This is a genomic window from Roseivivax sediminis, from assembly GCF_900112685.1.
Lineage (GTDB): Bacteria > Pseudomonadota > Alphaproteobacteria > Rhodobacterales > Rhodobacteraceae > Roseivivax > Roseivivax sediminis.
This window is the reverse complement of the sequence record NZ_FOMS01000022.1, coordinates 1-40,471: the sequence shown is the minus strand read 5'-3', so window position 1 is coordinate 40,471 and position 40,471 is coordinate 1. Positions and strand designations below refer to the sequence as shown.

The following is a 40,471-nucleotide window of genomic DNA, read 5'->3' as shown; positions in this document are numbered from 1 at the left end:
CACCAGCACTGACTATGGGTGCGTGCGCTGTTGCGTCAGCCGGCTGGCATTTCACTATACTGGGTCAATGCCGGATCGAGACTGTCCCAGGGAAGGGCGCTGTTGGCGTAGGTTGCGAATTTCGGTGCGAACTGACTGGCGATGTCCAACAGCGCCGCGCTTATCGCCGTGACGCCGGGGCTGTCCGGGAAGGTCACATGTGTCGGCGTGCCGCATTCGGGGCAGAACACCTGGTGCTTTTCGTTTCCGCTGTCGGCGGTGACCGACCAGCTCCTGGTGTCGCCTTCGATCCTCACCACCTCCGGGCCGGCAAACACCGTAAAGGAACTGTGTCCCGTGCCGGAGCGAAGCTGGCAATGCCTGCACTGGCAGTGCAGTTCGGCCACCGGTTCACCTGCTGCTTGAATGCGGACGGCGCCGCAGGCGCATTGGCCCGTATAGACCTTGCTCATGCCGATCTCCTTGATGCGTGGCGTTCAAGCTTCAGAGATCCATGCCGGTCCCGGTTTCGAGGAAGGACTTCATGCTGGACAGGACGAGCGGCCACCCCTTGCTGATCCCCTGCGCCATGCCGCTGCCCGGCTGGAGCTGATCGTGCGTGACGGTGAGCCTGACCGTGCCGTCCTCCTGCCCCTCGATGTCGAAGGTGACGCGGCTTTCTTCGTCCGGGTCGTCCGCCTTGGATGCGGCTGACCAGGTGACGACCAGCCGATGGGGCGGTTCGGCCTGAACGACCCTACCGACGATATCCACCGGTCTTTCCTCGTTTGCGCGAATGTGCTCCCATGTCGCGCCGGGCGTCCAGTCCGACACGTTCTCGTGCCCCCAGTAGCGACGCGTGATCCCGGGCGTGGTGATCGCCTCGTAAACCTTGTCCGGTGTGGTGCGAATGTAGGTCACATAGACGAAGCTTGCCGACTTGTCGGTCATCTCTTCCCTCCTTTCGAGGTGATGCTTGAGGTCGTAGAGCAGCGCGAGACGATCCGTCTCGAACTTGCGCACCCACCTCTCGTAAACATCGTGCAGCGGGACAGGGTTGAGGAAATGGAACTTTTCCCGCCCCTGACGCGCAGTGCTGATCAGGTTGGCGTCTTCGAGTAGGCCCAGATGCTGGGTCACCGACTGGCGCGTCATGTCCATGGCGACGCATAGCTCGGTCAGCGTGCATCCGTTTTTCATGTGCAGCCGATCCAACAGCCGCCTGCGCGTGGGGTCACTCAGGGCCCTGAACACCTTGTCGCCATCGTTCGGAGCGTCTGCCATACGTGACAATAGGCAGGTATTTGCCTGCATGTCAATAGCAGGTATTTACCTGCATGAATCCGACACGCACGACCTACATGCTCATTTGCAGCATCAGTGATACCAGGCTCGATGCAGACATGAGGCGGTGCAGCGGTTTTGACCGACGGCCCTAGGCAGGGGCTCGGTCGCTCCCGATATTCGCTTCTCACTTCGCCGCTGAGGCGTAGCATCGCCGAACCGGGCATTCGGCGTTCTGGTGAAAAAACAGGTCTTTCCCGGATCAAGTGGTTTGGGCAATAACCGGGCCTTGTTGCTTGTGGCTTGACCGGTGATTGCCATGATCCTCTGTTCGATGCGGCCCAGCTCGGCCAGCCGCGCGGCAGCGGTATTCCGAAGCTCGTGAAATGAGCACTGCGGAGGGCCGGCTTCGTCGCGCCAGGTACGGGAGCGATTGCCGAATCCTTTTGACGTGAAGGGCCGATTGAAGGTGGAGACAAGGATGGTCGGATCGCACGTCGGCGTGGCGTCGATGATGTGTCGCTGCTCCGGGATGACGGGGATTTCCATCCTCACCGGCTGCCGGTTCCAGCCCTTGTGCTGGGTGAAGGTCAGCGATCCGTCACGGACCCGCTGCTTGCCCATTACCACAAGATCGGCGCGGCGCTGGCCGGTGCAGAGGGCCAGGGCCAAGATGGCCAGCCCGCGCCCTGCTTCAGGTTGAACGCCTTCTGTGCTTCCGTGAGCCTCCAAGCCTTCATACGGTCCCGCGCCTCTCCCAGCCAGCAAAGCGTAACCGAAGACTCCAGCTTCAAACGACCATGTTCACAGGGGCCGATCAGCGTAACTACACCGGTCTGCCCGCCCAGAAGCTCCCCCGGGATCGAAAAGATCCCTTGTCAATCATGGACTTTCTTGCCCCGCCCCGTAAGGTCGAACGGCTTTCGTTAGACTTGCAACGACATTGAAGGACCAAGGCATTGACACAGGTCATCGGCGACGACGCTGCGAACCCATCCCTCTCCGGGACCGAGGGAGACGACACCATAGACGGCCTCGGCGGCAGCGACCGCGCCTTCGGCCAGTCGGGCAACGACCTCATACGCGGCGGCGACGGCAACGACACGCTCTACGGCCGCGCCGGCAACGACACCCTGCTCGGTCAGGACGGCAGTGACGAGCTGTTCGGTGAAGACGGCGACGACAGCCTCGACGGCGGCTTCGGCAACGACGATGTCTTCGGCGAGACCGGCGACGACGTCCTCGCGGGCGGTCCCGGAGACGACAATCTGAACGGCGGGCAAGGCGAAGACGCCGTCAACGGCGGTGCGGACGACGACATCGTCCGGGGCGGCGACGGCAACGACACCGTGTTCGGCGGCGCGGGCGACGACAGTGTTCTTGGCGGCGACGGCAACGACCTGGCCCGGGGCGACGCCGGCGCGGATACCGTGAATGGCAGCACCGGCAACGACACACTTCATGGCGGCGACCACGCCGACAGGGTGGACGGCGGACGCGGCGACGACATGGTGTTCGGCGATACCGGCGACGATATCGTCGCCGGTGGCAACGGTCACGACACCCTGCATGGCGGGGAGGGCAACGATCTGCTGACCGACAAGAGCGCCGGGGGCGACGACCACATCAACGATGACCTGCATCTGGGAGAGGCCGGAGACGACACGATCAGCGACCTTTACGGCGCCAACACGATCTCTGGCGGCGACGGCACTGACATTGTGGAGCTGTTCAGCTTCCGCAGGCCGGACCAGTGGAACCCGGACCTGCCGCCCCTATCGCGGGTCACCCGGCTGGACGACGGTCTTCTGATCGAAGTGGTCGTTGTTGTCTCGACGGATGCGGGCCCCGTCGTCGTCAACGAATACAGCCTCGAGGTGCGCGACGATGTGGAGCAGTTCGCCCTCGTCGAGCCGGGTCCCGGATCCGATCCGGATTTCGTCCGCGACACACTCACCTACGCGGACATGGTCGCGCTGGCGAACGCGAACGAAGGGACGGACGCTGACGACACGATCAATGGCAGCGGCAACGACGAAAGCTTCGAAGGCAGCGAGGGCAACGACGACCTCTACGGACAGGGCGGCGACGACAGGCTCGACGGCGGCCCCGGGGACGATCTGATTGACGGCGGCTCGGGCAACGACGGATTGCTCGGCCGGGATGGCAACGACGTTCTTATCGGCGGCTTCGGCAACGACACCATCGCCGCCTCCGGGGGCGATGATTTCGTCGAGGGCGGCGAGGACGACGATTTCATCGGCGGCGGCACCGGCAACGATACGCTCGATGGCGGCACCGGGAACGACACTCTTGGGGCCGGCTTCGGAAATGACGCAGTTCTGGCGGGCGAAGGCGACGACGTGGTCGCCGGGGGCGCCGGCCAGGACACGGTTCTCGGCGGCTTCGGCCACGACGTGATCGGCGGCTCGTTCGGCGACGACAGCGTGCGCGGCGACGACGGCAGCGACGACCTGGGGGGCGGCGCCGGCCGGGACAGCGTCGACGCCGGCGACGGCGACGACAGCGTCGGCGGCGGCGAAGGCGATGACGTGATCGACGGGGGCGCGGGCGACGACTTCCTTGCAGGCGGCGGCCGCGACGATCTCATCGACGGAGGAGCCGGAGACGACGTCCTGAACGGCGGCGACGGCAATGACAGCCTCATGGGCGGCGGCGGTAGCGACGTCTTCGTCTGGCTCTCGGGCGAGGCAGGTGCGACCGACGTGATCGAGGACTTCCAGGTCGGGCTCGACCTCCTCCGCCTTGCCGATGTCGAAAACGCGGCGGGCAGCGGCCTCCAGGGCCGCGTCGATACGCTCCAGATCGTAGACCGGACGGATGCCTCGGAGCTGACGTACCAGGGACAAACGATCATCCTGAAGGGCGTCGCAGCTGCCGATCTTGGCGTGGACGACTTCATCTTCGTATGAACTTCGACCGCGCTCCTCGCCGGGCGGCGCGCCCGCCCGGCGAGGAGCGCGTTAACCAGTGATGCCGGCACCACGGAATGTGTCCGGTCATCGCCCGTCGATCAGACAAACTCGAAGTCCGCGAGCCCGAGTTCTGCCGCCGACACGCCGGTCACGAGGATAGTCTGCCCGCGGTAACTCATCTCGACCCCCGCGTCGCCGTCGATCATAGTGTCGGCGATGTCGAGCGCGGCCACCCGCCCGGCAAGGCCGGTCCCGGGCCCGTTCTCGACAGCGGACATCCGGAACCTGTCCAGCCCGTCCTGGAAGTCCAGGATCAGATCCGTCTCGCCCGGATGGAACTCGGAATACACGAACGTGTCCGCGCCCTCACCGCCGCGCATCGTGTCGTTGCCAGCGCCGGGGTTGATCGTGTCATCGCCGGTCCAGCCGGTGATCAAATCGTCCCGTCCGCCGCCTGCGAGGAAGTCGTCGCCGTGCCAGCCCGATACGGTATCGTCGCCCTCGCCGCCACCGATGGAGTCGTCGCCGAAACCACCGTCGAGGAAATCTGTCCCGGTGCCCCCACCCACGCTGTCGTCGCCGTCGCTGCCGCTCACCGTGTCGGCGCCGTAGGAGCCACCGATGGTGTCGTCGCCGAGCAGGCCGGCCAGAGTGTCGTCGCCCGGCCCGCCCGCGATCACGTCATCCCCGCGCCCGCCTTCGATCCGGTCAAGGCCCTGCCCACCGCCGAGCGTGTCGTTGCCGTCGTCGCCGCGGAGGACATCGTCGCCGGGACCGCCGCCGACGAAGTCGTCGCCCGACCCGCCCTGCGCCCGGTCCCGACCCGGCCCCGCCGCGATCGTGTCGTTGCCCTGGCCACCGCTGAGATCGTCGTCGCCGGCCGCGCCGAGCAGTCCATCATCGCCTCCCCCTCCATCTAGCCGGTCGTCGCCGTCGCGCCCCTCGATCCGCTCGCCCACGGCGTCGCCGACAAGTGTGTCGTCCCCGTCGGTGCCTACGATGGTGTCACGCGGCACTGGCCCGAGCGCCTCGTATGTCAGCGTGTAGGTGAAATAGGCCCCGTAGTTGCCGCCAAGTTCCAGATCCTGATCCGGCCAGATATCCGCGAAGAACGGCCCGTCCGAGGCGGGCCTGAACTCGAAGGATAGCGCATTGCCGGTTTCTGGATAGTTCTCTGGACCGAGCTGAAACCCGTCCTCGGCCCGTTCCGCCCCGCGCAGCGCGAGATTGAACTGAGAAAGCCGTTCGTTGCCGGAACGCGCGGTGAAGGTAAAGCCATAGCGTTCTCCGGCGTCCAGATCGAGTCGGATGAAATCGCTGTCCAGCGGGTGATAGATTGTGCCCTGCATCCTCTCGCCAGGCGCAAGCGTCTCCGCGGTGTCCTCGTCGCCGCGGATGTCCTCGTACATCCTCAGCGTGTAGTCCTGAGTGCCCTCCACGATCCGTCCCTCCCGCGTGATGCCCGAGCGTCCGAAGAACCACGCCACGATCCAAGAGGTGCCCGCCGCCTCGGGCTTGAGATAGAACCCGCCATCGCTGTCCGGGTGATATGAGCCAGTGAACATGCCCGGGTCGTCGTCCTCCGTGCCCGGAATGTACTGCACAACCTCGGCAAACGGGATGTTCTCGGCGTCGATGGTCCAGATGTAGTCGTGGTCGGTGTCGAGCGAGGTGCGGAAAAAATCCTGTTCCGGGTAGCCCTCGCCGTCTTCGTCATAATCGTAGACCAGCGTGCCGAAGACCTCGTCACGGTCTTCGATGAAATATTGGCTCTGGACCCCGTTCGGAGCGTCGGGAACTTCGAAAATCCTGGTCATCTCTCACGTCTCCTTCGCATCGTCTCGACCGGCCGAAAACACCACTTGAGTAAAGACTGCCGCGCCGCGCGTCACGGAACGATGAAGTCCTCAACCCCGAGATCGGTCGCACTGACCTCGGCTATCAGGATCGTCTGACCCTGGTAGGTCATCTCGACTCCGGCCCCACCGTCCACCGACATGTCGGTGATGCTCAAGGTATCGACCCGACCCGCGAGCCCCGTGCGCGGCGCAATTCTGCACCCCCGTCATGCGGAAGCTGTCCTTACCATCTACGAAATTGCGGATCAGGTCGGTTTCCCCGGCGGAGAATTCGGTGAAGACAAAGACGTCCTGTCCCGCGCCGCCGCCCACCGTATCGTCGCCGGCCTCGCCGCGAAGCGTGTCGCGACCCTCGCCGCCACCGTGGCGGTCATCGCCCTCGCCACCGGCCACAGCGTCGTTCCCGTCGCCCCCGCCAGCACGTCGTCTCCAGCGCCGCCGCTCAACTCGTCATTGCCGGAGTTGCCGCTGATGACATCATTACCGCCATTGCCCCGGACCGTTTGGGCGCCGTCTTTGCCCACGATCGTGTCGTCTTCCGATTGGCCGACAAGGCTGTCGGCCCTCAGCGCCACAGGCATACGCCCTGGCGCCGAGACCCGTCATCCACCTAGACTGATACCGGACCAGCCGATAGCGGCAGGCCCGAGACGTTGACGAAGTGGCATTGACCTCACAGGAAAGCGAAGTCCTCCGGCCCAAGGTCTGCCGCTTCAAGCCCGCTGAACGTGATCGTGGTTCCACCGGTCGTGACCACCGCTCCGGCAGCACCGTCGTCAATGGTCAACGCTCTGAAGCCGCCCTGACCGACGATCGTGATCCGGTCCACACCGTCCACGAAGTCAGTGATGACGTCGGCATCGCCCGCCACGAAATCACGGAAGATGAAGACGTCCGCACCGGCGCCACCGGTCAGGGTGTCACTGCCTTCGCCGCCATTGATCGTATCGTCACCTGCGCCGCCGTCGACAACGTCGTCGCGGCCGCCGCCGGCAAGGAAATCGTTCCCGCCGCCGCCCTCGACCGTGTCGTTGCCCTCACCGCCGCCGATCGAGTCCGCCCCCGCTCCGCCAGACAGGCTGTCGGTTCCGGTGCCGCCGCCGAGGCTGTCGGCGCCGCCTTCCCCGAGAACGGTATCCGCACCGAAGGAGCCGCCCATCGTGTCGCCGCCGTCTCCGCCCACCATGCGGTCGTCGCCGGGTCCGCCCGCCGCCACGTCGTCGCCGGCCCCACCGTCGATCTCGTCGTCTCCGAAGCCGCCGCCGAGGGTGTCGTTCCCGGCCTGGCCGAGCATCGTGTCACTGCCCTCTCCGCCGCCGAGAAAGTCGTCGCCCGGCCCGCCGACCACGAGGTCGTTGCCGTCCGATCCGGCGATGTTGTCGTCGCCGGGGCCGCCGAAGAGGTTGTCGTTGCCGGCCTGGCCGAGGACGCCGTCGTCCCCGTCCGCGCCTTCGAGCGTGTCGTTGCCGTCTCCGCCTTCCACGCGGTCGTCGAGCGGTCCGCCAACGATCGAGTCGTCCCCGGCCGTGGGCGCAGCCACGTCGATCGTCCCGGCGCTGGCTGACACGGCCTCCTCGGTGCCCAGCCCGTCGGTGTAGCTGACCACCACCGAGACCGACGATCCGACATCTCCCGGCACCAGCGTATAGCTCGCGGCGGTGGCATCGGCGATGGCGACCCCGTTGCGCTGCCACTGGTAGCTGAAGGCGCCGAGGCCGTTGGGGTCGCTCAGATCCGAAAGGTCGAGCTCCAGCGTCTCGCCACTGCGGCGGATGCCGTTGATGACGACCTCCCCTTCGGGCGGCCGCGGAACCGGGGGCTGCCGGATGGTCGCGGTGCCGAGCGAGCCCGCCGCACCCCCCGCAACTGTCGACGGCAGCGCCGGGATCGACAGCAGGAACGTCTCCGGGCTTTCCGTGAAGTCGTTGTCGGACCGGACGGTCACGTTGACGGCGGCTTCGATCTGCCCCGGGAGGAAGGTGATCGAACCCGAAGCCGGTGTGTAATCGCTGCCGGCGGAGGCGGAGCCCGCCACCGTCTCGTAGTCGAGTGTCGTCGCAGTGTCGAAAGCGCGCGACAGGCGGATTTCGAAGGTCGCGGTGGCGGTGCCCGACACCGGCTCCGTGATGAAGACGTCCGATACGTGCAGCGCCCGGTCGAGCCCCACCCCGTCATCGTCGATGATGAAGGCGGCTTCGGTCAGAACCGGAACTCCGCCGGCCAGCACGGCGCCAGTGGGCGAGAACAGCTCGACCGAGAACGACTCGTCGTCCTCGTCAACGTTGTCGCTCGTCACGCGCGGAGAGATCGTTTTCGACGTCTCGCCGGGCGCGAATGTCACCGTGCCTTCGAACGCGGCATAATCGGTGCCGGCACTCGTGGTCCGGTCGACCGAGCGATACTGGACGGTGACGGTATCCTCCGCCGGTTCCGACAGCGTCACCACGAAGTCGATGGTACCGCCGAAGCCCGAGCCGATCGATTCCCGCGTATCGGTGGAGGCGATGGAGATCGTCGGCAGCCCGTCTTCGCCGTCGTCGTCGATGAGGAACGCGCGCCCCGTGGCACCCGCGCCGCCGTCGCCCAGAGCGCTCGTCGGCGTCACCGAAAGCTGGAAGAACTCGGTCGCCTCGGACGCGGTGTCGCCCGAGACCCTGACGTCAACGAAGGCGCGCGTCTGTCCCGGTGCGAAGGTCACGGTTCCGGAGGCGGCGGTATAGTCCGACCCGGCCTCGGCACTGCTGTCCGCCGTCGCCCAGTCAAAGCTCGTCGACGCCTCGACCGGACGCGACAGCGTCAGCTCGAAGCGGGCGATGGAAGTGCCCGCGTCACCTTCCAAGAGTACCGGTTCGGACACCTGCAAGGATCGCGAGAGGCCCGGATCGTCGTCATCGAGGATGAACGCCGTCTCCCGCAAGACCTTGGCGCCGCCCGCGAACGTCGCGCCGGCGATGTCGAAGAACTCGAAGAACAGCGCCTCGTCGTCCTCGAACGCGTTGTCGCTGAGGACTCGCAGATTGACGGTCTTCGAGGTCTCCCCCGGTGCGAAGGTCAGCGTATCGCCCCCGCGCGGAAAGTCGATATGGCTCGTCGCCGTCGCGCCCAGCGTCCGGTAGCTCACCGTCACGGCGTCGGACGACGGCTCCGAGAGCGTCACGACAAGGCTGAGGGTGCCACCGAAGCCCGAGCCGATCGATTCCCGCACCACCGCCGGCGACGTGGAGAGCACCGGCAACGCGCCGCCGTCGTCGTCCAGGATCGTCGCCAGGCCCACGGCCCCTGCCCCGCCGTCGCCGAGCGCACCGGTCGGTGTGACCGCAAGCTGCACGAATTCCGTCGGCTCCCGCGCGGTGTCGCCCGAGACGGCCACCGCGACGGTGGCGCGGGTCTGGCCCGGTGCGAATGTGACCGTGCCCGACGTCTGAGTGAAGTCGGACCCGGCGCGCGCGCCCGCCCCCTGCGTCGCGTAATCGAAGCTCAGCGCGGTGGCGGACGGCTCGGAGATCGTGATGTCGAACAGCGCCCTCTGCGAGCCGCTGTCCCCCTCGACGAGGACGGGCGAGGACACGTGCAGGCCCCGGTCGATCCCGGTGCCGTCGTCGTCGAGGATGAACGCCGTCTCCCGCAGAAGTGGCGCGTCGCCCGCCAGGGCGCCGCCGGAGACGTCGAACAGCTCCAGCCCGAAGGACTCGTCGGGCTCGAAGATGCCGTCACTGTCCACACGCACGGTGACGACCTTCCAGGTCTCGCCGGGGGCGAAGGTCAGCCGGTCGGCCTGCGGGGGGTAGTCGATATGCTTCTGCGCGGTGCCCTGAAAGGTGCGATAACCTACAGTGACCGCGTCGTCGGACGCTTCGGAGAGCCGGACCACGAAGGTCGCGATGCCGCCGAAACCGGATCCGATCGATTCCACCGCTCCCGTTGCGGCGAGCGACACCGTCGGCCCCGCGCCACCCGCGTCGTCGTCGAGGATGGTGGCCCGCCCCGTCGCCCCGATGCCGCCGTCCGCGATGCGCGCATCGGTCTCCACGACGAGGTGGAAATACTCGCTGGGCTCCACAGCGTTGTCGCCCGAGATGTCGATCCGTATCTCGGCCTCGGTCTGGCCGGGAACGAAGCGCACATTGCCAGATTTCGCGGTGTAGTCGCTCCCCGCACTCGCCGTGCCGTTCCGGGTGCTGTACGCGAATGTCTCGACGCTCGAGAACGCCTCCGAGATCGAGACGGTGAACACCGCCTCGCGCGTGCCGCCATCGCCTTCCACGATCACCGGCGAGGACACCAGCATCGCGCGGTCGGTGTCCGAACCGTCGTCGTCAAGGATGAAATTCGTCACCCGCAACGTCTGATTGTCGCCGAAGAACTCCGCGCCCACGGGATCGTAGAACTCGACCACGACCGACTCATCGGTCTCGATCACGCTGTCGCTCCTGGCACTGATGCTCAGCGTCTGGGTCAGCGTACCCGGAGAGAACGTCAGCGTGCCCTGCGAGGTGGGAATATCGACGTCGATCTGTGCCGTACCGGGAAAGAGCCTGTAGGGGATGAACACCGTGTCCGACGCCGCCTCGGACAACTCGACGCGCCATTCAAGGCTTCCGCCGAAACCGCTGCCGATGGATTCGTCTGCCGGGGACGTGGCTACAGAAATGAAGCTGGGCATGAAGCGCTCCTAAAATATGTTCAAGTATGGGTGGAATTGGCCCACAAGGCCGTACCGCCGTCAACAAAAATGACCGGACTCGGAACGTGTCTCGTGTCGGCCCAATCGGCGACACACGTCAAAGGGGTCAGAATAACGAAGCGCACCCCCTCAGGATTGCACGATGTCCGCGCATGGTCCGCGGACCCAGCCTTGGCAAAGTGATTCAGACAAAGTCCGGAGGCAGCCTGAAACGGACGAATGGGTCGCCTGCAGGACCGTCGGCGGCGAGCCTTTCTGCCAACCATCCGGATTTCGGAAAATTATTCGGGAAAATGATCGGACATGAAGAGATTGAACTCGAGACCTTGATGCCGGTGTGTCAGTGCAACGATACGGTCAATTGTCAAAACCTTCCGCCCCACCGCCAATTGTCTCGGTATTCCAAAGAAGCTCACAACGCTTGTAACACTTTGATTTGAGAGATTGCCTGTCGTTTGCGGTTACCCAGGCATTCAGCCACGCGCAGGTCGGCCCAGTTCCCAGCATACTTGCCAGGAAACGACACCCGTCGATATTGCGAAAGTCTTCGGACCAAGAAGGGCGCCGGCTGCCGCCACGCCGCCGACGCAGGTGCGTGCGGCCGCTGCTTCAACCTCCTGCTGAGAAGAGCGACAGTTCCATTCCCACCTGGCCCTGGATGACGCCCTCGCACATCGCCGGCAGGCCGCCCGCGACCTGCGCGGTGCCGCCCTGGGCGCGGCTTCCCGGATCAGGGCCGGGAAGACCTCGAACGGCTGGTACGCCGAGAGCATGTCGTTGCAGGCGGTGACGATACCGATATTGGGCGCCCGGCTGCCGGCGAGCGCGTCCGTGTCGTCGCCCATCGCGGCGTAGGCATGCGCCTGCTTACATTCCGCCGTCGCTCTACCTATGGCTGTCAAGGCATGCGTGGGGTGACGCCATGCCAGAAATCTCCCCCCGACGGGGCACCGGGTCGCAAGCCCATCAGTGCACGCCCCGCGCCATCGCCGGAACCCGATATGCGGCCGCGGCCCGACAGCCCCGCGATCCGTCCTACGGGCCCCGCATGCCATGGGCCCCGATGCCGCCCCCCATGATCGCAAAGGCAAGAGCGGCTGGGACACGAACGGCGAGACCGAGACGGTCTTTCGCCTCGCGGCCTGTCGACATCGCCGAGGAGGGTTGGCTTCAAGAGCGGCCGACTGCCGCCGCGGCCCGCAGGGCGGCGGATATGCCGGGCATCGTCATGGTCATGGCGTGAAGCGGATATGTGGTCCGGCACCGGGAGTGATGCAGTTGACCTCCGCCGTCACGCGAAAGACTTCGCGAAGAAGTTCCTCCGTCAGCACCTCCGCCGGCGTACCCGAGGCGAACACGGATCCCGACCGCATGACCACGATCTTGTCGCAGAACATGGCCGCCAGATTGAGGTCGTGCAGCGCGATGACGCTGGTCAGGTCGAGATCGCGGACCATGCGCAAGATCTCGATCTGGTGGTGGATGTCGAGGTGGTTCGTCGGCTCGTCGAGAAACATCACGCGCGGCGACTGCGCGAGGGCCCGGGCGATATGGACACGCTGCCGCTCGCCACCCGACAGGGTTTGCCATGACTGCGCCCGATGTCCCAGCATGTCCACCCGCGTCAGCGCCTCGGTGACGGCGGCCTCATCCTCGGCCGACCAGCCCGACAGGGCCGACCGGTGCGGCGTGCGGCCCAGCCGCACCACATCGAGGACGCTGACGCTGGTCTCTGTGGCGGCGCTTTGCTGCACGAAAGCAACCTCGCGCGACAGCGCCTTTCGCGGCACCTGTACGACGCTCTTCCCGTTGATCGTGACCAGTCCCGCGCGCGGCCGCTTCAGCCCGGCCAGCAGGCGCAGAAGCGACGACTTGCCCGACCCGTTCGGGCCGACCAGCCCCAGCGTCTCGCCCGGTGCGACCGAGATCGAGACGTCGTGGAGGATGGTCTTGCGGCCGACGCCCCAGTCGAGGTTCTCGGCAAGCACGCTCATGTCTGCGGCCTCGCTCGATAAAGGATGAGCGCAAAGAAGGGAACGCCCACAAGCGCGGTGACGACCCCGATGGGAATGGTCTGCTGTGCCACGATCACCCGCGAGACGATGTCGGCGGTGACCATGAAGATCGCACCGATGATCGCACAGGCCGGCAGGAGACGCATGTGCATCGGTCCCACGACATACCGTGCCGCATGGGGCACGACGAGGCCAACGAACCCGATTGCGCCGACCATGCTGACGATCGTCGCCGTCATCACTGCCGTCACCGCGAACAGCGCCAGACGGATGCGCCCCACCGGCACCCCGAGCGCGGCAGCGTCCTCGTCGCCGAAGGTGAACGCGTCAAGCGCGCGCGCCAGGTAGATGCAGACGGCCAATCCCATCGGCACTACTACCAGCAGCAGCTGGAAGTCCGGCCAGCGCACGCCGCCGAAGCTGCCCAGAAGCCAGAACATCACGTTGCGGGCCTGCTCGGCGTTTCCCGAGGTCGTCACGATGTAGGAGGTCAGAGCGTTGAAAAGCTGCGATGCGGCCACGCCGGCCAGGATGGTGTGGTTCGGCCCGCTCGTCGCCCCGTTCGACAACAGTGCCACCACGCCGAAGGCGGCAAAGGCGCCCGCGAAGGCGCCGGCCGACAGCGTCAGGCTGCCCGCTCCGATGCCGAGTACGATCACGCAGACGCCGCCCGTCGAGGCCCCCGCCGAGATACCCAGCACGAAGGGTTCGGCCAGCGGGTTGCGCAGCAGTGCCTGCAGGATCGCCCCGCAAAGCGCCAGGCCCGCCCCGGCCAGCGCCGCGACCAGCGCACGGCTGAGCCGCAGGTCCCAGACCACGCTCTCCTCGATCGGTGGAAGTTCGGCACCGGTCAGGCCCAGACCGTTGCCGATCGCCAGGAAGACGGTTCCCAGACCGATCGTGTAGTCGCCGATGGCGGTGGCCACCGCGATGGCGAAGGCCAGCGCCGCCGCCGAGACCAGGGTCAGAAGCGCAAGCCGCACGGCGCTGCCATCCGGAACGCCTGCGGTCATTTCGGGAGGTCGAGCTCGTCGAGCTGCTCTGCCACCGTTTCGGCCCCGTAGAGCGTCTGGATGCTGGCATTGGTCGCGGCACCCGGCATCACGACGATGCGGCCCTTCCGCACGGCCTCCATCTGGCTGACGATGGGATCGGACTCCAGAAACGCGATCTTGTTCTCGGCCTCATCGAGGCTCCAGCGCTCGCGGTCGACTTGCGCCGCGACGATCACCGTCGGGTCGGCGGCCATAATGCCTTCCCATCCGAGGGTCGGCCATTCGGTCTCGGCCTTGATGGCGTTCGAGCCGCCCAGAAGGTCGGCGATGTAGGTCGACGGGCCGTTGCCGCCGGCCAGATAGGCATCGTCTTCCGGCGACGGGCTGGAGAACCAGAACAGGAAAGACAGGTCCTCGCGATCCTCGAACCGGTCGCGCAGGGCCGCCTCGCGCGCTTTCAGGTCCGCGATCACCGCCTCGCCACGATCGGCGACGTCGAAGATCCGGGACAGGTCCTCGATCTCCTTGTAGAGCTGATCCATGGTCCAGAGCTCGTCGCGGGCACCGTAGATATCGGTGGAAACTTCCGAGACCGAACACGCGCTCGGCGACAGGTAGGTGGGAATGTCCAGACGATGGAAATCCTCGCGCTTGGCAACCTTGCTGTCCGGCCCCAGTAGCGTCACCAGCATGGCGGCGACGAAATCCGGCTGCTTGGCCAGCACCGCTTCCAGCGTCGGGAACTCGACTGTCAGAAGCTCCACCTCGGCGTTTGCCTCGGCCAGTTCGGGCAGAACCTCGTTCGGCCAGAAGGCCGTTGCCGCCATGCGGTCCTCGAGCCCCAGCATGAGCATGATCTCGGCGCTGTTCTGGCCAAGCGCGACCGCGTTCTCCGGCGCGTTCTCGAAGGTTACGGTATGCCCGCAATTCTCGATTTCGAGAGGATAGGAGGTCGGATCTGCTTTCGCCGCGTGCGCTGCAAAGCTGACGGTTACACTGGTGACCAAGAAGAAGGTCTGGAGTCTCATGCTGCGATCGCTTCCGTCTGAACACTGCCTGGCCCTGCTCCTAGAATGGCCCCGGCAGTGAAGCAATACCATTTCACTCAGGTATTTTCCGGCACGGCAACGTTCGTCCTGATCGGCGGAAGGCAACCCTCTCGCGCGTCTTCTGCGGTCTCGACATGGGCACCTCGGCGGTGGCGTTGTTCCGGTCGGTCATGGCCGCGGCCACGAAGTCCGGAGCGGCCCTGAGACTCGCCCCTATCTCGGCGCCGTACTTCGGTCTCGCGGCGGATGGTAACGCGCGACATGCGATGAACGCCGCCTGTCTTCATCCTCGTGCCGTGTTCGCGCTGGTGTGTCTCGGCAGCGGACGTGCATCACGCCCGAAAGTGCTATGAAATCGCCAGTCTGTGACACAGCCCCCCGGAGACCTTTCGGGATGGTCAATGGTCGCGGATGACCGGCCCAACCAGCGGTACCCCCGTAAGCGCCCTCGCCACTTGTCACCGGTTCGGAGAAGGCAGCGCAGGGCTGGCGGGACACGCTCAGCGGGGATACGGCAGCTGCAAGAGCACGACCCTCCGGCGCCGGCGCGCGGCGCGTGCCGTCGCGAGGTAGATTCCCCGGGCTCGGTACAGGCCCTCGATGGCCCGCGCGCGCGCCTCGTAGGCGCGCCGCACGGGAGAGCCGCCGTGACCGATGGTCCAGGCCATGCGCTCCCGGGCGGCGGGTACCAGGATTCCGGCCTCCCGGAGGGTGGCATGCCACGCGGCATCCGCCTCCAGCCATCGGCGATAGGCTTGCAGGTAAAGACGCTTGACCCTGTACGGCATGGGGTCTTCCCTTTCCTTGCTCTTGTCGACCGCGCGGGCCTACTTCGAGAACATCACCGGCAGCGTGCTGTCCGCAAGCAGCGCCCGCGTCACCGCGCCGATGACGAAGTCGTAGGCCCGCGAATGACCGAAGGCGCCGGTGGCGATGAAGGCGGCGCCGGTCTCCTCGGCGACGCGCCGGATCACGGTCGCCGCGCTCTCGGCGCCCGGATCGCGATGTGTCACGGTGACCGACATGCCGTGCCGGGCGAGCCCCGCAGCCACATCGTTCATCGGCCCCTCGGCCTGGTTCTGGCGCGTGCCGACATTCAGAAGCGTCACCTCCGCCCCCGGCTCCAGCAGCAGAAGGGCGTCGAACGCGGCACGCGCGGCCTCGCGGGTCTGGCTCCATCCGATCACGGCGCTGCCGTCCAGCTCGGCCAGAGAAGCCCCCGGCGGCAGCATGAGCACGGGATGTCCCAGCCCGCGGATCACCTGCTCGGTGATATCGTCACGGTACGGCACGTCCGGTTCGGGCCGGGCCATCACAAGCATGTCCGCCCCGCGCCCGGACTCGAGGATACGCTCGGCGACGGTCTGCGCCCCGCTGCTCAGCGTGCGCCACTCCCCGCGCACATCCTCGGCGCGCACGGCAGCCTCGAAGACCTCACGGATCGCTTCGGCGTCGCGGGTCTGCTTGCGACTGATCTCCGCCATGAGCTCGGCCGCCATGTAAGTGCCGAAGGCCGGATAGGCATGCGGATCGGCGGTCACCGCCATGCCGAGAAGATGCGCGTCGCGGCGGCGCGCGAGGACAGCCGCCTCTCGGGCCAGCGCGTCCGGCGGATCTATCGTCGTGAAGACGGCAGCGAGAGTTTCAAGGGACATGTCAGATACCTCCGATGCGGTTGACGAAGCCTGGTCCCGATGGCGCCTCGCCCGCATTGATATCGATAAAGCGCTTCCGGGCGGGATGCCGGCGTGCGCGGTGGCCCGCCGGGATTGCGCGCACCGATCCCTCGGCACGTCGCGGTGACGCGCGGTTCAGCTCGCGCAGTTCCGGCAGAGCGCGGCCGTCGGGATCGCCTCCAGCCGGGCCGGCGAAATCGCGTCCCCGCACTTGGCGCAGATGCCGTAGCTGCCCTCGGCGACGCGCGCCAGCGCGGCATCCACCGCCCGCAGCTCGCGCCGGCCGGCGTTGCCCAGGTCCTCGAGCACCTCGTCGTCCTCCAGCTCGATCGCCTGCTCCTCGGAATCGCGCGGCAGCGGCTGATCGAGGTCGACCTCGATCCGTTCGAGCCGGGCGACCAGTTCGGCGCGCCGGCGCAGCAGGATCTGCTCGGCCTGGGTCTTTTCGATCTGCGTCATTATCGCGCTCCTTTCACGATCGGGGGATGTGGTGATCCTCGCGCAGATTGAGGCAAACCGCGGCGCCACTCATTGACGCAGATCAACCGGGCCGTGGCGGGACGCGCCAACGGACTCATCTCGCTGCAAGACATCGACCTGCCGCTCTTTGTCACGGAGGCCGACCAAGCGTCGCTCCGGCGACCGGTCCGGACGAGCGGTCGGCTTACGCAAGCGAAGATGCGCTTTCTGTAGACGCGGTGCGGGCACGATGTCGCCCCCTGTCGCATCCCGACCATTCCCGCAGGCACGACCGGCCGAGCGAGTTTGCCGAACCCATGCAGTGGCCGAGGACTTGTACCTGGAGACGGATGAGCATGAGGGATTCGGTGGCCGGAACGGGGCGACTGGCTGTTTGCCGTTGCGCAGGCCCTCCACCAGCATATCGTTGGCCCGGGCACCGGACAAGTATATGCGGCAGCCCTGACGGTTTGGCCTGCCACCGTCGAGCGGCTGCGAAAGGGACCGCTCGGGTCCTTTGCGTCCGGCTTTCCCGGCGACGCAATACGGGACGGCGCGCGGCGCCGCCCCACCGGTCGCCAGGCGGGCGATCCCTCAGGCGGTATCCTCGCGCGACAGCGACCCGCGCCCGTGGCCGGACATGCCGCCGGACACTTCCTCGGTCGACTCGTCGGTCAGTTCCTCGGGCAGCGCGAGGTTCAGCACGATGGCGATGAGCGCCGCCGGCAGGATCCCCGAGGTCGCCAGCACCTGCATCGTCCCCGGCAGGTATTGCAGCGCCTCCGGCTCCAGTTGCAGGCCGAGGCCCAGCGACAGCGCGATGGCGAAGATCACCATGTTGCGCCGGTTCCAGTGCACGTCCGACAGCATCGACACACCGGCGGCGACCACCATGCCGAACATCACGATGACGCCGCCGCCCAGCACCTCGATCGGCACCGAGGAGATCACCGCGCCGATCTTCGGCACCAGCCCGCAGGCGATCAGGAAGAGCGCGCCGATGGTGACCACGCCGCGGCTCATTACCCCGGTCATGGCGATGAGGCCGACATTCTGGCTGAACGACGTGTTCGGCAGCGCGCCGAAGAGGCCCGAGATCGCGGTACCGACACCGTCGGCATAGGTCGCGCCCTCGATCTCGCGGTCGGTGGCCTCGCGGTTCGCGCCGCCTTTGGTAATGCCCGAGACATCGCCCACCGTCTCCACCGCCGAGACGAAGGACATCAGCGCAAAACCGAGGACCGCGGCGACCGAGAATTCCAGCCCGAAATGCAGCGGATCGGGCAGCGCGAAGACCGCGGCGCTGCCGACATTGCCGAAGTCCACCTGCCCCATCGCGAAGGCATAGACATAGCCCGCCAGCAGCCCCAGCAGCACCGCCGACAGCGACAGCATGCCGTGCGCGAAGAACTTCAGACCCAGCGTCACGAGGATCACCACGAAGGCCATCGACCAGTTGAGCGCCGAGCCGTATTCCGGCGTGTCCGCCGCCGGCACACCGCCCGCGGCGTATTGCACCCCCACCTGGACGAGCGCGAGGCCGATCATCGTCACCACGAGCCCGGTGACCAGCGGCGGCAGCGCGAAACGGATCTTGCCGATGAAGAGGCCGAGAAAGGCGTGGAACAGCCCGCCCGCGAAAACGCCGCCCATCAGCACCGCGATGGCGTCGACGCCCTTGCCGGAGACGAGCGGGATCATGATCGGGATGAAGGCAAAGCTGGTGCCCTGCACGATGGGCAGGCGCGCGCCCACCGGGCCGACACCGATCGACTGGAAGAGCGTCCCGATACCGGCGAAGAACATCGACATCTGGATCATGTAGATCATCTCGGGGAAGTCCGGGCTGCCCGAGCCGAAGCCGAAGCCCGCCGCCCCGCAAACGATGATTGCCGGCGTGACGTTCGACACGAACATCGCCAGCACGTGCTGGATTCCCAGCGGCACCGCCTGCGCGATGGGCGGGGTATAGTCCGGATCGCGGAGCTGCTCCGGCGTCCCTGTGGATGAAGCGGTCATGGTTCGTCCTCCCTTATGGGCACGCGCCGGCTCCTCCTCCGGCGCGTGCGTCACTCGACCACCTGATACGGTGTGTCGAACCAGTGCTCTTCGAGGTTCGCGCCCGGGCCGATACGGTCCACGACCGCAAAGAGCCCGGGAGAGGAGAGCGGGGTCAGCACGCCGTGCCAGACCCCGCGGTGGTAGTTGACGCCCTGCCCCGGCGCGGTGCGAAAGGCGAGCGGCCTGACCGGCACGCCGCCGTTGTCCGGCGCAACGATGACGAGGAAGGGCTCCGCGCTCATCGGCAGGAAGGCCTGGCTGCCTTCCGGGTGCCGTTCGACCATGTCGAGCGTGAGGGGCAGCGTGCGCGGGGCACCGTCGAAGACGCTGATCCCTGCGCGCCCACCGTCGAAGTCGAGCCGCGCGAGATCGTCATGCCGCCCGCAGAGTCCCTGGTTGATCATCTTGTCGGGCGTACCCGACGCCTCGATCACGTCACCGAAGGGCGCGAAGGCCTCTGCCGTCAGCGGCTGGATGCGAACCTCCCGGCTCATGCGCCCAGCTTGTCGCGAAGGCGCAGCTCCGCGATCCGCTCCACCTGGCGGCAGGCCTCCGCGAACTCGGCGTCGCGGTCGTTGTCCAGCCGGTCGCGGAAGGCCTGCATGATCGAGGCCTTGTCGTGGTCGCGCACGGCGATGATGAACGGGAAGCCGAATTTCTCGGTATAGGCGTCGTTCAGCTCCGTGAAGGTTGTGCGCTCGGCATCGGTCAGCGCGTCGAGCCCGGCGGACGATTGCTCGGCCGTCGATTCGGCCGTCAGCCGCTCGGCCGCGGCGAGCTTGCCGGCAAGGTCCGGGTGCGCCGTCAGCACGCCGAGCCGGCGGTCCGCATCCGCCGACCGGAACACGCGCGCCAGCGCATTGTGGACGCCCGCCGCGCTGTCGTGGGCGGGCCCGAGTTCCAGTGCATGCGCACCCTCTGCGATCCACGGGCTGTGCTCGAAGATGCCGCCGAACGCCTCGACGAAGGCGGCGCGGTCCATCTCCGACGGGCGGACCTCTGCCCGCGCGGGATGCTCCCGCGCCCAATGGTCGGCGATCTGCTCGCGCGTGGCGAACCAGACGCCGTCATGGGCGCGCATATGGTCGAGCACGCGCTTCAGCGCCATCGCCCGGCCCGGCCGGCCGATCAGGCGGCAATGGAGGCCAATCGACAGCATCTTCGGCGCCCCGGCCTCACCCTCTTCATACAGCATGTCGAAGCTGTCCTTGAGGTAGCTTTCGAACTGGTCGCCGGTGGTGAAACCGGCCTGGATCGCGAAGCGCATGTCGTTGCAATCCATCGTGTAGGGCACGATCAGCTGGTCCTTTCCGCCTGCGCGGGTCCAGTACGGCAGATCGTCCGCGTAACTGTCCGCGATATAGGCGAAATCACCCTCTTCGGCGGCCAGGTCCACGGTGTTCATGGAACAGCGCCCGGTGTACCAGCCGCGCGGCGGCGCGCCGGTCACCTCGGTATGCAGGCGGATCGCCTCGCGGATCTGCGCGCGCTCCTCCTCGGGGTCCATGTCCTTGTGCTCGATCCACTTCAGGCCGTGGCTGGCGATCTCCCAGCCCGAGGCCTGCATAGCGGCGAGCTGTTCGGGCCCACGGACGAGCGCGGTGGCGACGCCGTAGACGGTGATCGGCACGTCCGACAGGAGGCGATGCACGCGCCAGAACCCGGCGCGCGCGCCGTATTCGTAGATCGTCTCCATGTTCCAGTGACGCTGGCCCGGCCAGGGCTGGGCGCCGGTGATCTCGGACAGGAAGGCCTCGGACGCAGGATCGCCGTGGAGGATGTTGTTCTCGCCACCCTCTTCGTAGTTCAGCACGATCTGAACGGCGATCTTCGCACCGCCGGGCCAGTTGGCCGCCGGCGGGGTGGCGCCGTGGCCCCTCATGTCTCGCGGATAGCGTGTCATAATGTCGGTCCTCCGGTTTGACCCTTGCATAAACCGAAAAATACCGAGTGATTATCAAAAATACCAGAAAGCAGCCTCTTGTCCCTCGCGCTTTGCGTGCCCGCGCTTTGCCGCTTAGAAAACGGGAGCAGGATCGAGGAGGCATCGCCATGTCCGGATATTTGACGACCCATGTTCTCGACACCGCGCGGGGTTGCCCGGCCGCTGGGCTGAAGATCGACCTTTATCGTATCGAGGGCGAAACCCGCACGCGGCTCAAGTCCCTATCGACCAATGCGGACGGCCGGACCGACGAACAGATCCTGCCTGCCGCGGAATTCCGCACAGGTGTCTACGAACTGGTCTTTCACGCGGGCGCCTATCTCGATGCGAGCGGCACGCCGGCGGAGGATCCGCGCTTCCTCGACGTGGTCCCGATCCGCTTCGGCATGTCGGAGCCGTCGCACTACCACGTGCCGCTGCTGCTGTCGCCGTTCGGGTACTCGACCTACCGGGGCAGCTAATCGTCCCTCGGGTCCGCGTCGCGCACCGCATCGCCGATCCGGTCGATCACGAATTCCATGAACAGGCGCGTCTTGGGGTCCTGCCGGCGGCGGTGGGTGAAGAGGCACGCCATCTGGATCGGCTCGGGCGGCGTGCCCAGAGCGACCGGCACCAGCGCGCCCGAGCGCAGATGCTCCGCGATCTCGAAGACGGGTTTCAGCGCGATGCCGTGCCCGCCGAGCGCCCAGTCGGTCAGCACGTCGCCATCGTCGGATTCGTAGCGCCCCGAGACGCGGAACCGCTTCGGGCCTTCTTCGGTGATCAGGCGCCACTGGAACTCCGTCGCGCCGGGGAAGCGCAGGTTGAGGCATTCGTGCGCCTCCGATAGAAGCGCCGCCCCGTCCTTCGGCATCCCCCGCGCCGCGATGTAGGCGGGCGCGGCACACAGAACCCGCGGCACGTCCGCGATCTTGCGGATGCGCAGGTTGCTGTCCTCCGGCTGGCCGAGGAAGAACGCCAGATCCAGCCCCTCCGTCGTGATGTCGACCTTGCGATCCGTCAGGCGCAGCCGCACGCTCACCTCGGGATACTCGGCCAGGAACGCGGGCACCTGCGGCGCGATCAGCCGCCGCCCCACCCCCAGCGGCGCCGCGACATAGAGCGACCCCTTGGGGTTCTCGGTGATGCTGACGATCTGCGCCTCGGCGCTTTCCACCGCTTCCAGGATGTCCATCGCACCGCGATAGAAGGCGCTGCCCTGCTCCGTCGCGGTCAGGCTGCGTGTCGTACGTTGAAAGAGCCGCACGCCCAGGTGATCCTCGAGCTGCGAGATCCGCGCCGAGGTCACCGCCGGAGAGATCCGAAGGTCCCGCCCGGCGGCGGACATGCTGCCCAATTCGTAGACGCGGACGAAGGTGCGGACGTTGTCGAGATAGGACATTCTTCGGAAATTTTTGATGCTGCTTGGCTCGCGTCTGAAATACCAGAATAAAGACGCATGGGATAGTCTGCGCCGAGACAGAACCTTGGGAGGCCCGCCATGTACGATCTGGCAATCATCTGGGACTGGATCGCGTTCTCGGTCCGCTGGCTGCACGTCATCACGGCGATGGCGTGGATCGGCGCGTCGTTCTACTTCATCGCCCTCGACCTGATGCTGCGGCCCAACCCCGACCTGCCCGACGGCGCCCACGGCGAGGAATGGGAGGTCCACGGCGGCGGATTCTACCACACCGTCAAGTACATGGTCGCCCCGGCGCGCATGCCCGAACACCTGACCTGGCATAAATGGCAGAGCTACACGACCTGGCTGTCGGGTGCGGCGCTCCTGATGATCCTCTACTGGGTGAGCGGGGAGCTCTACTTGCTCGACCCCACCAAAGCGGACCTTTCGCTCTGGCAGGGCATTTTGATCTCGGGCGGCTCTCTCACCCTCGGCTGGCTCGCCTACGACCAGATGTGCAAGTCGAAGCTGGGCGAGACGCCAACGGTTCTGATGCTGCTCCTGTTCGCGATTCTCGTCGCGATGTCATGGGGATATCACCAGATCTTCACGGGGCGCGCGGCGCTTCTGCACCTTGGTGCGTTCACCGCGACGATCATGACGGCCAACGTGTTCTTCCAGATCATGCCGAACCAGCGCATCGTCGTCGCCGACCTCAAGGCCGGGCGGACGCCCGATGCGAAATACGGCAAGATCGCCAAGCTGCGCTCGACCCACAACAACTACCTGACGCTGCCGGTCGTCTTCCTGATGCTGTCGAACCACTACCCGCTGGCCTTCGCCACCGAATACGCCTGGATCATCGCGGCGCTGATCTTCCTGACCGGGGTGACGATCCGCCACTACTTCAACACCCTGCACGCCACCGGAAAGGGCCCGCACTGGACCTGGGCCGCGACGGTGCTGATCATGGTGACGATCGCGTGGCTGTCGACGGCGCCCGGGACCGAGACCTTTGAGGAGGCGCAGGCGCGCGAGATGACGTCGCACGAGACCCGCTTCGCCAGCGCCGAGGGGTTCGAGGACGCCTATTACGCGGTGATCGGCAACTGCTCCATGTGCCACGCGCGGGAGCCGTCGTGGGACGGCATTCGCTGGGCCCCCAAGAACGTTCTCCTCGAGACCGAGGCCGACGTTGCCCGCCACGCGCAGGCAATCTACCTGCAGGCCGGCCGCAGCCATGCCATGCCGCCGCCGAACGCGATCCAGATGGACGAGGCCGCCCGCGCCGAGATCGTCGCCTGGTACCAGAGCGCAACCGGCCGGTAAGCCCGCGCTGCTCCGACTATGCCCACATGTCCCGCATCTGCGCGGCGATGTCGATCGGCGCCGGCGCGGGGCGCGGCACCTCCCCCACACGTGCCGGCGACCAATGGGTGACCTCGAAGCGGTCGAGGATGCCCGCAGGGATGAACCGCGTGCGCAGCGAGTAGATGTGCCGGTCGCCGTTGCGCGACTGGTGGGTGACATAGAACCGCTGCGGCACGCCGAGCGACAGGCGGTCCTTCGCCCGCGTCATCGCCACGTAAAGGAGCCGACGCTCCTCCTCCACCTCGTCAGTCGTGCCGGTGCCGAGATCCGAGGGCAGACATCCGTCAACGCAGTTCAGCACATGAACCGACCGCCATTCCTGCCCTTTCGCGGAATGGATCGTCGACAGGATCAGGTAATCCTCGTCCTTCAGCGGCACGCCCGCCTGGTCGCTCGTGGCATCCGGCGGATCGAGCGTGAGATCGGTCAGGAATTTTTCGGCCGACGCGTACCCCCCGGCGATCTGCGCCAGCTGGTCGAGATCGCCGCGCCGCGCCTCCGAATCCTCGTGGAGGCGTGCCAGATGCGGGTCGTACCAGTCGCGCGCCTTGTCCAGCGCGGCGGGCCAGGGGGCATCCGTTGTCATCGCCGCCACGAAGGCCGGCCAGTCGGACCCGGACCGCGGCGGCGGGGCCACGTCGCGCAACGCCGCGCGCGGGTCCGGCGCGAGGTCGAGCGCATCGAGGACGTGCCCCGCCGCCTTCGGCCCCACCCCGGGGATGAGTTGCAGCACCCGGAAGCCCGCCACGCGGTCGCGCGGATTGCGCCCGAGCCGCAGCATCGCCAGCAGGTCCTTCACATGGGCGCTGTCGAGGAATTTCAGCCCCCCGAACTTCACGTAGGGCACGTTCCGGCGCGTGAGCTCCGCCTCGAGCTGTGCCGAATGACTCGACGTGCGGAACAGCACCGCCTGCTCTTTCAGAGTCGTACCGGTCTCGCGGTCCTCCAGCACCCGGTCGACGACGTGGCGCGCCTGGTCGGCCTCGGTCGCGTAGGTGACGAGCTGCGGCCTCTCGGCCGAGGCGCGCTCGGTCCACAGATCCTTGGTGAAGCGCTCCCGCGCCGCGCCGATTACCGCGTTCGCCGCCGCCAGGATCGGCTGGGTGGAGCGGTAGTTGCGGTCCAGCGTGATGACATCCGCCGGCGGCGCGAAGCTGCCGGGAAAGTCGAGGATGTTGCGCACGGTCGCGGCGCGAAAGGCGTAGATCGACTGCGCATCGTCGCCGACCACGGTCAGCCCACGTCCGTCCGGTTTCAGCGCCATCAGAATGCGCGCCTGCAGCCGGTTGGTGTCCTGGTATTCGTCGATCAGGACGTGATCCCACGCGCCGCCCACATGCGCGGCAAATCCCGGGTCGGCCATCACCTGCGCCCAGGCCAGCAGAAGGTCGTCGTAATCGAGTACGTTCTGCGCCTGCTTGGCCTCCACGTAAGCCCCGAAGAGCCGCTTCAACTCGGTTTCCCACTGGGCGCACCACGGGAAATGGTCGCGCAGCACATCGCCTAGCGGCGCCTCGGAGTTGATCTTGCGCGAATAGATCGCGAGGCACGTGGACTTTGCCGGGAAGCGCGACGCCGTCTGCGACAGGCCGAGCCCGTGGCGGCAGAGGTTCATCAGGTCGGCGCTGTCCTCCCGGTCGTGGATCGAGAAATCGGGGTCGAGGCCGATGGCGGCGGCATTGTCTCGCAGGATCCGGGCGCCGATGCCGTGGAACGTGCCGGCCCAGAGCAGCGCTTCGGCCGCGATCCCGGTGCCGAGCGCCGCCGCAGTGATGCGCTCCACCCGCCGCGTCAGTTCGCTCGCGGCGCGGCGCGAGAAGGTCATCAGCAGGATGCGCCGCGGATCCGCGCCGTTCACCACCAGATGCGCGACCCGGTGCGCCAGCGTGCTGGTCTTGCCCGACCCCGCCCCGGCGATCACCAGCAGCGGGCCCGGCGGCTCGCCCGTACCGAAGGTGACCGCCGCGCGCTGGTTGTCGTTCAGCTTGTCGAGATAGCTCGCGCGTTCCATGCCCTGCCCCGCGTTTTCTTGGTTGGGGGCACTTTAACAAGACATGAACAGATTGGGAACATTCGGGCAGACCCGCTGGCGCCTCAGCCGTCTTCTTCTGGCGCCGCCGCCGGACCGGTCCAACCGTCCTCCATGATGAGCGAGTCGAGGTCGATCCGATCGCGCCAGCCGCGCGCGGCCAGTTCCGGCTTCTTGAAAAGCTCGGAGACATGCCCGACGCAGAGATAGGCGACGATCTCCACGTGGTCCGGCACCTTCAGGATGCGCGCGAGGTCGTCCGGGCGGAAGATCGACACCCAGCCGACGCCGATCCCCTCGGCCCGCGCGGCAAGCCACAGGTTCTGCACCGCGCAAACCGTGGAATAGAGGTCCATGTCACGGTTGTGCGTCCGGCCCAGCACGACACGGCCGCCCCGGGTGCGGTCGCAGGTAACGGCGATGTTGAGGGGCGCGCGCAGGATGCCTTCGAGCTTCAGCGCGGCGTAGTCGGCCTGCTTGTCGTCCGAGAACATCGCACGGGCTTCTTCGTTCGCGGCCTCGAAGGCAGCGTGCACGGAGCGCCGGACGCCTTCGTCGCGCACGAGGATGAAATTCCAAGGCTGCATGAAGCCGACCGAGGGCGCGGCATGGGCTGCCGCCAGCACGCGCCGAAGGGCCTTCGGGTCGATCGGGGTCGGCTCGAACTCGTTCCGCACGTCGCGGCGCGCGGCGATGACGTCGTACAGGGCCTGACGCTCCTGCGGGGAGAAACGGCGCGCCGGCTGCGGCGCGGGGGGTGTGTCGGACATGAGAGGGCTCCGCGGATGACAACGGGCGCGCGGGGTCCAGGCGCACGCCCTCGTTCGTCATCAGGCCGGTCTTCTGGCTCGGGTTCGTCCCGGCCGGACGCCTTCCCGGGGCCTCCCAGTGGCGCTTGTCCGGCCAGTCCCCCTCACAGCGGCGGGCCCGCGCCGGATTTCCACCGGCTTCCCGATTCTCCCCGGAGGGCACCTGACGGAGCGAGCATGCGGCAGTGCCGACTTGCGTTCAAGCCATGGGCGGACGCGGCGTCGCCGCCGCCCGCCCGGCCCGGGCGATCACGACATGCCGAGCGCGGCCTTGTACATCTCCAGCACCGCCTCTTCCTCGGCGATGTCGTCGGGTTCGCGCTTGCGCAGGGCGATCACCTTGCGCATCACCTTGGTGTCGTAGCCGCGGGCCTTGGCCTCTGCCATCACCTCTTTCTGCTGCTCGGCGATGTCCTTCTTCTCGGACTCCAGCCGTTCGAACCGCTCGATGAACTGGCGCAGTTCTCCGGCGGCGACGCCGTAATTGTCCGTGGGTGCACTGTCCTGCATGTGATGTCCCTTGCCACTCAGGCGCCTCCGATAGCCCGGCACGCGCGCCGCCATCAAGGGGTTGCCGGCGCAGAGGCGATGGATTACCGCCGATGCGATCTTTGGCCCGAGGGAGGCGCGGCATGGACATCCTGATCTGGGGCGGCACGCTGGTGTCGGCGCTGGGGCTCGCCGGCCTTGTCTGGTGCATCATCCGCGTGCAGCGCGCGCGCCGGGCCAAGCTTGCCGACGAGGATCTGCGCGCGGTCATGCGCCGCGTCGTGCCGCTCAACATGGGGGCGCTGTTCCTGTCGGTGATCGGGCTGATGATGGTGATCCTGGGGATCTTCCTGGGCTGACGGGCCGCCGTTCAGCGCGGCGAGTACCCGCTTCGTGTGATGATGCCCGGTCAGGTGACAAGCCATTAGCGCACCACCCTTCGCGCGCGGAACGGCTGATCCAAGGGCACCCCCCGATCCATGACCGGGGCGGCAAGGCGCAGGCCCGGCCCGCACGACGCGTCTCGGAGCAGGCGCGTCTCACGGCGGGCCGGCTGTATTGCTCAGACGGGCAGGTTGTCGAAGCGGCTCTCCACCGGGTCTTCGCTCTCGTCGGAGCGCGGCTCCGACTGATCGGGGACGGCGCGTGGGCGCAATCCTTCGACCACGGTGCGGTCGAGCCGCGCCAGCATGTCCCGGCGCGTGCGCGGATCGGTGTCGATCAGCGCCTGGCCGAGCGCGTCGACATGCGCTTCGAGGTCGGTTCGATGCAATTTTCGCTGTGCCATGTCCGCAGCCCCTCCCAAGGCGGTCCGGGCGGTGCACGCCCGGCAAGCAATTGCGACACGCGTCGGTCGAGTTGCGCGTGCTGCATTCCCAAAATGCGTTTTCGGAAAGCCTCAGACAAGGGCCGGGTATAGCGGATGGCGGTTCTTGACCGCCAATTGCTCATTCGGTGGGCCTCGACAGCGGACGGGCGCCGGAGTAGGCATGCGCCATGGATATCCGTCAGGTAACCGCCCGCTATCACGTCTCGCCGCAGATCTCGGCCGAGGATGTCGCCGCGTTGAAGGAAGCCGGGTATTCCGCGGTCATCTGCAACCGCCCCGACGCGGAGGTGCCGCCGTCGCACCAGGCCGCGGCGATCGGCGCCGCGGCAGAGGCGGCCGGACTCGCCTTCGAGGTGCATCCGCTGACGCACCAGACCATGACGCCCGAGAATGTCGCGCGGCAGGCCGCGCTGGTAGAGGCAAGCGACGGTCCGGTGCTGGCCTATTGCGCCTCGGGCACCCGCTGCACGGTGATCTGGGCCCTGTCTCAGGCGCCGCAGCAGGACCCGGACACGATCCTCGCTACCGCGGCAGAAGCCGGATACGATCTGCAGGGCCTGCGCCCGACGCTCGAGGCGCTGCACCGCGGCTAGTCCGTTCCGTCCGGCAGGTCGAGCCCGTCCATCGCGGATGCGAAAGACGGGAAATCGTCATCGTCGTCTTCTGCGCCGCCGATCTCCGCCATGTCGAAATCGAGCGGTGGCAGCTCGGGCAAGTCGTCTTCCTCGACGCCGGTCTCGGACGGCAGTTCGAGCGAAAACGGCGCAGCCTCGGCATCGACTTCCGGCGCTTCGGTCATGTGGCCCTCGTCCTCGTCCATCGCCCCGCCGGCCTGAAACGGGGCGGGATCGGTGCCGGCGGGCCGCGCGCCGGTGGCCTCGGTCACGCGGATCGCCCGCTGCCCGTTCACCTGGCCGAGGCGTCCGCCGGTCACGCGGTGCCCGTTGCCCGCCACGAGTTCCGCATGGTCGAGCACGCCCGCCGGCAACGGCAGCAGCGCGCCGGGTTCGAGCTTCTGCGCCTCGGCGAAGGGAAGACGCAGGCGGCAGAGCACGGCATCGATCTGAGCGGGCAACGTCATCATCAGGTCGGCATGGCGCGGCGGCGCGTCTTCTTCCCCCTCCGGTGCGGTGGGGATGACCTTGCGGTCCGGCAGCGCCAGCACGATCCGCCCCTGGCGCAGGCCGCCGCCGAGGTCGATGTCGGCCTCCAGCACACGGTAGCGCGGCGCGGCGAGGAGGTTCGCGGCGATGCGCGCGTTCTCGACCATCGCGCCGAAGCGGAAACCGTCGACCTGCGCGCCGACCGGGTCCTGCGCGAGGTAGCCCGTAAGCCGGCCCAGAGCCCCTTCGACCAGCGGCGCCGCGATGGCGGCGTCGGTGGGGGTGAGGCGGCGATCGTCGAGCGGCATGTCCGTGACGATGCCGAGGGTCTGCACCTCAACCAGCGCGGTCACGGCCTGGCGATCGAGGGTGGCGAAGCCCAGCGCGCCCTCCGACCCGTCGAGCAGGAGGATCAGGTCCCCTTCCTGAAGCCGCGCGGTAGTGTCGTCCTGATCGGCGGCAGAGAGGCGGGCGTTGCGCGCGATCAGCGCGAGATTCCAAGATTCTTCGGCCGTGCGGGCAAGCGCGCGGCGCAGAGCCTTCTCCACCGACATGCCCTGCGCCTCGATCGCGCGGCGCGCGGCTTGCGCCTTGCGGCTGAGCACCTTCTGTGCAGCGCTGTCGGTCATGCCAAATAGATCCGTGGGTCCTGCTCGCCCCGGTTATGCCCCGATAAGGTTACCAATCACTTGCGACGCGGTCATTGCGCGGCCATTGCGCTGGCCTCGGCGATCTCGACCCGGAAGGCGGCCCCGCCCTGCCCCGGCAGGTAGGAAATGTCTCCGCCGAGCCGCGCCATGATCTGCCGGCAGATGGCGAGCCCCAGCCCCGCGCCGCCCGCCTTTTGCTCGGCCACGCGGCTGAATTTCTCGAAGATCGTGTCGCGCGCCTCGGGGCCGATGCCCTCCCCGTTGTCGATGAAGTCGACGAGCACACGGTCAGACTCCGTGAGCACCCGGATGGTCAGTGCCGGCGCGGAGGCCTCACAGTATTTCCGCGCATTCGACACGAGGTTGATGAAGACTTGGGCCAGCCGGTCGAGGTCGGTGACGATGGTCACATCCTCGTCGCTGCGGTCACGGCGGATCGTCAGCGCGCCGTCCTCAGCCCCGGCATCGGCGGCGGCCACGGCGCGGTCGATCACCTCCGACAGTCTGGCCGCGCGGATATCGAGGCTGACCTTGCCGTTCTCCAGCACACTGAGGTCGAGCAGATCGTCCAGGAGCCGGGTCAGCCGCACCGCCTCGTCATGGATGATGGACGCGAAACGCATCCGTTCCCCGGCGTCCAACCGGCCGCTGTCGCGCAGGATCTCCGAGAAGGCGCGGATTGAGGTCATCGGCGTGCGCAGCTCATGGCTGATCTGGCTGAGAAAGGCGTCCTTCTGCACAGACAGGCGGGTGAGCTTGAGATTGGCGTCGCGCAACTGCCGCGCGGTGCGCGAAAGCTCGGTCGACTGCGCCTCGAGCCGGGCGGAGTATTCCATGAGTTGGGCGCTTTCGTCGGCGACGGCCATCAGGTCCTCCACCGACACGGACATACCGCCGACGATCTGGCCGATCATCGCGTGCGCCGTGGCCGCGCCCACCGAACCGGCCAGCTCCCGCTCCAGCCGTTCGAGGAATTGCGGCGTCGGCTCGGGCAGATCGCCACGGGCGCCCTGGGCGCGCGCCTCGCGGCGAAACAGCGCCATTGCCTCGGTCGCGCCGAGGATGCGCTGCGCCATGACCATCAGGTCCTCGGTCTGCGCGACTCGGCCCGCCCAACTGCGCGGGCCGGGCGAATGCTGGAAAACGTTGACGAACTGTGCCCCCTGCAGCCGTTCGAGCGGGGTCGGAAAGCTCAGCACCGAGCCGACGAAGAAGGCCCCGGCATTGAGCGACATCGACCAGAAGATCGCATGCAGGAGCGGGTCGAGTCCGTCGATCCCGAAAAGCGCCTGGGGGCGCAGAAATGCCAGGCCGAGCGGTCCTTCGTCCAGCATCGCGACAGGAAGGACGCCGGGGCCGAGCGACGGCAGAAAGAGCGTGTAGAGCCAGAGCGCGAAGCCGACCGAGAGGCCGGCAAGGGCGCCGGTGCGGGTCGCACCGCGCCAGAATATACCGCCAAGCATCGCCGGCAGCACCTGCGCCATGCCGGCGAAGGCGACGAGCCCGATCGTGGCGAGCGCGGCGCCGCCGCCCGAGAAGGCGTAGTAGAGATAGCCCAGCATCACGACGCCGGCGATCGACAGCCGCCGCGCGGTCAGGACGATGTGGCGCACGTCGCCCGACACGCTCGCCCCCCCACCGGTCAGGCGCAGCCAGATCGGCATTACGATGTGGTTGGACACCATGGTCGACAGGGCGATGGCGGCCACGATCACCATCGACGTGGCCGAAGAGAAGCCGCCGAGGAAGGACAGGACCGCCAGCCCCTCCTGCCCCTGGCTGAGGGGCACGGTCAGCACGAAGAGGTCCGGGTTGGACCCCGCTGGAAGAAGGTCGAGCCCGACCACAGCGATGGGAACAACGAAGAGCGACATGAGCATGAGATAGGCCGGAAACGCCCAGCTGGCGGTGCGCAGGTGCGATTCGTCCGCCGCCTCCACCACCAGCACCTGGAAGATCCGCGGCAGGCACAGGAACGCCGCCGCAGACAGGAAGGTGATGCCGGCCCAGCGCCCGCCGGCCACGTTCCAGGTGCCGAGCTCGGAAGCGTCGATGCGCGCCAGCGTCTCCGTCACGCCGCCCGAGAGCCCCCATACGACGAAGACGCCGACCGACAGGAGCGCGACCAGTTTGACCACCGCCTCCACCGCGATGGCCATGACCACGCCGTGATGGCGTTCGTTGGCGTCGAGGTTGCGGGTGCCGAAGATCACCGTGAAAAGCGCGAGGCCCACCGCCACCCATAGGGCCGTCGCGGTGTGGGGCCGGTCGAACCGTCCGCCCGCCAGGTCGGCGCCGAAGACTTCGAAGCTGAGCGTCACCGATTGCAGCTGGAGCGCGATGTAGGGGGTAACGCCGGCGACCGCGAGGATGGTGACGAAGACGGCGAGCGTGTTGGACTTGCCGTAGCGGGCCGAGACGAGATCGGCGATGGAGGTGACGCGTTGCGAGCGGCCGATGCGAACGAGCTTGCGCACCACCCAGAACCAGCCGAGCATGACGAGGCTCGGTCCGACATAGATGGCGACGTATTCCAACCCGTTTCGCACCGCCGAGCCGACGGCGCCATAAAAGGTCCAGGCGGTGCAGTAGATCGACAGCGACAGCGTGTAGACGATGGGCGAGCGCAGCCAGCGGATCCGGCCGGCCGCGGCCCGGCGTTCGGCGACGAAGGCCACGACGAACAGGAAGAAGACATAGGACAGGCACACAGCAACGAGCGCGTTGAGCGTGGTCAAGGCGCATCTCCTCCGCCCTCGCGGGCGTCATCGACATCCCCGCGGGACAAGAGGAACGACAGCAAGGCGCCGGCGACGACGAGCCCGAGCCAGACCGCGAAGACATAGACGAGCGCGGACGCCGTGCCCGGTGCCGCCTCGCCGCGCGGCCACAAAAGCGGCACCCCCCAGGCGAAAAGCCCGAGGACCGGAAGGAGCCGCGCGGCATCGCGCACGCGGCGCTGGCGGTAGCTGCGCCGTTCGAGGAAGACCAGCGGCGGGCGGCCCTCGGTCATGGCACCGGGGCGAGCGCGCGGACCGCGTCGAGCATCTCGCTGTTGGAGAAGGGTTTGGTCATGTAGGCACTGACGCCCGCCGATTCAGCCATCTCGCGGTCGCGGGCCTGGCCGCGCGCCGTCAGCATCAGGATCGGCAGATCGGCGAAGGCCGGCTCGCCGCGCAACTCGCGCAGGATGTCGTACCCCGACCGCCCCGGCAGCATCACGTCCAGAATGACCACGTCGGGGCGCAGGCTGCGCACTTTCTCGGCCGCGTCTGTACCGTTCGAGTGCGTCCGGACGGTCCAGCCGTCGCGCGACAGGATGAAGCTGATCGCCTCGATGATGTTGCGCTCATCTTCGATCAGCAGGATCTCTCTCGTCATGCACGGCACTCCTCCCCTGGCAAACGGCACATCGCACCCCGGGCTCGGAGGGCGCCGCGGGGCCCGGTGGCCTCCCCCGCCGCCGTGCCCTGCCGATCAAGTTATGGTCAATCGCACGGGGCCTGTCAAAACAAGGCGTCAGTGCCGGCACACGGCGCCTGGTCCGCCTCTAGCGGGCGATGATCGACGGCTCCCTCCGTCCGGCGCAACGCTCGCGCGGGCAGATCCGGCAAGTCACCCCGACCGGCAGCGATTCCGCCGCGCCGGGCGCCGCAGGTACGATCAGCATATGCGCCTCGAACAGCGGCGGCGCCCCCGGCACGAGCGGGCCGCGCGGCACGGCGACGGCATGGGCGACGAAACGCCCGCGTTCGCGCCCCGGCTGGGCCAGCGGCGCGGACAGCGGCATCATCGGCCGCGTCAACGCATGATAGAGCGGCCAGAGCGGACAGCCCGCTCCGAAGCGCGGCAGCGCGAAATCCGGCAGCGGCTTGCGGTAGGTCAGGGCCCCTGCCCCGTCGCAGATCGCCAGCCCCATGGGCGGCGCGACCTCCGCCGGCAGCGCGGCGAGCCGCCGCATGATCTGCGCCGCATCGGTACCCAGCCGCTCGGCGATCACGAAGGGCTCGGGCCCGGTCTCCGCCAGTGCCTCCTGCAGCGCGGGCATCGGTACGCGGCGCGCATCTTCGGCATACCGGCCCAGGACGGCGGAGAGCATCTCGCGGGCGGTGCCGGACGCCTCCGCGCCGAGCGCGCGCGCCAGCGCCGCAGGATCGGCCGTACCGGATTCCAGCGCGGCAAAGCGGTACCCGGCGCTTGCCAGAATGGCGTCGACCTCCTCCTGCGGCGCGGCGGTTTCGGCGGACGCGTCCTCGGCGGCGTCGAGATAGCCGACCAGCATGCGCGAGGTCTCCGCCAGCCGGGCGCTGTCCTCGTGGATGTTGCGGTGAAACCGGCGCTGCCAGTCGGGCGGGATCTCTCCGGGCTCGGCCAGGATCGCGGCAGAGGACTTGATCGCCGTCACGGTGGAGAGCATCTCGTGCAGCGCCTCGGCGAGGTGGGGATCGTGGGTGAGCCGGTCCGACAACGTCTCCACCATGCGCTCCAGCGCGCCGATGCGGCGGTGACTTTCGGCCAGAAGGTCGGCCCAGCCGGGAAAGCGGCCGGCGAATTCGTCGATGCGTTCGATCTCCGCGCCCGAGTCGCGCGCATGGGCGGCGGCCTCGCGCAGCCCGGCGATCAGCGTCGCCTCGGCCCCCTCGGTGAGGATCGCCGGCTCGACGTCGAGGATCTGCGCGATGTCGAGCAGCAGCTTTCCGCCGATTCTCCTGCGATTGTGCTCGATCAGGTTGAGATAGGAGGCCGAGATGCTCGCCTTACGCGCGAGTTCGGCCTGTTTCATCCCGGCCATTATGCGCCGCTCGCGGATGCGGCTGCCGGTCAGCGTGTCCCGAGCCATCGCGAATCCCCTGTCATCTCAGCGCCTTTCTGCAGCGCCGAATAATTAGTTTACAATTCGATCACCCTCTCTGTGCATAAGTTTACAGAAAAAGCCTTTGGGGCAAGCGCATTGTTGCGCGGTTTTCCGCCACCCCCGCATAGTGTGTTTGCACGGATCACGTGCCTGCGGCCGCAGCGGAAGAGGAGCCCGCGGCCGACAAGATACCCTTAGGGAGGATTACATGACCAAACGCCATGTGACACGCCGCGGCGTGCTCAGGACCAGTGCGCTCGCGGGCGCCGGTCTCGCGCTGCCGACCTATCTGCGCGCCCAGGAGAGCGGTTTCACCAACGCCCCCACCGGAGACACCGTGACGCTGGGTTTCAACGTCCCCCAGACCGGCCCCTATGCCGACGAGGGCGCCGACGAGCTGCGCGCCTTCGAGCTGGCCGTCGAGCATCTGAACGGCGGCGGCGACGGCGGCATGATGCAGACCTTCTCCGAGCAGAACCTCGACGGGTCAGGCATTCTCGGCAAGAAGGTCGAGTACGTCACCGGTGACACGCAAACGAAATCCGACGCCGCCCGCGCCTCGGCCCGCTCGATGATCGAGAAGGACGGCGCGGTGATGATCTCGGGCGGCTCCTCCTCGGGTGTCGCGATCGCCGTGCAGGGCCTCTGCCAGGAGGCCGGCGTGATCTTCATGTCGGGCCTGACGCATTCCAACGACACCACCGGCAAGGACAAGAAGGCCAACGGCTTCCGCCACTTCTTCAACGCCTACATGTCGGCCGCGGCGCTCGGCCCGGTGCTCGAGGGGCTCTACGGCACCGACCGCAAGGCCTATCACCTGACCGCCGACTACACCTGGGGCTGGAGCCAGCAGGAATCCATCCAGTCCGCCACCGAGGCGCTCGGCTGGGAGACGGTGGAGAACGTGCTCACCCCGCTCGCGCAGACCGATTTCTCGTCCTACATCGCGCCGGTGCTGCAATCGGGCGCCGACGTTCTGGTGCTGAACCACTACGGCGGCAACATGGTGAACTCGCTCACCAACGCCGTGCAGTTCGGTCTGCGCGAGGCGCAGGCCAACGGTAAGGATTTCCAGATCGTCGTGCCGCTCTATTCGGAGCTGATGGCGCGCGGCGCGGGCGAGAACATCGCCGGCATCCCCGGCTCGCAGAACTGGGACTGGAAGATCGAGAACCAGCTGGGCGAGCGCTACAAGGGCACCAACGCCTTCGTGCAGTCCTTCGGCAAGAAATACGGCTTCCCGCCGAGCCAGGCGGCGCACACCTGCTACGCGCAGACGCTGCTGTATGCCGACGCGGTGACGCGCGCGGGATCGTTCAACCCCTGCGCGATTGCCGAAGCGCTCGAGGATTTCGAGTTCGACGGCCTCGGCAACGGCCCGACGCTCTACCGCGCGGCCGACCACCAGTGCTTCAAGGACGTGGTCGTGGTGCGGGGCAAGGAGAACCCCGAGGACGAGTTCGACCTCGTGGAGATCGTCGAGGCGACCCCGGTCGAGCAGGTCACCTACGAGCCCGATCACCCGATGTTCTCGGGCGGCTCCCTGGGATCCTGCAACGCGGGCGCCTGAGCCGGGCCGGAGGCGCCGGCGCGCGCCTCCTCTTCTCGCATCAACCGTATCGCAGGGTGCCGCCGCGCACCCTGCGGCCACTCACGCAGGGGCCGGGCATGGACGCACTCATCCTTCAGACCTTGAACGGGCTCGACAAGGGCTCGGCCTACGCGCTGATCGCGCTGGGCCTCACACTCATCTTCGGCACGCTCGGCGTGGTCAACTTCGCGCACGGGGCGCTGTTCATGATCGGTGCCTTCTGCGCGGTCACGCTGCAGCGCATCCTGTCGGCAAGCTACGTGACCATCGACGACAGCCGCACCGACTTCCTCGGCAACCCGATGGAGGTGGAGACGCCCTATGTCCACGCCTGGTTCGGGGAAAGCGTCGGCGCGGGCATCATAGAATGGTCGGTACCTCTGGCGATCCTGTTCTCGATCCCGGTCATGCTCCTGATCGGCTTCGTGATGGAGCGGGGGCTGATCAAGCATTTCTACAAGCGCCCGCATGCCGACCAGATCCTTGTGACTTTCGGTCTCGCCATCGTTCTGCAGGAGATCGTGAAGTACTTCTACGGCGCGAACCCGATCCCGACCCCGGCGCCCGATGCGCTGACCGGGTCGTTCGATTTCGGGGTCCTGCTGGGCTTTGATCCCAACGTCATCATCTACCCGTACTGGCGGCTGGTCTACTTCGCCTTCGCGGCGCTGGTGATCGGCGCGGTCTTCTCGTTCCTGCAATTCACCACCTTCGGCATGGTCGTGCGCGCCGGGATGGCCGACCGCGAAACCGTGGGCCTTCTCGGCATCAATATCGACAAGCGCTTCACGATCATGTTCGGCATCGCCGCGGCTGTCGCGGGCCTCGCCGGGGTCATGTACGCGCCGATCAATTCGCCCAACTACCACATGGGGATGGACTTCCTCGTCCTGTCCTTCGTCGTGGTGGTCGTGGGCGGCATGGGCTCCCTGCCCGGCGCGGTGCTCGCGGGCTTCCTGCTGGGCATCCTGGAGAGTTTCGCGTCGATGACGCAGGTCATCAACCTCATTCCCGGGATCAATCAGATCATCATCTATGTCGTCGCCATCGTCGTGCTGCTGGTGCGCCCCCGCGGGCTCATGGGCCGCAAGGGCGTGATGGAGGAATAAATCAATGCTCGGTCTCGGAAAGAAAGATCTCGGCCTGCTCGCGGCGGTCGCGGCGCTGACCCTGCTCGCGCCCTTCCTGCTCAACCCGTTCCCCTCGGACAGCTCGCTGGCGCAGTTCAACGCCGGCTATCCCGACCTGATGCAGCGCTTCGTGATCTTCGGCATCTTCGCCATCGGATTCAACATCCTCTTCGGGCTCACCGGCTACCTGTCCTTCGGACACGCCGCCTTCCTCGGTGTCGGCTCCTACGCCGCAGTCTGGATGTTCAAGCTGCTGACGATGAACGTAATCCCCGCGATCATCCTGTCGGTGATCGTCGCCGGGCTCTTCGCGCTGCTCATCGGCTTCATCTCGCTGCGCCGGTCGGGAATCTACTTCGCGATCCTCACGCTCGCCTTCGCGCAAATGTCCTTCGCGCTCGCCTACTCGGTCCTCACTCCGATCACCAACGGCGAGACCGGGCTGCAGATCGCGCTCGACGATCCGCGCATCCTCGGCGTCTCGGCCACCGCGGACGGCTCCATCCCCGTCACCCACCTTTTCGGGCTGGAGATGCGGGCGACGGAGATTCTCAACCTCGGGCCGTGGCAGTTCCAGTTCTCCGCCGGTTACTACCTGTGCGCCGCAATCATGCTCGCCGCCTTCTACCTGTCGATCCGCATCTTCCGCTCACCCTTCGGAATGATGCTACGGGCGGTGAAGTCGAACCAGCAGCGGCTCTACTATACCGGCCTCAACGCCCGGCCCTACACGCTCGCCGCCTTCGTGATCTCCGGCATGTATGCCGGCCTCGCCGGCGGCCTTCTCGCCTCCATGGACCCGCTCGCGGGCGCCGAACGGATGCAGTGGACCGCGTCGGGAGAGGTCGTCCTGATGACCATCCTCGGCGGCGCCGGCACGCTGATCGGGCCGGTCCTCGGCGCCGGCTTCATCAAGTACTTCGAGAACATCTTCTCCAAGCTCAACGACAACGTCCTGCACGGCTGGTTCGCCTTCCTGCCCGACGGGCTGGAGAACGCGGTGGTCGCGATCATCCACCCCTTCGTCGGAAAGGGCTGGCATCTGACGCTCGGCCTGATGTTCATGCTCGTCGTCATTTTCTTGCCCGGCGGCCTCGTCGAGGGCGGCCAGCGCATCGGGCGCCTTTTCCGCCGCAAGCGCGGCAGCGAAGAACGCGCGGCCCAGCAAACCCCAGCGGAATAAGGAGCGCACGTCATGGGACTCCTCGACGTCAAGGACGTGAACAAGCGCTTCGGCGGGCTGCAGGCGCTCGGCGACGTGAACCTCAGCGTGGCAGAGAACAGTGTCCACGCGATCATCGGGCCGAACGGCGCGGGCAAGTCGACGCTGCTCAACTGCCTCGTCGGAAAACTCATCCCCGACACCGGCTCGGTGATGTTCGCGGGTCGGAGCGTGCTTGGACGCAAACCCTACGAGATCAACCAGATGGGTATCTCCCGCGTGTTCCAGACGCCGGAGATCTTCGGCGACCTCTCGGTGTTCGAGAACATGATGATCCCGCTCTTCGCCAAGCGCGACGGCGCCTTCCGGATGCACGCCTTCGAAGGTGTCACGCAGGAACGCGGCCTGATCGGCGAGGCCGAGAAGATGCTGGACGAGGTCGACATGCTCGACAAGCGCGAGCTTCACGCCGGCTCTCTCTCGCGCGGGGACAAGCGGCGGCTGGAGATGGCGATGTGCCTGATCCAGCGCCCGAAACTCCTGCTGCTGGACGAGCCCACCGCAGGCATGGCGCGCGCCGACACCAACAACACGATCGAGCTTCTGAAGACGATCAAGAACAAGCGCGACATCACCATGTGCATCATCGAACACGACATGCATGTCGTGTTCTCCCTCGCCGACCGGATCACCGTGCTGGCGCAGGGGACCCCGCTGGTCGAGGACGTGCCCGAGAACATCAAGGGCCATCCGAAGGTCAAGGAAGCCTATCTGGGCGAAGCCGCGTAGGGCGCCCCCGCGCGACGAAAGGACGAGCCGATGAACGTCAAACCCGATTTCTCCAGACACGCCAACCAGGCGGAAACCGCTCCGGCCTTCCTCTCGGTCTGGGACATGCACTCCTATTACGGTGAAAGCTTCATCGTTCAGGGCGTCAGCTTCAACGTCCACGAGGGCGAGATCCTCGCCCTTCTGGGCCGCAACGGCGCCGGCAAGACGACGACGCTGCGTTCCATCGCGCGGCTCGACAACCCGCAGGTGATGAAGGGCGAGATCTGGCTCGACCACCAGCCGCTGCACCGGATGAAGAGCTACGAGGCCGCGCAGGCGGGCCTCGGCCTTGTGCCCGAGGACCGGCGCATCATCCCCGGCCTGACGGTGGAGGAGAACCTGCAACTTGCGCAGATCCAGCCGCCGATCGGCTGGTCCCTCGAACGTCTCTACGAGCTTTTCCCTCGGCTCGGCGAGCGCCGCCGGCAGGAGGGCGTGACCCTTTCGGGCGGCGAGCAGCAGATGTTGTCGATCGCCCGGGCGCTGGCGCGCGACATCAAGGTCCTGCTGCTGGACGAACCCTACGAGGGCCTCGCCCCCGTGATCGTCGACGAGATCGAGAAGACGCTGCGCCATATCAAGGAACAGGGCATGACGACGATCCTGGTGGAGCAGAACGCCGTCCGCGCGTTGCAACTGGCCGATCGCGCGATCATTCTCGACACCGGTACGATCGTCTATGATGGTTCCGCGGCCGAGGTGCTCGGCGATGCGGACCTGCGGGCCGAATACCTCGCGATCTGACCGCGCCGCGGCCGGTGGTCGGTGCCGTCAGGAACGCCCCGGGTCGCCCGCGCGTTTTCGCGGCAAAGAGGAGGAGCTCGACATGAAAGACGGCGTTTACGAACCGAGCGCAGCGACGGTGTCGCGGGCGCATGTTGACGAGGCGCGTTACGAGGAGATGTATCGCCGGTCGGTGGAGGATCCCGAGGGGTTCTGGGCCGAGGAGGCGAAGCGGCTGGACTGGATCAAGGCGCCGTCGAAGATCAAGGACGTGAACTTCGATCACGGCTCGGTGGCGATCAGGTGGTTCGAGGACGGCACGCTGAACGTCGCCGCCAACTGCATCGACCGGCACCTGGAGACCCGCGGCGATCAGACCGCGATCATCTGGGAGCCCGACGAGCCCGGCGACGCGGCGCAGCACATCAGCTACCGCGAACTCCACGAGCAGACCTGCCGCATGGCCAACGTGCTGAAGGAGCACGGCGTCGGGCGCGGCGACCGCGTCGTCATCTACCTGCCGATGATCCCCGAGGCGGCCTACGCGATGCTCGCCTGCGCCCGGATCGGCGC

General features: G+C 67.1%; 36 protein-coding genes, 3 pseudogenes and 1 riboswitch. Of the genes and pseudogenes, 11 read left to right on the top strand and 28 right to left on the bottom strand.

Features of this window, described 5'->3' with window-relative positions; all coding sequences use genetic code 11:
- Positions 1 to 35 precede the first annotated feature (35 nt).
- The 3 genes from F3H57_RS21480 to F3H57_RS21470 form a co-directional block, all read right to left on the bottom strand.
- On the bottom strand, positions 36 to 452 hold the full coding sequence (locus F3H57_RS21480) for a GFA family protein (protein ID WP_149758894.1): 417 nt from the start codon (positions 450 to 452) through the stop codon (positions 36 to 38).
- 31 nt (positions 453 to 483) lie between these two features.
- Positions 484 to 1,263: an ArsR/SmtB family transcription factor gene (locus F3H57_RS21475; protein ID WP_149758898.1), complete on the bottom strand. Its 780-nt coding sequence runs from the start codon at positions 1,261 to 1,263 to the stop codon at positions 484 to 486.
- Positions 1,264 to 1,356: 93 nt separating this feature from the next.
- On the bottom strand, positions 1,357 to 1,995 hold the full coding sequence (locus F3H57_RS21470) for a tyrosine-type recombinase/integrase (protein ID WP_394349849.1): 639 nt from the start codon (positions 1,993 to 1,995) through the stop codon (positions 1,357 to 1,359).
- 227 nt (positions 1,996 to 2,222) lie between these two features.
- Here F3H57_RS21470 and F3H57_RS22865 point away from each other — a divergent pair, with 227 nt between their 5' ends.
- Entirely contained in the window at positions 2,223 to 4,196 is a 1,974-nt protein-coding gene (locus tag F3H57_RS22865; protein ID WP_149758893.1) for a calcium-binding protein, read from the top strand.
- A gap of 101 nt (positions 4,197 to 4,297) precedes the next feature.
- Here F3H57_RS22865 and F3H57_RS21460 read toward each other — a convergent pair whose 3' ends face one another.
- The 15 genes and pseudogenes from F3H57_RS21460 to puuE form a co-directional block, all read right to left on the bottom strand.
- Positions 4,298 to 6,016 carry a calcium-binding protein gene (locus F3H57_RS21460; RefSeq protein ID WP_149758891.1) on the bottom strand — a complete coding sequence of 573 codons (1,719 nt, stop codon included), beginning with the start codon at positions 6,014 to 6,016 and terminating at the stop codon, positions 4,298 to 4,300.
- A 71-nt stretch (positions 6,017 to 6,087) separates the two neighbouring features.
- Positions 6,088 to 6,213: a hypothetical protein gene (locus F3H57_RS22860; RefSeq protein ID WP_262504534.1), complete on the bottom strand. Its 126-nt coding sequence runs from the start codon at positions 6,211 to 6,213 to the stop codon at positions 6,088 to 6,090.
- A 163-nt stretch (positions 6,214 to 6,376) separates the two neighbouring features.
- A pseudogene (locus F3H57_RS22855) lies at positions 6,377 to 6,451 on the bottom strand (hypothetical protein); the annotation flags it as partial.
- A 74-nt stretch (positions 6,452 to 6,525) separates the two neighbouring features.
- Positions 6,526 to 6,639 (bottom strand): annotated as a pseudogene (locus tag F3H57_RS22850) (hypothetical protein); the annotation flags it as partial.
- A gap of 92 nt (positions 6,640 to 6,731) precedes the next feature.
- Positions 6,732 to 10,721, bottom strand: coding sequence for a Calx-beta domain-containing protein (locus tag F3H57_RS21450; RefSeq protein WP_149758889.1), 3,990 nt, complete (start codon positions 10,719 to 10,721; stop codon positions 6,732 to 6,734).
- A 642-nt stretch (positions 10,722 to 11,363) separates the two neighbouring features.
- Positions 11,364 to 11,671: pseudogene (locus tag F3H57_RS21445) on the bottom strand (phosphogluconate dehydratase); the annotation flags it as partial.
- Positions 11,672 to 11,974: 303 nt separating this feature from the next.
- Positions 11,975 to 12,736: an ABC transporter ATP-binding protein gene (locus F3H57_RS21440; RefSeq protein WP_149758887.1), complete on the bottom strand. Its 762-nt coding sequence runs from the start codon at positions 12,734 to 12,736 to the stop codon at positions 11,975 to 11,977.
- Positions 12,733 to 13,770: a FecCD family ABC transporter permease gene (locus tag F3H57_RS21435; RefSeq protein ID WP_149758885.1), complete on the bottom strand. Its 1,038-nt coding sequence runs from the start codon at positions 13,768 to 13,770 to the stop codon at positions 12,733 to 12,735. Before F3H57_RS21435 ends, F3H57_RS21440 begins: the two co-directional genes overlap by 4 nt.
- A complete protein-coding gene (locus F3H57_RS21430) occupies positions 13,767 to 14,780 on the bottom strand; it encodes an ABC transporter substrate-binding protein (protein WP_149758883.1) in 1,014 nt (337 codons plus the stop codon). Before F3H57_RS21430 ends, F3H57_RS21435 begins: the two co-directional genes overlap by 4 nt.
- Positions 14,781 to 15,301: 521 nt before the next feature.
- Positions 15,302 to 15,589, bottom strand: a complete 288-nt coding sequence (locus F3H57_RS21425) for a hypothetical protein (RefSeq protein ID WP_149758881.1) — start codon at positions 15,587 to 15,589, stop codon at positions 15,302 to 15,304.
- A gap of 39 nt (positions 15,590 to 15,628) precedes the next feature.
- Entirely contained in the window at positions 15,629 to 16,456 is an 828-nt protein-coding gene (locus tag F3H57_RS21420; RefSeq protein WP_149758879.1) for a universal stress protein, read from the bottom strand.
- A 156-nt stretch (positions 16,457 to 16,612) separates the two neighbouring features.
- Positions 16,613 to 16,936 (bottom strand): TraR/DksA family transcriptional regulator, encoded by a 324-nt coding sequence (locus F3H57_RS21415; RefSeq protein ID WP_149758877.1) that lies wholly within the window; start codon positions 16,934 to 16,936, stop codon positions 16,613 to 16,615.
- A 594-nt stretch (positions 16,937 to 17,530) separates the two neighbouring features.
- Entirely contained in the window at positions 17,531 to 18,955 is a 1,425-nt protein-coding gene (locus F3H57_RS21410; RefSeq protein ID WP_149758875.1) for a uracil-xanthine permease family protein, read from the bottom strand.
- A 50-nt stretch (positions 18,956 to 19,005) separates the two neighbouring features.
- The gene (locus F3H57_RS21405) at positions 19,006 to 19,491 is read right to left on the bottom strand and encodes an ureidoglycolate lyase (RefSeq protein WP_149758873.1); all 486 of its coding nucleotides are present in this window, start codon (positions 19,489 to 19,491) and stop codon (positions 19,006 to 19,008) included.
- Positions 19,488 to 20,900 carry an allantoinase PuuE gene (gene puuE, locus F3H57_RS21400; protein ID WP_149758871.1) on the bottom strand — a complete coding sequence of 471 codons (1,413 nt, stop codon included), beginning with the start codon at positions 20,898 to 20,900 and terminating at the stop codon, positions 19,488 to 19,490. The genes F3H57_RS21405 and puuE overlap by 4 nt, the downstream gene beginning before the upstream one ends.
- Before the next feature lie 149 nt (positions 20,901 to 21,049).
- Between puuE and uraH the strand changes: the two genes are divergently transcribed.
- Positions 21,050 to 21,403 (top strand): hydroxyisourate hydrolase, encoded by a 354-nt coding sequence (uraH, locus tag F3H57_RS21395; RefSeq protein ID WP_149758869.1) that lies wholly within the window; start codon positions 21,050 to 21,052, stop codon positions 21,401 to 21,403.
- Here uraH and F3H57_RS21390 read toward each other — a convergent pair.
- A complete protein-coding gene (locus F3H57_RS21390; RefSeq protein WP_149758867.1) occupies positions 21,400 to 22,323 on the bottom strand; it encodes a LysR family transcriptional regulator in 924 nt (307 codons plus the stop codon). The two genes, uraH and F3H57_RS21390, sit on opposite strands and share 4 nt — an antisense overlap.
- A 99-nt stretch (positions 22,324 to 22,422) precedes the next feature.
- Between F3H57_RS21390 and F3H57_RS21385 the strand changes: the two genes are divergently transcribed.
- A complete protein-coding gene (locus F3H57_RS21385; RefSeq protein ID WP_149758864.1) occupies positions 22,423 to 23,655 on the top strand; it encodes a urate hydroxylase PuuD in 1,233 nt (410 codons plus the stop codon).
- Between the two features lie 16 nt (positions 23,656 to 23,671).
- On the opposite strand, the gene F3H57_RS21380 is transcribed toward F3H57_RS21385, so the two are convergent.
- The 3 genes from F3H57_RS21380 to F3H57_RS21370 form a co-directional block, all read right to left on the bottom strand.
- The gene (locus F3H57_RS21380; protein ID WP_149758862.1) at positions 23,672 to 25,708 is read right to left on the bottom strand and encodes an ATP-dependent helicase; all 2,037 of its coding nucleotides are present in this window, start codon (positions 25,706 to 25,708) and stop codon (positions 23,672 to 23,674) included.
- 83 nt (positions 25,709 to 25,791) lie between these two features.
- A complete protein-coding gene (bluB, locus tag F3H57_RS21375; RefSeq protein ID WP_149758860.1) occupies positions 25,792 to 26,496 on the bottom strand; it encodes a 5,6-dimethylbenzimidazole synthase in 705 nt (234 codons plus the stop codon).
- Positions 26,497 to 26,542: 46 nt separating this feature from the next.
- Positions 26,543 to 26,717, bottom strand: a riboswitch (cobalamin riboswitch).
- 67 nt (positions 26,718 to 26,784) lie between these two features.
- The gene (locus F3H57_RS21370) at positions 26,785 to 27,045 is read right to left on the bottom strand and encodes a DUF2312 domain-containing protein (protein WP_149758858.1); all 261 of its coding nucleotides are present in this window, start codon (positions 27,043 to 27,045) and stop codon (positions 26,785 to 26,787) included.
- A 122-nt stretch (positions 27,046 to 27,167) separates the two neighbouring features.
- Between F3H57_RS21370 and F3H57_RS21365 the strand changes: the two genes are divergently transcribed.
- On the top strand, positions 27,168 to 27,383 hold the full coding sequence (locus F3H57_RS21365; protein WP_149758856.1) for a hypothetical protein: 216 nt from the start codon (positions 27,168 to 27,170) through the stop codon (positions 27,381 to 27,383).
- Between the two features lie 203 nt (positions 27,384 to 27,586).
- On the opposite strand, the gene F3H57_RS21360 is transcribed toward F3H57_RS21365, so the two are convergent.
- Positions 27,587 to 27,811: a hypothetical protein gene (locus F3H57_RS21360; protein ID WP_149758854.1), complete on the bottom strand. Its 225-nt coding sequence runs from the start codon at positions 27,809 to 27,811 to the stop codon at positions 27,587 to 27,589.
- A gap of 209 nt (positions 27,812 to 28,020) precedes the next feature.
- Between F3H57_RS21360 and F3H57_RS21355 the strand changes: the two genes are divergently transcribed.
- On the top strand, positions 28,021 to 28,446 hold the full coding sequence (locus F3H57_RS21355; RefSeq protein WP_149758852.1) for a TIGR01244 family sulfur transferase: 426 nt from the start codon (positions 28,021 to 28,023) through the stop codon (positions 28,444 to 28,446).
- Here F3H57_RS21355 and F3H57_RS21350 read toward each other — a convergent pair.
- The 5 genes from F3H57_RS21350 to F3H57_RS21330 all read right to left on the bottom strand — a co-directional run bounded on the left by F3H57_RS21350 (position 28,443) and on the right by F3H57_RS21330 (position 34,446).
- Entirely contained in the window at positions 28,443 to 29,585 is a 1,143-nt protein-coding gene (locus tag F3H57_RS21350) for a FliM/FliN family flagellar motor switch protein (RefSeq protein ID WP_149758850.1), read from the bottom strand. The genes F3H57_RS21355 and F3H57_RS21350 overlap by 4 nt on opposite strands.
- Positions 29,586 to 29,656: 71 nt before the next feature.
- Positions 29,657 to 32,344 (bottom strand): ATP-binding protein, encoded by a 2,688-nt coding sequence (locus F3H57_RS21345; protein WP_149758848.1) that lies wholly within the window; start codon positions 32,342 to 32,344, stop codon positions 29,657 to 29,659.
- The gene (locus tag F3H57_RS21340; protein ID WP_149758846.1) at positions 32,341 to 32,619 is read right to left on the bottom strand and encodes a hypothetical protein; all 279 of its coding nucleotides are present in this window, start codon (positions 32,617 to 32,619) and stop codon (positions 32,341 to 32,343) included. The genes F3H57_RS21345 and F3H57_RS21340 overlap by 4 nt, the downstream gene beginning before the upstream one ends.
- Positions 32,616 to 32,987, bottom strand: coding sequence for a response regulator transcription factor (locus F3H57_RS21335; RefSeq protein WP_149758844.1), 372 nt, complete (start codon positions 32,985 to 32,987; stop codon positions 32,616 to 32,618). Before F3H57_RS21335 ends, F3H57_RS21340 begins: the two co-directional genes overlap by 4 nt.
- 169 nt (positions 32,988 to 33,156) lie before the next feature.
- The gene (locus F3H57_RS21330; RefSeq protein ID WP_149758842.1) at positions 33,157 to 34,446 is read right to left on the bottom strand and encodes a helix-turn-helix domain-containing protein; all 1,290 of its coding nucleotides are present in this window, start codon (positions 34,444 to 34,446) and stop codon (positions 33,157 to 33,159) included.
- 223 nt (positions 34,447 to 34,669) lie between these two features.
- On the opposite strand from F3H57_RS21330, the gene F3H57_RS21325 reads away from it, so the two are divergent.
- From F3H57_RS21325 to F3H57_RS21300, 6 genes are all read left to right on the top strand, one after another.
- Positions 34,670 to 36,031 carry a substrate-binding protein gene (locus tag F3H57_RS21325; RefSeq protein ID WP_149758840.1) on the top strand — a complete coding sequence of 454 codons (1,362 nt, stop codon included), beginning with the start codon at positions 34,670 to 34,672 and terminating at the stop codon, positions 36,029 to 36,031.
- Between the two features lie 98 nt (positions 36,032 to 36,129).
- On the top strand, positions 36,130 to 37,161 hold the full coding sequence (locus F3H57_RS21320; RefSeq protein WP_149758838.1) for a branched-chain amino acid ABC transporter permease: 1,032 nt from the start codon (positions 36,130 to 36,132) through the stop codon (positions 37,159 to 37,161).
- 4 nt (positions 37,162 to 37,165) lie between these two features.
- Positions 37,166 to 38,365, top strand: coding sequence for a branched-chain amino acid ABC transporter permease (locus tag F3H57_RS21315; protein ID WP_149758837.1), 1,200 nt, complete (start codon positions 37,166 to 37,168; stop codon positions 38,363 to 38,365).
- 12 nt (positions 38,366 to 38,377) lie between these two features.
- On the top strand, positions 38,378 to 39,133 hold the full coding sequence (locus F3H57_RS21310; RefSeq protein WP_149758835.1) for an ABC transporter ATP-binding protein: 756 nt from the start codon (positions 38,378 to 38,380) through the stop codon (positions 39,131 to 39,133).
- 30 nt (positions 39,134 to 39,163) lie between these two features.
- Positions 39,164 to 39,919: an ABC transporter ATP-binding protein gene (locus tag F3H57_RS21305; RefSeq protein ID WP_149758833.1), complete on the top strand. Its 756-nt coding sequence runs from the start codon at positions 39,164 to 39,166 to the stop codon at positions 39,917 to 39,919.
- An 82-nt stretch (positions 39,920 to 40,001) separates the two neighbouring features.
- The coding region (locus F3H57_RS21300) for an acetyl-coenzyme A synthetase N-terminal domain-containing protein (protein ID WP_149758831.1) at positions 40,002 to 40,471 on the top strand (470 nt) is incomplete at its 3' end.

What these genes read in the sequence shown, in the direction of transcription:
- F3H57_RS21460 (WP_149758891.1), bottom strand. Translation starts at nt 6,016, where the DNA reads ATGACCAGGATTTTCGAAGTTCCCGACGCTCCGAACGGGGTCCAGAGC.
- puuE (WP_149758871.1), bottom strand. Translation starts at nt 20,900, where the DNA reads ATGACACGCTATCCGCGAGACATGAGGGGCCACGGCGCCACCCCGCCG.
- F3H57_RS21370 (WP_149758858.1), bottom strand. Translation starts at nt 27,045, where the DNA reads ATGCAGGACAGTGCACCCACGGACAATTACGGCGTCGCCGCCGGAGAA.
- F3H57_RS21325 (WP_149758840.1), top strand. Translation starts at nt 34,670, where the DNA reads ATGACCAAACGCCATGTGACACGCCGCGGCGTGCTCAGGACCAGTGCG.
- F3H57_RS21320 (WP_149758838.1), top strand. Translation starts at nt 36,130, where the DNA reads ATGGACGCACTCATCCTTCAGACCTTGAACGGGCTCGACAAGGGCTCG.
- bluB (WP_149758860.1), bottom strand. Translation starts at nt 26,496, where the DNA reads ATGTCCGACACACCCCCCGCGCCGCAGCCGGCGCGCCGTTTCTCCCCG.
- F3H57_RS21415 (WP_149758877.1), bottom strand. Translation starts at nt 16,936, where the DNA reads ATGACGCAGATCGAAAAGACCCAGGCCGAGCAGATCCTGCTGCGCCGG.
- F3H57_RS21350 (WP_149758850.1), bottom strand. Translation starts at nt 29,585, where the DNA reads ATGACCGACAGCGCTGCACAGAAGGTGCTCAGCCGCAAGGCGCAAGCC.
- F3H57_RS21430 (WP_149758883.1), bottom strand. Translation starts at nt 14,780, where the DNA reads ATGAGACTCCAGACCTTCTTCTTGGTCACCAGTGTAACCGTCAGCTTT.
- F3H57_RS21380 (WP_149758862.1), bottom strand. Translation starts at nt 25,708, where the DNA reads ATGGAACGCGCGAGCTATCTCGACAAGCTGAACGACAACCAGCGCGCG.
- F3H57_RS21475 (WP_149758898.1), bottom strand. Translation starts at nt 1,263, where the DNA reads ATGGCAGACGCTCCGAACGATGGCGACAAGGTGTTCAGGGCCCTGAGT.
- F3H57_RS21385 (WP_149758864.1), top strand. Translation starts at nt 22,423, where the DNA reads ATGTACGATCTGGCAATCATCTGGGACTGGATCGCGTTCTCGGTCCGC.
- F3H57_RS21440 (WP_149758887.1), bottom strand. Translation starts at nt 12,736, where the DNA reads ATGAGCGTGCTTGCCGAGAACCTCGACTGGGGCGTCGGCCGCAAGACC.
- F3H57_RS21365 (WP_149758856.1), top strand. Translation starts at nt 27,168, where the DNA reads ATGGACATCCTGATCTGGGGCGGCACGCTGGTGTCGGCGCTGGGGCTC.
- F3H57_RS21405 (WP_149758873.1), bottom strand. Translation starts at nt 19,491, where the DNA reads ATGAGCCGGGAGGTTCGCATCCAGCCGCTGACGGCAGAGGCCTTCGCG.
- F3H57_RS21340 (WP_149758846.1), bottom strand. Translation starts at nt 32,619, where the DNA reads ATGACCGAGGGCCGCCCGCCGCTGGTCTTCCTCGAACGGCGCAGCTAC.
- F3H57_RS21425 (WP_149758881.1), bottom strand. Translation starts at nt 15,589, where the DNA reads ATGCCGTACAGGGTCAAGCGTCTTTACCTGCAAGCCTATCGCCGATGG.
- F3H57_RS21355 (WP_149758852.1), top strand. Translation starts at nt 28,021, where the DNA reads ATGGATATCCGTCAGGTAACCGCCCGCTATCACGTCTCGCCGCAGATC.
- F3H57_RS21410 (WP_149758875.1), bottom strand. Translation starts at nt 18,955, where the DNA reads ATGACCGCTTCATCCACAGGGACGCCGGAGCAGCTCCGCGATCCGGAC.
- F3H57_RS21420 (WP_149758879.1), bottom strand. Translation starts at nt 16,456, where the DNA reads ATGTCCCTTGAAACTCTCGCTGCCGTCTTCACGACGATAGATCCGCCG.
- F3H57_RS21450 (WP_149758889.1), bottom strand. Translation starts at nt 10,721, where the DNA reads ATGCCCAGCTTCATTTCTGTAGCCACGTCCCCGGCAGACGAATCCATC.
- F3H57_RS21435 (WP_149758885.1), bottom strand. Translation starts at nt 13,770, where the DNA reads ATGACCGCAGGCGTTCCGGATGGCAGCGCCGTGCGGCTTGCGCTTCTG.
- F3H57_RS21330 (WP_149758842.1), bottom strand. Translation starts at nt 34,446, where the DNA reads ATGGCTCGGGACACGCTGACCGGCAGCCGCATCCGCGAGCGGCGCATA.
- F3H57_RS21390 (WP_149758867.1), bottom strand. Translation starts at nt 22,323, where the DNA reads ATGTCCTATCTCGACAACGTCCGCACCTTCGTCCGCGTCTACGAATTG.
- F3H57_RS21480 (WP_149758894.1), bottom strand. Translation starts at nt 452, where the DNA reads ATGAGCAAGGTCTATACGGGCCAATGCGCCTGCGGCGCCGTCCGCATT.
- F3H57_RS21335 (WP_149758844.1), bottom strand. Translation starts at nt 32,987, where the DNA reads ATGACGAGAGAGATCCTGCTGATCGAAGATGAGCGCAACATCATCGAG.
- uraH (WP_149758869.1), top strand. Translation starts at nt 21,050, where the DNA reads ATGTCCGGATATTTGACGACCCATGTTCTCGACACCGCGCGGGGTTGC.
- F3H57_RS21315 (WP_149758837.1), top strand. Translation starts at nt 37,166, where the DNA reads ATGCTCGGTCTCGGAAAGAAAGATCTCGGCCTGCTCGCGGCGGTCGCG.
- F3H57_RS21310 (WP_149758835.1), top strand. Translation starts at nt 38,378, where the DNA reads ATGGGACTCCTCGACGTCAAGGACGTGAACAAGCGCTTCGGCGGGCTG.
- F3H57_RS21360 (WP_149758854.1), bottom strand. Translation starts at nt 27,811, where the DNA reads ATGGCACAGCGAAAATTGCATCGAACCGACCTCGAAGCGCATGTCGAC.
- F3H57_RS21305 (WP_149758833.1), top strand. Translation starts at nt 39,164, where the DNA reads ATGAACGTCAAACCCGATTTCTCCAGACACGCCAACCAGGCGGAAACC.